A 57,671-nucleotide genomic window follows, 5' to 3' on the forward strand; every position below is an offset into this window, starting at 1 on the left:
CACCGGCTCCTGCACGAGCCCGCCCTCGGAAGGGTCGGCCTGACCAGCCTGATGCGCCGGATCCACGCCCTCACCCGAACCCAACACCGGCTCCCGCACGGACGCCCCCTCGGAGGCGTCGGCCTGGTCGGCCTGGTGGGCGGGGTCGGCCGGGGAGGCGTCGGCCACGGCGACCGCCGGAACCGCCGCCACGGCGGGCGCGGCGGTGGAGGGCGTGTCGTCGCCGGGGGAACCGTCACCGGGGGCATCGACGGAGAGCTTCTGGGCGGGTGACGCGGCCGTCTCGTCGTCGCCGGGCGCGGCCTGCCATGCGGCGGCGGCCGCGGACTCCTCGGCGTCGGCCTGCTCGGCCTGGTGGGCGGGGTCGGCGGTGCCCGCGCCCAGCTGCGGGGCGACGAACTCCTCGGTGTCCTTGTCGCGGGTCAGCCACAGGTAGACCAGCGCGCCCACGAGGATGGCGAGCGACGTCCACTGGTTGAGCCGCATGCCGAGGATCTCGTGGGCGGGGTCGACCCGCATGCCCTCGATCCAGAACCGGCCGATGCTGTAGCCCGCGACGTACACCGCGAACAGCCGGCCGTGACGCAGCGCGTACCTGCTGCCCACCCAGATGAGCACGCCCGCGAGCACGAGGTTCCACAGCGACTCGTACAGGAAGGTGGGGTGGTAGGTGGCCACGCCGGGCACCGTGCCGGGACGCCCCGGGTCGATCTCCAGGCCCCACGGGAGAGTGGTGGGGCCGCCGAACAACTCTTGGTTGAAGTAGTTGCCCCAGCGGCCGATCGCCTGGGCGACCGCGATGCCGGGCGCGACGGTGTCGGCGACCGCCGACAGCGAGATGCCGCGGCGCCGGCAGGCGATCCACACCCCGACGGCGCCGAGGGCGATCGCGCCCCAGATGCCCAGACCGCCGTGCCACACGTAGAGCACGTCGATGGGGCGGTTGGGGGCGTCGGGCCCGAAGTAGAGCTGCCAGTCGGTGATGACGTGGTAGAGACGCCCGCCTACCAGGCCGAACGGAACGGCCCAGACGGCGAGGTCGGTGATCGTGCCCGGCTCGCCGCCTCGGGCGCGCCAGCGGCGCTCCCCGATCCAGACGGCCGCGATGATGCCGAGCACGATGCAGAAGGCGTAGGCCCGCAAGGGGATGGGTCCGAGGTGCCAGACCCCTTCGGACGGGCTGGGTATCAAGGCCAGGGGCATGTCAGGTGACGTTACCGGTTCCCGGCCGGCTTCGCGGCATCAAGCACGGCCTGACGCAGGGCGGGAGGGCTGAAGGCGACGTTGTTGTCGACCTCCTTGCCGTCGAGCCGCAGCGTCGGGGTGCCCTGGGTGATGACGCCGGAGTCGAGCACCTTCTTGCTGTAGTCGGCCTGGGCCTTGGCGTTCTTCTGCGTGGTGACGCAGGACGCGAAGCCGGGGGCCGTGACGCCGGCCTCCTCGCCCCACTTCACGAGGTCGTCGACCTTGAAGCCCGGCGTGGTCTCGGAGGGCTGCCCCGCGAACAGCCTGTCGTGGTAGGCCATCCACTGCTTGCCGTCGGGCACGCACCGGGCCGCGGAGGCGGCGCGCAGGGAGTTCCCGCGCGTCGGCTCGTCGCTGAAGATGGTGATGGGGTGGTAGACCACCTTGGCCTGCCCCTCGGCCGCGAGGTTCTTCAGCGTCGGCGAGCTCACCTGCTCGAAGGCCTTGCAGGCGGGGCACTGGAAGTCCTCGTAGACCTCGATGAGCGGCTTCTGCACGCCGGGCCGGGCCATGACCACCGAGCCGTCGCTCTGGATGGTGATGGGCGCGAGCTGACCGGTGGCCAGCTCGGACCTGCCGCTCTGGACGTACCACCAGCCACCGGCGACCACCGCGACCGCGACCACGCCCGCGACCAGGAGGGTGAGCAGGCGCCTGTGGCGCTGCTGCTTGCGCTCCTTCTCGCGTTCGGCCTTGATCCGCTCGCGCGCGGAGACGTCTCGCGCGGCCTTTCCCATCACGCACACTCCTTCATTTCGGGCTTGGCGCCTCGCGGCTGCGGCGGTCGCCGTCACCGCCGAAAGCATGATCATCTCCGAGGTTCGAACACGCCGCCACCGTCGCGGCTCGCGCCACCGGGCGGTTCCTCGCCGTCGATTTCGCCGCCGGACGGTTCTTCGCCGTCGTCATCGTCGCCGGGCCACTCGCCGTCGACGGCACCCGCACGGCGGGGTTCGGCCACCAGGCCGAGCGCCCTGTCGAGCGACAGGCGCCCCGGGGAGAACCAGGCGATCCAGGCCCCCAGCAGGAACAACCCGCCGTCGCGGAGAATTTCCCACAGGTACTCGGGCTCGCGCCCGGCCGCGAGAGGGCCGCCGCCGCCGAAGCATCCGCAGTCGATGCGCAGACCACGCGCCCACGCCGAGGCGATGCCGACCACGAAGGCCAGCATGAGAAGCGCGGAGACCACGCCCGCCGCGCGCGTGAGCAGCCCGACAACCAGCAACACCCCAACGACGATCTCGACGATCGGCAGGCCGTGACCCACCACGGAGGCGACCGGCGCCGGCAGCAGCTCGTAGGCCTCGACGGCCTGTACGGAGAGCGCCGGCGTGCCGATCTTGAGCCACCCGGCGGCGATCAGCACCCCGGCCACCACCAGCCGGGCGACGGTCGTCACCCAGGGTACCGCCGCGTGCGCGTAAAGCGACCTCATCGGCGCGGCCTCCTCGAAGCCCTCGGCATCATGTCTCCTTCTCGGCGGCCCGGCCCGCCGGCCGACCGGCCTCGGCGCTTCCGCCGGGGCCCGTCACGTTTCCCATCCGCTCCCGCGGCACGGCCGTCAAGCACGCGTGCCACGTGGGAAGGCTACCGATTGACCATCCCATCATGGCCGTGATAAGCGCCTGCTAAACGGTCATGGACATGGCACACCGTACCGCTTGACCTGCGAAAACATGAAATGTCCGCGAACGGAGCGGCACTGGAGCGCGGCCTGGACGCGCCGGCGCCCGGCGCGGCACCCAGGGTGCCCGGCCCGGGCCGCGGCAGGGTCCGGCGCGGACGCCGAAGGTGCCCGGCCTGTGTTCGGCGCGGACGCTCAGGGTGCCCGCCTGAATGTGACGGTGTCCGGCGCGGACGCGGCGGGCAGGGCCGCGCCGGGTCAGGCGCGGACGCCGGTGGCCAGTTCGGCGGCGAGGGTGCGCACCGCGGCGAGGCCGGAGGCCTCGTCGGGGGCGTCGAGGATGCGGCGGATGAACGCCGAGCCCACGATGACGCCGTCGGCGTAGCCGGCCACCTCGGCGGCCTGGACGCCGGTGCCGACTCCGAGGCCCACGCACACGGGCAGCCCGGTGTGCGGGCGGATGCGGCCGACCAGGCCCTCGGCGGCCGAGCTCACGCTCTTGCGGGCGCCGGTGACGCCCATCAGGGAGGCGGCGTAGACGAAGCCGGTGCAGCGGTCGACCACGGCCTTGATGCGGTCTTCGGTGGAGCTCGGCGCCGCCAGGAACACGGTGTCGATGCCGGCGGCGGCGCTGTGCTCGCACCACGGGCCGGCCTCTTCTGGCGTGAGGTCGGGCGTGATGGTGCCCGCGCCGCCGGCGTCGGCGAGCTCGCGGGCGAACCGCTCGGCGCCGTAGCGGTCGATCGGGTTCCAGTAGGTCATGACCAGCACCGCCGCGCCGGACCTGGCCACGCCCTCGACGGTGCGCATGACGTCGGCGATGCGGGTGCCGTTGGTCAGCGCGCGGTGGACGGCGTCCTGGATGGTGGGGCCGTCCATCAGCGGATCGGAGTAGGGCAGGCCGATCTCGATGACGTCGCACCCGGCCTCCACCATCGCGGTGGCGGCGGCGACCGCGCCCTCCTTGGTGGGGAAGCCGGCCGGAAGGTAGCCGATGAGGGCGGCGCGCCGGTCGGCCCGCGCCTTCTCGAACACCGTCTGAAGAGTCGTCATGTCAGGAAGTCCCGCTCCCACGTGCGCAGATGTAGAGCCCTACAGGTTGAAGTACTTCATGGCGGTGCCCATGTCCTTGTCGCCGCGGCCGGAGAGGTTGACCAGGATGGTCGCCTCGGGGCCGAGCTCGCGGCCGAGCTTGAGCGCGCCCGCCAGCGCGTGCGCCGACTCGATGGCCGGGATGATGCCCTCCGTGCGCGCGAGCAGGGAGAAGGACTCCATGGCCTCGGCGTCGGTGACGCCGTGGTAGGTGGCGCGGCCGGAGTCCTTCAGCCAGGCGTGCTCGGGGCCGACGCCTGGGTAGTCGAGGCCGGCCGAGATCGAGTGCGACTCGATGGTCTGGCCCTCGTCGTCCTGCAGGACGTAGGTGCGCGAGCCGTGCAGGACGCCGACCGAGCCCTCGGTGAGGGTGAGGGCGTGCTCGCCGGACTCGACGCCGTGGCCCCCGGCCTCGTAGCCGTGCAGCGCGACGCCGGGGTCGCCGATGAAGGCGTGGAAGACGCCGATGGCGTTGGACCCGCCGCCGACGGCCGCGGCCACGGCGTCGGGCAGGCGGCCGGTGAGCTCCACGACCTGGCGGCGCGCCTCGACGCCGATGATGCGGGCGAAGTCGCGCACCATCTCGGGGAACGGGTGCGGGCCGGCGACCGTGCCGAACAGGTAGTGCGTGGTGTCGACGTTGGTCACCCAGTCGCGGAACGCCTCGTTGATGGCGTCCTTCAGGGTGCGGCTGCCGTTGGCGACCGGCACCACGGTGGCGCCGAGCAGCTTCATGCGGGCGACGTTGAGCGCCTGGCGCTCGCAGTCGACCTCGCCCATGTAGATGACGCACTCGAGGCCCATGAGCGCGCATGCGGTGGCGGTGGCGACGCCGTGCTGGCCGGCGCCGGTCTCGGCGATCACGCGCTTCTTGCCGAGGCGCTTGGTGAGCAGCGCCTGGCCCAGCACGTTGTTGATCTTGTGGGCGCCGGTGTGGGTGAGGTCTTCGCGCTTGAGCAGGATGCGCGCGCCGCCCGCGGACTCGGCGAACCGGGGCACGTCGGTGAGCGTGGTCGGCCGCCCGGCGTAGGTGCGCAGCAGGTGGTCGAACTCGCGCAGGAACGCGGGGTCGATCTTGGCCTCGGCGTAGGTCTTGGCGACCTCGTCGAGGGCGGGGATCAGCGCTTCGGGGACGAACCTGCCGCCGAAGGCGCCGAAGCGGCCGCGGATGTCGGGGTCGTCGCCCCCCACGCCGCCGCCGGCGAGGTCGGCCGCGGTGAGCAAGGTGCCTTCTGCGGTGGTCACTGCTGCCTCTCGGGTCCGTTGTCGAGTCGGGATGCCGGGTGCGCGCCCGCGGTGACCAGGTCGACCACGGCGGCGCGGGGGTCCTTGCCGGTGACCAGGCTCTCGCCCACCAGGACGGCGTCGGCGCCCGCGCGGGCGTAGGCGAGCAGGTCGTGCGGGCCGCGGACCCCGGATTCGGCGATCTTGATGACGCCGTCGGAGATCTTGGGTGCGAGCTTGGCGAAGATCTCGCGGTCGACCTCTAGGGTCTTGAGGCTCCGCGCGTTCACGCCGATGATCTTCGCACCGGCTTCCTGAGCCCGGTCGAGCTCCTCCTCAGTATGCACCTCGACCAGCGGCGCCAGGCCGATCGACTCGGCCCTCTCGATCAGCGAGACCAGGGCGTTCTGGTCGAGCGCGGCCACGATGAGCAGCGCGAGGTCGGCGCCGTGGGCCCGGGCCTCCCAGAGCTGGTAGGAGCTGACGACGAAGTCCTTGCGGAGGATGGGGATGTCGACGGCCGCGCGGACGGCGGCGAGATCGTCGAGGCTGCCGCCGAAACGGCGGCGCTCGGTCAGCACGCTGATGACGTGCGCGCCGCCCTCCTCGTAGTCGCTCGCGAGCGCGGCGGGGTCGGCGATGGCGGCGAGCGCCCCCTTGGACGGGCTGGAGCGCTTGACCTCGGCGATGACCGAGACCTTGTCGCCTCCGAGCGCGGCGTAGGCGTCCCTGACGGCGGGCGCGCGGCGGGCGCGGGTCTTGAGCTCCTCCAGCGGCACGGCGCTCTGCCGATCGGCGAGGTCGGCCCGCACGCCTTCCAGGATCTCGTCGAGCACGCTCACTTGATCTCCTCGCTTGGCTGGCTCACCCGATCAGCGCCCCTCCGGTCGACCGTGCCCGCGCGCGGCGGGCCCCGCCGTCCCGGCTTGTCGTTCGGGGCCGCGTCCTCTCCGGACCTTGCCCTGCCGATGGTATCGGGCTAATCCGCGTCACCTCGCCACAGGGTGCCGCTCGGGATCACGGTGCGAGGAAGGCGCCGGACGGCAGGTTCCTCGCGACCCAGAAGACGACGATCAGCGCGAGCAGCCCGTAGAGCCAGCCCGGATGGGCCAGCGTCCTGCGCGCCGGCCGCCCCTGCCAGGCGCGCAGCGTCCACCGCCCCCACCAGAACAGCAGGAACGGGACCGTTCCCACGGTCAGGACGTTGAGCCCCAGCGCGGACGGGACGTCGCCGTGGGCCAGCGCGTGGATGGCCCGCAGCGTGCCGCATCCCGGGCAGTACAGCCCGGTGACGAACAGGAAAGGGCAGGGCGGATAGTGCCCCGGCTCGCCGGGGTCGACCGCGCCGACGTAGGCGACCACCGCGGCCGCGAGCACGGCGGTGCCGAGCGGCGCGGCCAGGGCCCTGCCCCGTCGCGCGCCGCGTCCCCCGACCGGCTCCGCGCTCGCCATCAATACTGGTCGTACTGGCTGTATCCGCTGGTGAAGGCGAGGGCGATGAGGGCGAAGTACGCCACGATCAGCACCACCTCGACCACCAGGCCCCAGATCAGCGCCCGCTTCCACCAGAGCTTGGCCTCCTGCGACGCGACGGCGGCCCCCTGGTAGTCGCCGACCGCCCATCGGGAGTTGACCTGCGAGGACTTGACGATGGACACGATGCCGAACGGCAGGCAGCAGAAGATCGTGGTCAGGATGGCGGGGACCAGGTGGTTGTCGGGCGCCGCCGGCGGGGCGCCGTACTGGCCCGGCCCGTACCCGTAGCCGCCCTGGGGCGGGTAGCCGCCCTGCCCGTAACCGCCGTCCTGCGGCCCGTAGCCCTGGCCGTAACCGCCGCCCTGGCCGTAACCGCCGCCCTGCCCGTAACCGGCGTCCCCGGGCTGCTGGCCGTAGCCGCCGCCCTGGCCGTACCCGGGCTCCTGGCCGCCCTGCCCGTAACCGCCCGGCCGGCCATGGCCGCCCTGGTCGCCGTACCCCCCCGAGGGCTGGCCGCCGCCCTGGTTCCCGTATCCCTCGCCCGACCGGCGAGGGTCGTCGCCCCCCGGCTCGCCGGGCTGATTCCCATAACTCATCGAGTTCTCCCGTGAGATCAATGTGCGCGGTGCGCTGCGGCAGCATAGCGACGCTGACCTACCGGACGGGCGGATGTTGTGGTTTGTGAGCAAACTCGTCACCGCCCGGTGTCCGCGCCCACGAGCCTGCCACCTCCGGGCCCGCGCCGGGGGCTCACACGCGTGGGCGCGGTGATCGGGCCGCACCGAAGGCGATCCGGGCGGGAGGGGGCCGTGGCCGCCGATCGGCCCCCGTAAGGCTCAGGCGCCGCGGGCCCCGCGCCCTTCGGCGCCGTCGGTGGGGTCGAGGCCCTGGTCGAGAGCGTCCCACAGGGCCCGCTCTGCCCGCCCGGGCCGCTCGGCGGCGGGCTCCTCGGGCTCCTCCCCCGCCTTCTTCGCGGCCCCGCCGGGACGGTCGTAACGGTCGGACATGCCCGGCCAGGCCGGGCCCCGCGCCACGGCCAGCGCGCCGGCGCACAGCAGGACCAGGCCGCCGGCCACGGCCAGCCCGGGCCAGACCCAGTCGACCGCCACGGCGACGTGGTCACCGCCGGACAGCGTGACGCGCTCGCGGGCGGCGCCGGCCACCCGGCCGGCGGCGGCGCCCTGCCATACGGCCACGACGGCCGCCGCCCCGAAGAGCGCCAGCACCGCGCCGACGACCCTGCGCCACACGCCCCGGGAGGCCAGCACGGCGACCACGGAGGCGAGCGCGGCGAGCGCGAGCGGGCTCAGCACCGGCGCGAGGTCGCCCCCCGCCAGCGTCACCGGGGGCGTGCGCACGCCGCTCGGGCCGCCGGCGAACGAGGCCGTCGCCCAGGCGCGCCCGGCGGCGACCAGCAACAGCACCGCCCCGGCCGCGCTCGCGGCCACCCAGATCATCAGAGCCCGCCGCGAACCGGTGGCCGCCGGGCGCGCCGGGGCGCCCGCCGTCGTCACCGGGCCCTCCCTGGCGGGCGCGTCACGGCGCGACCTCAAGGACGTCGGCGTCGAAGCAGGTGCGGTCGCCGGTGTGGCAGGCGGCCCCCACCTGGTCGACCCGCAGCAGGATCGTGTCGGCGTCGCAGTCGAGGGCGACGTGCTTGACCCACTGGACGTGGCCGGAGGTCTCGCCCTTGACCCAGTAGGAGCGGCGGCTGCGCGACCAGTAGGTGGCGCGGCCGGTGGTCAGGGTGCGGTGCAGGGCCTCGTCGTCCATCCAGGCCAGCATCAGCACCTCGCCGGTGTCGTGCTGCTGGACGACCGCGGGCACCAGCCCGTCACGGTCGCGCTTGAGGCGGCCGGCGATCTTGGGATCGAGAGGCATGGGGCAATTCTGCCGCACGGGGGCGCCGGGGCCGGTCACCGCGGGGGTGCGCCGGGTGGTCGCCGCCGGTCGAGCAACATCGCGCAACATCCGGGGATGATGAGATTTCCTCACGCTACGGTCCTGGTGTCGGAGGACACCCCCAACCGGAAGGGTCACCCCCCATGCCCTCGACGCGCATCACCGAAGCGAAGGGAATCCTGGCCGCCCGCCTCCGCGAGATCCGCCACGAGGCCGGCCTGACCGGGCGCACGCTGGCCCGGCAGGCCGGGTGGCACTACTCCAAGGTCTCCAAGATCGAGCACGCGGCGCAGACGCCCAACGAGCACGACATCAGGACGTGGTGCCGCGCCTGCGACGCCGAGGAGTACGTCGTCGACCTGATCGCCGCGGCCCGCAACATCGACTCCATGTACACCGAGTGGCGGCGGCTCACCTCCACCGGCCTGCGCAGCGTGCAGGAGTCGTTCCAGCAGCTCTACGAGCACACGCGGCAGTTCAGGGTCTTCCAGCACTCCGCCGTCCCCGGGCTGCTGCAGACGGCCGACTACGCCCGCGCGCACCTGCGGGCGGTGATCGACTTCCGCGGCATCCCCGACGACCTGGACTGCGCCGTGGCCGCCCGGCTGGCCCAGCAGGAGGTGCTGCGCAGCGGCGGCAGGCGGTTCATGTTCATCGTCGGCGAGCAGGCGCTGCGCACCCGCCTGTGCGACGTCGGCGTGATGGCCGCCCAGCTCGACCGGCTGCTCGACCTCACGGCCAACGTGCCGCACCTGAGCTTCGGCGTGATCCCCTCGTGCGGGCGATCGTCCATCATGCCCACCGAGAACTTCTGGATCTACGACGACGACCAGGTGCGGGTGGACACCGTTCCCGGGCAGTTCCGCATCAAGACCCCGACCGACGTCGCGCTGTACGAGAAGGCGTTCACGCGGCTGGCCGAGGACGCGGTCTACGGGCAGGCCGCCCGCGACCTCGTCTCCGCGGCGGCCCGCGCGCTCCGGGCCTGACCCGCCCCGCGAGGGGGCGCCGCCGGGGTCAGGACGTGTGGGCGGCCGAGGTCCAGGAGGCGTACAGGTCGGCGTAGACGCCCTCCTGGCGGACGAGGCGGTCGTGCGGGCCGCGCTGCACGACGCGGCCGTGCTCGAACACCAGCACCTCGTCGGCGGCCTCGGCGGTGGACAGGCGGTGCGCGATCGTCACCGACGTGCGCCCCCGGGTGACGCTCTCCAGCGCCCGCGCCAGCCGCACCTCGGTGGCGGGGTCGACGGCGGAGGTCGCCTCGTCCAGCAGCAGCAGGTCGGGGTCGGCCAGGTAGGCGCGGGCCAGGGCGACGAGCTGCCGCTCCCCCGCCGACAGCGACTCGCCGCGCTGCCCGACCGGGGTGGCCAGGCCCGCGGGCAGCCCCTGCAGCCAGTCGGCCAGGCCGAGCTCGGTCATGGCCAGGGTGATGTCGTCGTCGGTGGCCGTGGGACGGCCGAACCTGATGTTCTCCGCGAGCGTGGCGTCGAACAGGAAGCCGTCCTGCGGCACCATGACGATGCGCGAGCGCAGGGAGGAGAACCGCAGGCGGCGCAGGTCGGCGCCGTCGACCAGGACCCGCCCGGACGTGGGGTCCATCAGGCGGGTGAGCAGCTTGGCGAAGGTCGTCTTGCCCGAGCCGGTCTCGCCGACGACCGCGACCCGGGTGCGGGGCGCGATCTCCAGGGAGACGTCGTGCAGCACGGGCGGCCCGCCGGGGTAGGAGAAGCCGACCCGGTCGAAGGCGACCGTGATCGGGCCGCGCGGCAGGGTGACGCCGGACTCGCCCGGGTCGGCCACGTCGGTCGGGGTGTCCAGCACGCCGAGCACGCGGCGCCACCCGGCGACGGCGTTCTGGGCGTCGTTGAGCACCTCGGTGGCGAGCTGCAGCGGGCTGATGAACAGCGTGATCAGGAACAGGAACGCGACCAGGCGCCCGGGGGTGAGCTGGCCGTCCACGCCGAGCCACACCCCGACCAGGACGACGCCGGCGATGGCCACCGCGCCCACCAGCTCGGTGATCGGGAAGGTGAACGCGATGATCTTCTGCGCGCGGGTCTGCGCCGAGCGGTGCGCGTCGACGGCCTCGTCGACCCGCCGCGCCGTGCGCTCCTCCGAGCCGTAGGCGCGGATCACCGTGCTGCCGACCACCGACTCGCTGACGGCGGCCAGCATGTCGCCGGTGCGCTCGCGCACGATGGTGTAGGCCTTGGCGACCCACCGCTGGAACCTCGGCACGGCGAACGCCATCGGCACGAAGCACACCCACACGACCAGGGCGAGCTGCCAGGAGTAGACGGCCATCAGCACGCTGGCGATGAGCAGCTGGCCGACCGAGATGATGATCATCAGCCCGCCCCACTGCATGAACGTGCTGATCTGGTCGACGTCGCCGGTGATGCGGGAGACCAGCGCGCCGCGCCGCTCGGTGTTCTGCGTCAGCACCGACAGGTCGTGCACGTGCCGGAAGCCCTTGCCGCGCAGCGTGGCCAGCCCAGACTCGGTCGAGCGGTAGAGGCGGACGTTCATCAGGTAACCGCACACCGCCGACAGCACCACCGCGACCGCGCACAGCAGGACGGCGTTCCTGATGAAAGGCAGGTCGGGTGCCGCGCCGCGCAGTCCGCGGTCGATGACCTGCTGGATCGCGATGGGCACGATCAATCGGCCGAGCGTTGCCAGGACGGCGAGCGTCAGCGTGACCGGCAGGCCGACCACGAACTCCGGCGACAGGGCGAGGCCGCGCCGCAACGTCGCGACGGCCGAGCGTTCTTCCGCCTGCATGGTCATGCCGAGATCTCCTCGTCGGCGAGCGCCGCGCGCCCGGCCTCTTCGCGCTCGTAGGCGGTGACCAGGTCGCGGTACCCCTGGCAGCGGTCCAGCAGCAGCTCGTGGGGGCCGTGGTCGACCACCCTGCCGTGTTCGAGGTAGACGACGTCGTCGGCCAGCGCGATCGTGGCCATGCGGTAGGCGACGACGATGACGGTGGAGTCGGACGAGCCGTCACGCAGGCCGCGCAGGATCCTGCCCTCCACCTGGGCGTCCACGCTGGAGGTGGCGTCGTCCAGGATGAGCAGCCGCGGCCGGCCGACCAGCGCCCTGGCCAGGGCCAGCCGCTGGCGCTGGCCGCCCGACAGGGTGGCGCCGCGCTCGCCGATGCGGGTGTCCAGGCCGTCGGGCAGCGCGCTGACGAACCCGTCGGCCTGGGCCAGGCGCAGGGCCGCCCAGACGCGCTCGTCGGAGACGGCCTCGTGCCGGTCGTTGCCGACGGTGATGTTGGCCCGCACGGTGTCGTCGAACAGGAAGGTCTGCTGCGGGACCAGGGACGCCGCCGCGCTGACGCCGCCCTTGGCGACCTCGCGCAGGTCGGTGCCGTCCAGCAGCACCCGGCCGTCGTCGGGGTCGACCAGGCGGACCAGGATCTGGGTGAGCGTCGACTTGCCCGAGCCGGTCGGCCCGACGACGGCCACGGTGCGGCCGGGCGGGGCGTCGAAGCTGACGTCCGACAGCACCGGCGCCTCGGGCGTGTACCCGTAGCGCACGCCGCGCACCTCGACGCCCACGGGGCCGTCGCCGGACAGCCGGGCCTGGCCGAACTCCATCGACCCGGTGGCGTCGAGGATCTCGCGCACCCGGGTCCAGCCGACGACGCTGCGGGGGAGCTCGGCGAGCACCCAGCCGAGCGCCCGCACGGGGAAGGCGAGCAGCGTGAACAGGTACGCCACCTGGATCAGCGCGCCGGAGGTGACGTCGCCGCCGGCCAGCCGGAGCGAGCCGACGAGCAGCACGGCGAGCACGCCGATCGTCGGCAACCCCTCCAGCAGCGGGTCGAACAGGCCTCGGATGCGGCCCACGCCGATGTTGGCGTCGCGGAGCCGCTCGGCCTTGGCCTGGAAGCGGAGCGCCTCGGCGTCCTCGCGGCCCAGGGTCTTGACGACGAGCGCGCCGTCGAAGCTCTCGTGGGCGATCTCGCTGACCTCGGCGCGCAGCTGCTGCGCCTTCATGACCAGGGGGGACAGCCGGCGCTGGTAGATCAGGTTGAGCGCGGCGATGGCCGGGAAGATCAGGAAGCCGACCAGCGCCAGCACCGGGTCGACGAGCAGGATCGCGACGGCCGCGGTGACCAGCATCACGACGACGCCGACGGCCATGGGCAGCGGGGCGAGCGGGGCCCAGGCCGCCTCGACGTCGGAGGAGGCGTTGGACAACAGCTGGCCGGTGGGGTGGCGGTGGTGCCAGGCCAGCGGCAGGCGGAGGTACTGGCGGGTGACGGCGCGGCGGGAGCGCGCCTGCATGCGGTACTGCATGATGCCGGCGAGCGTCCTGCGGGCCATCACGCCACCGGCCTTCAGCACCGCGACGCCCACGATGAACAGGGCTGCGGTCAGCAGGGTGGCGGTGGTCGCCCGGCCCTCGCGGAAGGCGGGGAGCACGGCGTTCTCGGTGGCCCAGCCGAGCGCCCAGGAGGAGGCGACGGTCATGGTGCCGTAGAGGGCGCTGGCCAGCACCGCGCCCGTGAACACGTGTGGCTCGGTCTTGACCGCGTGGCCGATCACACCGATCCCCTGCAGCATGACGGACGGCTGACGATCACGCTCGCTCGACACGCGGGGGGTCCTTTCGGCCGGGGGAAGTATCTGCCTGTATCCCTATCATTGACGGCAATCGTTTTATTCCCCGCCCGCTGGCGTGCGGACTTGCCGCGGCGCCCCGCGCCCGGCGGCCCTACCGGGCCGTACGCCGCCTTGTAGGGTGATCGGATGACGCACGCACGCGCCGAGCGCGCCGCAATCAGCGATCTGCTCGACCAGGTCGGCCCCGACGCCCCCACGCTCTGCGAGGGGTGGACGACCGCCGACCTCACCGCCCACATCGTGCTGCGCGAGAACCGCCCCCACGCGGCGCTGGGCGTCGTCGTCAAGCCCCTGGCGGGCTACACCAAGTCCACGCAGGACAAGCTCAGGGACGGCCGGCCCTACTCCGAGCTGGTCGACACCATCCGGCAGGGGCCGCCGAAGTGGTCGCCGTACAGCTTCGTGCCCGGCCTCGACGCGCTGGTCAACACGCTCGAACTACTCATCCACCACGAGGACGTCCTGCGCGCCCAGCCCGGCTGGAAGCCGCGCACGCTGCCGGCCGGCGAGCAGGAGCACGTCTGGAAGTCGCTGTCGCAGGCGGGCAGGCTGCTGTTCCGCGAGTCGCCGGTGGGCCTGGTGCTGCGCCACACCGACGGGCGCAAGGTGGGCGTCAAGAAGGCCGAGCCGCGCGTCGTCGTCACCGGCGATCCGGTGGAGCTGCTGCTGGTGGCCTTCGGCCGGCAGAAGCACGCCGTGGTCGACTACGAGGGCGACCCGGCGGCGGTGGAGCGCCTGCGCACCGCCGGCTTCCGCCGCTGACATGTCCGACATCTGATCATCAGCGGGTGGGTACCTGACCGAATCCGGAGATTCGGTCAGGCGTGGTTCCGGGTATGACCAGCTCACGGGACCGCGGGAGGCGCACCGATGAAGCACAAGAAGCTGATGGTGTACCTGTTCGTGGCGGCCGCGCTGTTCTACATGTTCACCCGGCCCGCCGACGCCGCGACCGCCGTCAGGGGCATCTACGACGGCGTGAGCGCCGGCTGTGGCCAGCTCATCCAGTTCGTGTCGCGGCTGTTCTCCTGAGCGACGCCACGACGCCTCGGACGGTCACCTGACGGGGTGCCCCGCCTCGCGCAGAGTGCGCTTGACGTCCCCGATCGCGAGCTGCCGGAAGTGGAAGACGCTCGCCGCCAGCACGGCGTCGGCGCCCGCCTCGACCGCCGGCGGGAAGTCGCCGAGGCCGCCTGCGCCACCGCTGGCGATCACCGGCACGGTGACCGCCTCGCGCACCGCCCGGATCATCTCCAGGTCGTAGCCGTCGCGGGTGCCGTCCCCGTCCATCGAGTTCAGCAGGATCTCCCCGACGCCCATCTCCTGGCCGCGCCTGGCCCACTCCACGGCGTCGATGCCGGTGCCCCGGCGCCCGCCGTGCGTGGTGACCTCGAACCCCGACGGCGTGGGCGGCCCGTCGACCACCCGCCGGGCGTCGACCGACAGCACCACGCACTGGGCGCCGAACCGGCGCGACGCCTCGGTCAGCAGCTCGGGCCGGGCGATCGCCGCGGTGTTCAGCGACACCTTGTCGGCCCCGGCGCGCAGCAGCCGGTCGACGTCGTCGGGCGAGCGCACCCCCCCGCCCACGGTCAGCGGGATGAACACCTGCTCGGCGGTGCGGCGCACGACGTCGAGCATGGTGCCGCGGTCGCCGGAGGAGGCGGTGATGTCGAGGAAGGTGAGCTCGTCGGCGCCTTCGGCGTCATAGCGCCTGGCCAGCTCGACGGGGTCTCCGGCGTCCCTGAGGTTCTCGAAGTTGACGCCCTTGACCACCCGCCCGGCGTCGACGTCCAGGCAGGGGATCACGCGCACGGCGACGGTCATGACCGCGCGCCCTTCCGGCCGCTCACGACCGCACCGCCGCCAGCGCCTCGGGCAGCGTGAACGCCCCCGCGTACAGCGCCTTGCCGACGATGGCGCCCTCGACGCCGTCGGGCACCAGGGTCGACAGCGCGCGCAGGTCGTCCAGCGAGGAGACGCCGCCGCTGGCGATCACCGGGCGGTCGGTGCGCGCGCAGACCTGGCGCAGCAGGTCCAGGTTGGGGCCGCGCAGCGTGCCGTCCTTGGTGACGTCGGTGACGACGTAGCGGGGGCAGCCGTCGGACTCCAGCCGGTCGAGCACCTCCCACAGGTCGCCGCCCTCGCGGGTCCAGCCGCGCGCGGCCAGCGTGGTGCCGCGCACGTCCAGGCCCACGGCGATGCGGTCGCCGTGCTCGGCGATGATCTTCGAGCACCAGGCGGGATCCTCCAGCGCGGCCGTGCCGATGTTGACGCGGCGGCACCCGGTGCCGAGCGCGGCGGCCAGCGAGGCGTCGTCGCGGATGCCTCCGGACAGCTCGACCTGGACGTCCAGGGCGGCCACGACCGAGGCGAGCAGCTCGCGGTTGGAGCCCCGCCCGAAGGCGGCGTCCAGGTCGACCAGGTGGATCCACTCGGCGCCGGCCTCCTGCCAGGCGAGCGCGGCGGCGAGCGGGTCGCCGTACGAGGTCTCCGTACCCGCCTCGCCCTGTACGAGGCGGACGGCCTGGCCGTTCGCGACGTCCACGGCGGGCAACAGCACCAGCGTCATTGTTCTAGGACCTCCGGTCGAAAGCGACGGTGACGAACACCGGGACCAGCAGCAGGGACAGCACCAGCACGCCCGCCCGCGCCGCCCACCCGCTCAGCAGCATCCAGGCGAGCACCTGGACCAGGACGAACAACCCGGCCACGACGGCGTTCTGCGCGCGGCGGCGCCGCGCCATCACCCCGCCCTGGCGGGCGACCCGAACCGGCTTGGGGACCATCGCGGCGAACCGGCCGAGCAGCTCGCGCCGCCTGGCCCGCCGCGCCTCGCGCGCGGCGCGCGCCTCGGCCTGGCGCGCCTGCTCGGCTTCGCGCGCGGCCCGGCGGCGCGCCCGCTCCTTGCTCACGCGCCCGCGCCGGCGTTCACAGCGTGCCCAGCCAGTTCTTCAGCAGCGCCGCCCCGGCGTCCCCGGACTTCTCGGGGTGGAACTGGGTGGCCATGAGCGGCCCGTTCTCCACCGCGGCGACGAACGGCACGCCGTGCTCGGCCCAGGTGACGAGCGGCTGCCGGAAGCCGTCGCCGGGCGTCAGCTCCCACTTGCGCACGCCGTAGGAGTGCACGAAGTAGAACCGCGTGTCGGAGTCGAGCCCGGCGAACAGCGCCGAGCCCTCGGGCGGCTGCACGGTGTTCCAGCCCATGTGCGGCAGGACGGGGGCGTCGAGCCGCTCGACGACGCCCGGCCACTCGCCACAGCCCTCGTCGTGCGCGCCGCCGTCCTCGGCGTGCTCGGCGCCCTCGGCGAACAGGATCTGCATGCCGACGCAGATGCCCAGGACCGGACGCCCGCCCGCCAGGCGGCGGCCGATGATCTGGTCGCCGCGCACGGCGCGGAGCCCGGCCATGCACGCCGCGAACGCCCCGACGCCGGGCACGACGAGCCCGTCGGCCTCGGCGGCGAGGTCGAAGTCGGCGCTCACCGTGACGTCGGCTCCGGCGCGGGCCAGCGCGCGCTCGGCGGACCTGAGGTTGCCCGAGCCGTAGTCGAGCACGACGACGTTCACCACCACAACACCCCCGCCGTGATCGCGAGCGCCGCTCCCACGCCGAGGACGGCGGCACCGATCTTGATGCCCTGCTTCAGGAAGGACACCACGCCGCCGATCATGAACAGACCGACGAAGACCAGCACGGGCGCGGTCCAGTTGGAGCTCACAGCACCCCCTTGGTGCTGGGCACCCCGGTGGCGCGCGGGTCGCGCTCGGTGGCCTCGCGCAGCGCCCGGGCCAGCGCCTTGAACTGCGCCTCGACGATGTGGTGCGCGTTGCGGCCGTACGGCACCCGCACGTGCAGGCAGATCGAGGCCTGCGCGACGAACGACTCCAGGATGTGCCTGGTGAGGGTGGTGTCGTAGTCGGGGCCGATCATCGGCGCCATGCCGTCGGGCTCGGAGTGCACGAGGTAGGAGCGGCCGGACAGGTCGACGGTGACCTCGGCCAGCGACTCGTCCAGCGGGCAGGACGCACTACCGAACCGCCTGATGCCCGATTTGTCGCCCAGTGCCTCGCGGAAGGCCGCGCCCAGCGCGAGGGCGGTGTCCTCGATCGTGTGGTGGGAGTCGATGTGCAGGTCGCCGTCGGTCTTCACGACGAGGTCGAACAGCCCGTGCTTGCCGAGCTGGGCCAGCATGTGGTCGAAGAAGCCCACGCCGGTGGCGACCTCCACCCGGCCGGTGCCGTCGAGGTTCACCTCCACCAGCACCGAGGTCTCCTTGGTCGTGCGCTCGACGCGGCCGGTCCTCGCCGGCACGCCCGCGACAGGGCTGGTCACAGCATTTCCTCCAGGTCGTCACGACCGGCTCTACCGGATGCGGGGGGTGCCGCGTGCTCGTCCAGGACGCCGGCCATGGCGCGCCGGAAGGCGTCCATCTCCTGGGCGGTCCCGATCGACACACGCAGCCACTCGGGCGGCCCGACCTCGCGGATCAGCACGCCTCGGCGCAGCAGGCCCTCCCAGACCGCGCGGCGGTCGGGGAAGCGGCCGAACAGCACGAAGTTGGCGTCGGAGTCGGCGACGGCCAGCCCGCGGGCCCGCAGCCAGGCGACGCAGGCGTCCCGCTCGGCGCGCAGCCGGTCGACCGTGCCGAGCAGCTCGCCGCGGTGCGCCAGCGCGACCCGCGCCGCCGTCTGGGTGAGCGTGGACAGATGGTACGGCAGGCGCACCAGCAGCAGCGCCTCGATCACCGCGGGGTCGGCCGCGAGGTACCCGAGCCGCGTGCCGGCCATGGCGAACGCCTTGGACATGGTGCGGGTGACGATCAGCCGCGGGTTGCCGGGCAGCAGGGTGAGCGCGCTCGGCGTGCCGGTGCGGGCGAACTCGAAGTAGGCCTCGTCGACCACCACCATGCCGGGCGCGGCCGTCACCACCTGCTCGATGACCTCCAGCGGCAGCGCCGTGCCGGTGGGGTTGTTCGGGCTGGTCAGGAAGACGATGTCGGGCCGGTGCTCCTTGACGGCGGCGACCGCGCGGGCGGGGTCGATGCCGAAGTCGCGCTCGCGGGCGCCGGCGATCCAGCGGGTGGAGGTGCCCGTGGTGATGATCGGGTGCATGGAGTAGGACGGCTCGAACCCCATCGCCGACCTGCCGTGGCCGCCGAACGCCTGCAGGATCTGCTGGAGCACCTCGTTGGAGCCGTTGGCGGCCCACACCTGGCCGGGCTCCAGCCCGTGGCCGAGGTAGGCCGCGAGGTCGTCGCGCAGGGCGACGGCGTCGCGGTCGGGGTAGCGGTTCAGCTCGCCCGCGCCGGCGCGCACGGCCTCGGCGAGGTCGGCCACCAGCCCCGCGGACGGCGGGTAGGGGTTCTCGTTGGTGTTCAGCCGGACCGGCACGTCGATCTGCGGCGCCCCGTAGGGCGTGCGGCCCCGCAGGTCGTCGCGGATCGGCAGCTCTTCCAGCCGCGCGCGCTCCGCGCGCCCGGCGCCGGTCATCGGGGATCCTCGGGGAACCTGGCCCTGACGGCGGCGCCGTGTGCGGGGAGGTCCTCGGCCTCGGCGAGGGCGTAGACGTGCGGCGCGGCCTCGGCCAGCGCCTCGCGGGTGTAGTCGACCACGTGGATGCCGCGCAGGAAGGTCTGCACCGACAGGCCGGAGGAGTGGCAGGCGCAGCCGCCCGTGGGCAGCACGTGGTTGGAGCCGGCCATGTAGTCGCCGAGGGAGACCGGGGCGTACGGGCCGATGAAGATCGCGCCGGCGTTGCGGACCCGGGCGGCCACCGCGTGCGCGTCGGCCGTGTGGATCTCCAGGTGCTCGGCGGCGTAGGCGTCGACCACCTGGAGCCCGTCGTCCAGGCTCGACACCAGCACGATGCCCGACTGCTGACCGGCCAGCGCCTCGGCGATGCGCTCGGAGTGGCGGGTGACGGCCACCTGCCCGGGCAGCTCCTTCTCGACCGCCTCGGCCAGCCGCTCGCTGGTGGTCACCAGGACGGCCGCGGCGATGACGTCGTGCTCGGCCTGACTGATCAGGTCGGCGGCGACGTGCGCCGGGTCGGCGGTGTCGTCGGCCAGGACGGCGATCTCGGTCGGGCCGGCCTCGGAGTCGATGCCGATGCGCCCCTTGAGCAGGCGCTTGGCGGCGGCGACCCAGATGTTGCCGGGGCCGGTGACCATGCGCACCGGCGGGCACTCCTCGGTGCCGTAGGCGAACATCGCCACGGCCTGCGCGCCGCCGACGGCGTACACCTCGTCGACCTCCAGCAGGGCGCACGCCGCGAGGATCGTGGGATGCGGCAGCCCGCCGAAGCCGGCCTGCGGGGGCGAGCTGACGGCCAGCGAGGGCACGCCGGCCTCCTGCGCGGGCACGACGTTCATCACGACGCTCGACGGATAGACCGCGCGCCCGCCTGGGACGTACAGACCCACCCGCTCGACCGGCACCCAGCGCTCGGTGACGGTGCCGCCCACCACCACGTGCGTGGTGGTGTCGGTGCGCCGCTGGTCGCGGTGGACCAGGCGGGCCCGGCGGATCGACTCCTCCAGCGCGGCGCGCACGGCGGGGTCGAGCGCGGCGAGCGCCTCGCCGAGCGCCTCCACCGGCACGCGCGTCGAGGTGAGCTCGACGCCGTCGAGGCGGGCGGTGATCTCTCGCACGGCCGCCACGCCCCTATGGCGCACGTCGTCACACAGGAGGCGCGTCTTGGCGAGAGCGGCCTCCACGTCGAGCTCGGCGCGGGGCAGCACCGCGCGCAGATCGTCCGGCAGCGTGCCGCGCAGGTCGATACGGGATATCACCGGACCAGTCTACGGAGGGTGGCGCCGGGGTCCGGTTCGTGTCCGCGATCCGGGACGCTTCCTTTACATTGTAGATTCTTATGTGGCGTTAAGCTTGCCCCCGTGAGCAAGACGAAGAGCAAGGGCGGCCAGGGCACCCCGGCCACCGTGGCCCTCGCGGCCGCGAAGGTCGCGTTCACCCTGCACCCCTACGACCACGACGCCGCCGCCCAGGCTTACGGCGAGGAGGCCGCCGACGCCCTCGGCGTGCCGCACGAGCGCATCTTCAAGACCCTGGTGGCCGAGGTCGACACCGGCCTGGCCGTGGCCGTCGTCCCCGTGGCCGGGAAACTCGACCTGAAGGCCCTCGCCGCGGCCCTCGGCGGCAAGCGCGCCGCCATGGCCGACACCGCCAAGGTCGAGCGCACCACCGGCTACGTCGTCGGCGGCATCAGCCCCCTGGGCCAGCGCAAGGCCCTGCCCACCGTCGTCGACGCCTCGGCCCTCGGCTTCGACACGATCTACTTCTCCGCCGGCCGCCGCGGCCTCCAGATCGAGACCGCCCCGGCCGACCTCGTCCGCCTCACCCGCGCGATCACCGCGCCGATCGGCAAGGCGTCTTAGCCCATCTTCTTGGTAGCCGACTAATACCGACATATCTCATTTATCGGTTTTCACCAGATCCTTGCGTGACGGAAGTATCGGGTTCGGGAAACAGATTCCGGATCTCGGCCATTAACGACGTCGCGATAAGTGCCGCTCAATTAGCATTCCAGGGTGTCGCGCCCCTCCCGCCGCGCCCTGCGCCTCGGCGCCGCCCTCGTCCTGGCGCTCTCCTTCGTGGCGCTGGCGATCTGGATGGCGAGCTCCGACCTCACCGAGAACGACTCCCTGGCCAGCATTCTGAGCCTGTTCGTCGGCCTTATCGCGCTCGGTTTGACGGCGGCCGACTTCCTGCGCGGCGACGCCGGGCGGCTGGCCCCCGCGGCACTGGCCGACGATCTGGCGAGCACCGTCGAGGGGCAGTGGCTCGACGAGGCCCGGGCGCGCGGCCTGCGCGACCTCGGGGTGCTGCCGCTGAGCTGGTCGGCCACCGAGCGCGACGTGAGCGACCGCATGGGGGGGCCGGGCGGCCGGTCCGAGGCCGGGCGGGTCCTGCGCATGCGCCTCGACGGCCGGTTGGAGGGCTCGTTCGAGGAGGCCACGCGGCGGCTCGCCGCGCGGTACCGGCAGGTGCGCAGCGGGCGGCTGGTGATCCTGGGCGAGCCGGGCTCGGGCAAGTCCGTGCTGGCCGTCCTGCTCACCCTGGGCCTGCTCGACGGCAGGGCCCGCGAGACGGGCGCGCCGGTGCCGGTGCTGCTGGCGGCCTCGTCCTGGGACCCCCTGGGGGAGTCCATGGACGAATGGGTCGTCCGCACCCTGGCCACCTCGTACTACAGCGGCCGGACGCAGATCGCCCGGCTGCTGCACGACCGGGGCCTGCTGCTGCCGATCGTCGACGGCCTGGACGAGATCCCCGAGTCGGCGCGCAGGAGCGCGGTCCGCGCGATCGGCAGGGCCATCGGACGCGACCGCCCCGTCGTGGTGACCTGCCGGTCGGCCGAGTACGAGGACGTGATCGCCGGCGGGGTCCCGGCGCTGCGCCGCGCCCCCGTGGTCGAGGTGGCCCCCGTGCCGGCGCAGGACGTCATCGGCTACCTCAAGGAGATCGACTGGCCGGACGGCACCGACTGGGGCCCCGTCCACCGGCGTCTGCTGACCGACGCGTCCAGCCCGGTCGCCACCGCCCTGTCCACCCCGCTCATGGTGTCCATGGCCCGGCGCGTCTACCAGCGGTGCGGCGGCGACCCGGCCGAGCTGCTCGACGAGGCCAGGTTCGACTGCCGCCACGCCGTGGAGGACCACGTCATCGACCGCATGGTCGACGCCGCCTACACCCCCGAGCCGCCGGCGGGGGCGGCCGGAGTCCCCGGTCCCCCACCCGGCGCGGCGGCGGCGCGCAGGCACCTGATCTTCCTGGCCCGTTACCTGCATCACCACCGCGAGCGTGATCTGGCCTGGTGGCTGCTCAGCCGGCGCCTGCTGTCCCCCTGGGTGGCCCCCGGCATCGGGCTGCTGGCCGGAGGGCTCTCCATGGCCCTGCTGATGGTGGTCCTGCGCTGGCAGGTCTCCCAGGCGGTCGAAGGCGCCGATCTGATCGGGATCCTGGGCCTCGGCGCGTGGGTGGGCGGCGTCTTCTCCGCGCTCGCCATGGTCGCCTGGTACATCGGCGGCGGCGGGACCCCGGGCGGGCTGTCGTTCTCGACGGCGGGCTCGCTCGCCCGACTCCGGCGGGGATTCGGCACCGGGGTGGCGCTCACCGCCATCCCGGCCATACCGGCGCTGGCCGGCGGCGCGATCGCCGTCTCCATCCAGAGCGGGCCGTGGAGCGCCGCCGAGACCATGGCCTACTGGGCGTACATGGTGATGACCGCCGGGCTCGCCGTGGTGGTCGGCCTGGCGCTGGCCGTCCACAACTGGCTGCACGGGCCGCCGTCGCGCTCGACGCGGGCGAGCCCGCTCGGCTTCCTCCGGCAGGACCGCAGATCGTCCCTGGTCGGCGCGGTCGCCGCGGGCGCGGTGCTGGCGGTGGCCCTGGGCCCCGGCCTGGTCATCAGCCGCGTGATCGCGCGGATCGCCGTGACGGCACGAGCGGGGTGGTCGGCGGAACCCTCCCTGGGCGAGTTCCTGTTCCTCGCCGACCGGGAGGTCGCCGAGACGCTCGGCATCCTCCAGCAGCTCGAGATCTCGGCCCTGCTCGGCGTCGGCCTGGCCCTGCTGATCCTGCTGACGAGGGCGTGGCCGCGGTTCGCGCTGGCCCGGCTGCTTCTCGCGGCCCAGGGGCGCCTGCCCTGGCGGCTGCTGGGCTTCCTCGCCCACGCGCGGGAGCAGGAGCTGCTGCGCCAGTCAGGCGGGGTGTACCAGTTCCGGCACATCCGCGTGCAGGAATGGCTCGCCACGCAACCGCTCACCAGCCCCGGCGCGCCGGAGAGGACCAGGCGAAGGCGCCGCGTCCTGTGGACGACGGCCGCCGCCGGGGTCGCGGCGCTGATCTCCGTGTCCGTGGTGGGGAACCTGCCCCGCGACGACTCGCGAAGCACCGTCTTCGCCGTCGACTGGGGGTCCTTCGTCCTCAGCGAGGACGGGTCGACCATCGTCCGCGCCGTACGAAGCGGCGGGAGAGGCGAATCCGTCCACGTCCACTCGATCGACACCCGCACCGGCGGGCAGCGCCTCAGGCTCACCACGACCGGCTCGTCCGACTGGATGGTTCTCAGCGCGGACGGGGCGTTCCTGGCCGTGGGCACCACCTCGACCACGGAGCACGGGGTGAGCGTCATGAGCCTCTGGGAGGTCGCCTCCGGCCGTCTTCGTCATCGTCTCGCGGAAAGGGGCTCATCCATCGACGCGGTGCTGTTCAGCCCGCGACGGTCCACCGTGGCCGTCGCCAGCAGCACCAACGGGGACGAGATCGTCGGCACGGTGCGCCTCGTGGACCTCACCACGGGCCAGACCCGCACCGAGGTGAAGGTCCCCGGCGGAGGCGTCGGCCACCTGGAGTTCAGCCCGGACGGCGGGCGCCTCGCCATCCGCGGTTTCGGCGGCCCCGCCCTGCTGTGGGACACGGCCGGCGGCCGAGAGAGCCACAGGCTCACCGGGCCCACCGGAACGGTCGACGCGGTGGTGTTCAGCCCTGATGGCGCGCAAGCCGCCACCACCAGCCAGGACGCGGACGAGAACGGCTCCAGCAGCGTCATCCTGTGGGACACCGCCTCCGGCCGCGAACTCCACCGCGTCACCCGTCACGGCGCCATCGTCCACATGGCCGCCTACAGCCCCGACGGCACCCGCATCGCGATCGCCGCGACCGGTAACGCCGACGACGGGCGCACCGACGTCGACCTCTGTGACGCCGCGACCGGCCGGCGGTGCCGGCGGCTCACCGGTCATCCCAGCCCGGTGCACGCGCTGGCCTTCAACCCCGACGGCTCCACCCTGGCGACCGGCGACTTGGAAGGCGTCATCCGGCTGTGGGACACCGCGACCGGCCGGCAGCTCCACCGGCTCACCGGTCACACCGACCAGGTGTCCATGATCAGGTTTCACCCCGGCGGCTCCGCCCTGATCAGCCAGGGCGAGGACCGGACCGTACGCCTATGGGACCTCGACCGGCTGGGCTGACGGCATCACGCGGCTCCCGGAGAAGATCGCCGGGCGGCTTGGCAGGCCTTGCCGTCGTGTCGCGGCGATCGGGCGAGCAGACTGGCGGTAGCCGCCAGTCGCCTGCCCGAGGAGCGAGAAGTGACCGAGCTGCACTACATGTCCGCCACCGAGCTGGCCGGGTTGCTGCGGGGTGGGCGGGTCAGCGCGGTCGAGGTGGCCGAGGCGCATCTGCGGCGGATCGAGCGGGTCAACGGGGAGGTCAACGCGATCGTCACGCTCACGGCCGAGCGGGCGCTGGACGAGGCGCGGGCCCTGGACGAGGCGTTCGCCCGGGGCCGGGAGCCCGGCGCGTTGCACGGGGTGCCGATCGCGTTCAAGGACCTGACCGACACGGCCGGCATCCGCACCACGTACGGGTCGCCGCTGTTCGCCGACCACGTGCCGGACGCCGACGCGCTGGTGGTGCGGCGGGCCCGTGAGGCCGGGGCGGTGACGGTGGGCAAGACGAACACGCCGGAGTTCGGCACCGGGTCGCACACCGTCAACGCGATCTTCGGGGCCACGCGGAACCCCTACGACCTGGGCAGGAGCTCGGGCGGCAGCAGCGGCGGCGCGGCGGCGGCGCTGGCCTCGGGCATGGTGGCCCTGGCCGACGGGTCCGACATGGGCGGGTCGCTGCGCAACCCGGCCTCGTTCTGCAACGTCGTCGGCCTGCGTCCGACGCCCGGGCGGGTGCCGGACGCCTCCCCCACCCTGGCCTGGTTCACCCTGGGCGTCTCCGGCCCCATGGCCAGGACGGTCGCCGACGCGGCGCTGATGATGAGCGTCATCTCCGGCTTCGCGCCCACCTCGCCGTTCGCCGTCCGCGAGGACGGCTCCGCCTTCGCCGGGCCGCTGGAGCCCGGCGTCGAGGGCATGCGGATCGCCTGGAGCCCCGACCTCGGCGGCCTGCCCGTGGACCCGGACACCGCCGCCGTCACCGCGCGCGCCACCGGCGTGCTGGCCGACCTCGGCGCCAAGGTGGAGCAGGTGGAGCTGGACCTGTCGGAAGCCGAGGACGCGTTCCGCACCTACCGCGCCTGGTACTACGCCACGACGTTCGGCGGGCTGCCGCGCGACGGGCTCGGCGCCAACGTCGCCTGGAACGTCGAGCGGGGGCGCGAGGTCACCGCCGCCGACCTGGCGAGGGCCGAGCGGCTGCGCAGCGGGCTCTTCCAGCGCATGAACGCCTTCTTCGACTCCTTCGACCTGCTGGTGGCCCCGGTGAGCCAGGTGCCGCCCTTCCCGGTCGAGCAGCCCTACGTCACCGACGTCGCCGGGACGCCGATGCCCGACTACCTCGCCTGGATGCGCTCGGCCTACTGGGTCAGCGTCCTGCACGCGCCGGCGGCCTCGGTGCCTGCCGGCTTCACCCCGGGCGGCCTGCCCGTGGGCGTGCAGATGGTGGGCCGCCCGTGGGCCGACCACACCGTGCTGCGCGCCGCCCACGCCTTCGAGCGCGCCACCGGCCACGGCGCCGTCCGCCCCGCCCTGGGCGGCTCCTGACCCGGACGCACGCCGACCGGCCCGGACGGCGGCGGTCTCGGGCGCCCGCGACCCCGCCCGTGCCCGCTACCGGCGCTCGGGCGGTGGCGGAAGGGGCGACGGCGGGCCGGACGGCGGCGGCGGCCCAGACGACGGCCCGAACGACGACGGCCCGAACGACGGCGACCCGGGCGGCGGCAGCGGCGGCGCTCCCCCGTACGGGGTGCGCAGCGGGGACTCGCGGTAGCCCTCGACGGACTCCATGATGCCGAAGACCGCCACCGCCACCAGCGGCCAGCTCAGCAGCACCCCGTACGCCGTGACGGCGAGCACGTTCACCGTCGTGCCGACGCCGGCCGTGCCGGGGGCCGCGGCCTGCACGGTGGAGGCGTTGAGCGAGGTGCCGACGGCGAGCGTTAGCCCGCCGGCGGCCAACCCGCCCACGGCGAGCCCGGCCAGCAGGGCCACCGGGCGGCGGTTGCGCGCGACGAGGTAGCCGACGACGCCGCAGGCCAGGCCGGCCACGGCGGTGACGCAGGCGAACCAGCCGTCGGCCGCGATGAGGGACTGCGTGGTGGGATCGGCCAGCTGCGGGCCGCCCTCGGTGACGAGGTACGCCGTGCGGGGTGCGAGCGCCGACCACAGGAGCCCGGCCGCGGCGCCCAGGACGGCCAGCACGACCACGGTAAGCGCGAAGTCGCGCAGATGTCGCACCCGATCACCTCGCCTCACCGCCCCCGCGCCGGCCCGCGGATCTGGCATATGTTACCGACGCGGGACCGCCCGCCGCGCCCGAGAGCATTCCCGGCACATGGTTAGGCTGTCCCCCGTGAGCGAAGAGGTATGGCTTATCGAGCCGTCCGGGCCTCTCCGGGGGGACGTCGAGGTACGCGGATCCAAGAACGCGGTGTCCAAGCACATGGTCGCCGCCATGCTGGGCAGCGGGCCGAGCACGCTGCACAACGCCCCGGAGGTGGGCGAGGTCGGCATCACGGCCGCGATGCTGGAGGCACTCGGCATCGAGGTCGAGATCACGCCGAGGGAGATCACGCTGGAGCGTGGCCCCGAGATCAGGCCACGGGTGCCCGAGGCCTTCACCGGCCTCAACCGCATCCCGATCCTGATGCTCGGCCCGCTGCTGCACCTGGCCGGCGAGGCGTACGTGCCGCTGGTCGGCGGCGATCCGATCGGCCGGCGGCCGGTGAACTTCCACGTCGAGGCGCTGCGCGCGATGGGCGCCGAGGTCGAGGTGCGCGACACCGGCATCTTCGCCAAGGCCACCCGGCTGCGCGGCACCCGCGTCGAGCTGCCCTATCCCAGCGTCGGCGCGACCGAGACCATCCTGCTGTCGGCCGTGCTGGCCGAGGGCAAGACGGTGATCAAGGGCGCCGCCACCGAGCCCGAGGTCGTCGAGCTGGCGCTGTTCCTGCAGCGCATGGGGGCGCGCATCGAGCTCAGCCCCGACCGCCGCATCGTGATCGAGGGCGTCGAGCGGCTGCGCGGCGCGTCGACCTGGCTCGCGGGCGACCGCATCGAGGCGTTCTCGTACCTGGTCGCCGGGCTGATCACCGGCGGAGAGGTCCGGGTGCACGGCTGCCCGCAAGATCGTCTGGTCACCGCCATCACCACGCTCGCCCGCATGGGCGCGCAGTTCGACATCACCGACGACTGGCTGACCGCCTCGGCGCCCGACGGCCTGCGCGCCGCGGCCGTGCAGACCGACACCCACCCCGGTTTCATGACCGACTGGCAGACCCCGCTCATGGTCCTGTTCACCCAGGCCGAGGGCATGTCGGTGCTGCACGAGACCGTGTTCGAGAACCGGCTGGTCTACGTGCCCGCGCTGCAGAAGATGGGCTGCGAGATCGAGATCTTCAACGTGTGCCTGGGCGGTCCGGCGTGCCGGTACCACGACACCAACGCCAAGCACTCGGCCGTGGTGCGGGGTGTCTCCAAGCTGCGCGGCGCCGACGTCACGCTGCCCGACATCCGCGCCGGGTTCTCCGGGGTGCTCGCCGCCGCGGTCGCCGAGGGCACCTCGACGCTGCGCGGCGTCCACCACATAGAGCGGGGATACCACCGCGTATTCGATCAGTTCACCTCACTTGGGATGAAGATCAACCGCCAAGCGTAAAGAATCAGCGGCCGGACGTTTGCGGACGTTCCGGCGGTCGCACTCTTATTTCCGTGACCTCGGGTTCCGACGGCCGCCGCGCGCCCGGCGGCGAGCCCACGCAGCACCGCCCCAGGGAGCGCCCGGTGCCGGTGAGCATCGCGGCGCTCGGGGTGGCGGGCGTGGCCGGAGGGCTGCTCGCGGCCGCCGTCGCGCTGCCCGTGGTCGGCGGGGCGGGCCTGTTCACGCGCAACGCCTCGCGCGACTTCTTCGACGTGCCCACCACGCTGCGCGAGGCCCCGCTGCCCGAGCGCACGAAGCTGCTGGACAAGGACGGCAAGCAGTTCGCCCAGTTCTACGTGCAGAACCGGCAGTCCGTCCCGCTCGGCCAGATCGCACCGGTGATGCTGAAGGCGATCGTCGCGATCGAGGACTCACGGTTCTACAAGCACGCCGGGCTGGACCTGCGCGGCACCCTGCGCGCGATCATCGCCAACACCAGGGCCGGCAAGATCGAGCAGGGCGGCTCCTCGCTGACACAGCAGCTCGTCAAGAACATCCTGCTGCAGAACGCGCACTCGGAGTCCGAGCGCGACCTGGCCCGCGCGCCGAGCGTCCGCCGCAAGCTGCAGGAGCTGCGGTACGCCATGGGGCTGGAGAAGAAGTACACCAAGGAGCAGATCCTGGTGCGCTACCTCAACATCGCCTACTTCGGCGGCGGCGCGTTCGGCGTGCAGGCCGCCGCGCAGCGCTTCTTCGGCACGACCGCCGCCGACCTGACCCTGGCGCAGGCCGCCACCCTGGCCGCCGCGGTGCGCACGCCGTACCTCACCGACCCCGCGCTCGGCGCCAAGCATCGCGCACGGCTGCTGGAGCGCCGCGACCTGGTGCTCGACCGCATGACGCAGCTCGGCATGACCGCCAAGACGCTGACGGACGCCGCCAAGGCGACGCCGCTCGCCCTCAACCTGCGCCCGGAACCGGGCGGCTGCTCCGAGAGCGCGTACCCGTTCTTCTGCCTGTACGTGCAGAAGGACATCGTCGCCAACCCCGTCTTCGGCCGCAGCCGCGCCGAGCGCGAGCGCCGCCTGTACCGCGACGGGCTGGTGATCAGGACGACCCTCGACCCGCGGATCCAGAAGGCGGCGGAGAAGGCCATCTCCTCGTACGTGAACCCCGAGGACGACCAGGTGGCGGCCGAGGCGATGATCGAGCCGGGGACCGGGCGCATCCGCGCGCTCGCCGCGAGCAAGCTGTACGGCGTCAACCCCGGCGACCGCAACGACGGCCCGCGCACCACCTTCAACCTGCCGGCCGACACCGCGCACGGCGGCGGGCTGGGGTTCCAGGCCGGGTCGACGTTCAAGGTGTTCACGCTGGCCACGGCGCTGGCGCAGGGGTGGCGGTTCGACCAGGGCTTCGACACGCCGGGCAGCTTCTCGCCCTCCTCGGGCTACAAGGACTGCTCGGGCAGGAAGGTGAACGACCCGGGCGCCGTCGTGCACAACGCCGGCGGCGAGGGCAGGGGCGGCCCGTACAGCCTGTCCACCGGCACCTGGCAGTCGGTCAACATCTTCTACATGATGCTGGAGCGCGACGTCGGGCTGTGCGAGGTCGTGCGCACCGCGAGGGCCGTGGGCATCGCCCGCGCGGACGGCCGGCCGCTCAGGGAGGTGCCGACCTTCACGCTCGGGTCCAACGAGATGGACCCGGTGACGGTGGCCGCCGCGTTCGCGGCGTTCGGCGCGCGGGGGCGGTACTGCCGGCCGATGCCGGTCCTGGAGATCGTCGAGCGGCACGGCAGGCGCACGCCGATCGCGCCGTCCTGCTCGCAGTCGATCGAGCAGGAGGTGGCCGACGCCGTCAACCACATCCTGACCGGGGTGTTCACCCGGGGGACGATGAAGGGCCAGGGCATCGGCCGCGACGCGGCCGGCAAGACCGGGACCAACAACGGCTACACCTCCGCCTGGTTCGCCGGCTACACCCCCGAGCTGGCCGCGGCCGTCAGCCTCGGCGACATCAGGGGCGCCTACAAGTACCCGCTGACCGGTGTGGAGATCGGCGGCCGGCAGTACGGCGGCGTCCAGGGGGCCACCCTGCCGGGGCCGATCTGGGTGAGCTCGATGACCCGCGCGCTCCGCGACGTCCCGGCCACGTCGTTCTCCCCGCCCGACACCGGGCGCTTCGGCGGCGGCACCACCCCGGGCCTGGCCCCGGAGGACATGCTCGCCGACCCGCGCGCGGAGGCGGACGGGGACGACCGCGACCGCGGCGAGGGCCGCCGCCGGCTGCGCCGCCAGTGGCACCGTCCCGCCGACGACTGGAACCCGTTCTGGCCGGTCCCCGACTACGGTCGGCCCGCCGCCCGTCCCCGCTACTACCGCGACGAGCACGGAGAGCCGTACCTGGACACCCCGCCCCCAGGCCGCTGGACCCCCCGCCACCACGACGAGTGGCGCCCCCGCCGGCCCGACCACTGGTGACCCGCCCGGCCCAGCCTTCATTCCCCGGGCGGCTGGGTGACCGGAACCACGACCCGTGAGATCGCCAGTTCGATCGTCCGGCGTGACGGCAGCGTCTTCGCCGAGGTGGCCGGGTCGTCGCCTGTTCCCAGGTTCCGCTCCCAGCGCGGATGCGACCCGCCCGCGACGACCAGCCGGATCCGGCTGCCGCGCGCGAACCGGTGCGCGACGGCGTCGAGCTCCATGCGGATCAGGCCCTGAGCCGTCGAAGGGTCGAGCCGGACGAACCCGTCGCCGACGTTGCGTGAGCGGCCCCGGGCGTCCACTTCCGACACGCGGACGAACAGGTCGGCGAAGGGATTGTCGGAGGTGTGGCCCAGCTCCACGACCGGGCCGCCGACGACCTCCAGCTCCGTGACCAGGGGGTCTGAGGTGAATGCCAGCACATCGGAACGCGCGGCGAGCGCGCTGTCGTCCGTGTAGCCGGCGGTCACTCCCGGGGAGACCTGCGTGACGAACGCGCCGCCGTACGTGGGCGTCGGCTGGGCCGGGTCGTAGGTGAACGCGCTCACCTCTCCCGCGCCGGCCGGTCGGGCGGCCAGGAGCCCGCCGGAGCGGGGGTACAGGATGTGCTCGACCGTCGCCGGCGGCCAGGCCGGAAGGTCGCGCCATCCCGCGCCGGGGCCGTCGACGAACACCCTGACCGGCGTGGCGCGGTGCCGGGCACCGGATCCTGCCAGATGCTCGTCGAACCAGGCGAGGGCGTCGGGGAGCAGGACGCGGGCCCTCTCGACGCCCCCCTGAGCATGCGTCCACGGGCCCATGGTGAGCCCGGCGTCGACGCCCCGCCCGGCCAGCCGCGCGTACCCCGCGAGCGTCTGATGAAGGAAACCGTCCTGCCAGCCACCCTGCAGCAACACGGGGACGTTCGCCCGATCCAGCGCTCGGGTCAGGTCGGCGCGCTTCCACCATGGGTCGCCCAGATCCCGCCGGCCGACCCACTCGCGGTACCAGGGCGCCCTGCCGTCCATCAGCCCTTCGGCGGCGCCGGCCAGCGGAAGCGTGTCCCCGGCCATGCGCGTCTCCCGCCAAGCCAGGCGTCACCTGACAAGGAGCTCGGCACGCCCTACGCCGCCCGCGAGTGACGTGACGACCACGCCGTCAGATGACTCCGGCCTTCGCACTTCCGAGGAACGCGTGCCATTCCTCGGGAGTGAAGACGAGAGCGGGCCCCTGAGGATTCTTGCTGTCGCGAACGGCGACGACGCCCGGCAGGTTGGACGCCACCTCGACACACGTTCCACCGTCTCCGCTAGACCGGGATGACTTACGCCACTTCGCGCTACTCAGGTCCATCGCGCCATCACTTCCTTGATGAGGTCTAGCGACAGGTTCTTGGGGAAGGCCGCAGCTCGCAAGGCGTCGTAACGCCCCACCAGCGCGGTCATGGTCTCGCGTTCTCCAATGGTGAGACCACGTGGTGCGCTCTCCACGTACACGCTAGACGGTACTCCGCTTAGCTCGGCGATCGTGAAGGAAGCCTGCAGCCCGACGGCGGACCACGCGGCGTAGGGAACGATCTGAATGGTCACTCGTGGGTGCTCGGAAACCTCAAGGAGTCGGGCCAGTTGCTCACGCATCAGGTCGGCCTCCCCCATGGGTCGATGAAGGACGCCTTCATCGATGAGGCTCAAGACCATGGGGCCGCCTTCACGGATCAGAATGGACTGGCGCTCCCTGCGGTTCCCGACCCGTTGTTCTACGAGTTCAGGCGTGATCCCCGGCTCGTCCTCGAAAATCCGGCGGGCGTAGGACTCAGTCTGGAAGAGCCCTGGAATCAGGAGCGGATCCCAAATCTGGAGCGCGGACGCTTGAGCCTCCAGCGCCATGAAATTCCTGAAATGCTCCGGAGCCATCTCCCATCTCGTCTTCTTCCATAGGTCGTAGAAGACGCCGTCCAGCTTGAATGCCTTGTCGCAGGCTTCGGCGAACCTTCGGTCGGGTCTGCGCTTGAGGGTCTCCAGCATGCCTACCGTGCTGACGGCCACGGTGAGCTTCCCGGCCAGGTGTAGTTGGGTCCATCCCACGTTCAGCCGCTGTCGGCGTAGCTCGTATGCGAAACGAGCTAGCGGGGATTCATCAGGATTGATCTGTATTGGGTTGGGCATGCCCCATTTCTCCTACGGTCTCACGTGGCCTCACGAAAGCGGTGACGGTCTCGCTAAAACCGTGGAGGGAACGCGAGACCATTTCTCTGCCCGAAGTTACCGGAAGGCCGCACGCTTGGGAGGTCGAATTCCTTTCTACAAAAACCGGAGGACGCTCGTGAAATCGCGCGATCGGCGGGAGGAACAGTACATTCACCTGGTCCGGCTGGCCTGGGACCTGCACCGGCGAGGCCTGAGCGCGGCCGTCGACCTGCCCAGCCGGAAAGAGCCGGTTCTCCTGGTCCCCCGGACGACCGGTCAGCTGAAGGTGATGGCCTGGGCACAGAACGGCCGATGGTTCTTCACCTGGGGACGAGGGCGAGCCCAGCGGGTACGGGCGCTGGCGCGCGACGCCGCCGATCGAATCTGGGTGGTCGCACGATGAGGCCGGCCACCCTGCTCGGCGTCGTCGAGCTTCGCGGCGCGACCAGTTCGGTCACGCTCGCGCGGGCCTACACGCGCGGACTGCTTCTGGCCGCCGGATACAGGGAACTCGACGACGTCGAACTTCTGGTCGGTGAACTCGTGGCGAATGCCATCAAGCACTCGGAATCCGGGCGTAAGCCAGACGGCATGGTCCGGCTGCGGGTGTACGCCGACACCGACACCGTCCATGTCGACGTGACGGACGAAGGCTCCCCCGGCCCTCTCCCCCAGATCCCCGCCCAGGCCGACCCCCTCAGCGAAAGCGGGCGCGGCCTGTGGCTGGTGCGCGAGATGTCCACGTCCTGGGGCTGGACGCAGGACGCGGCGACCCGAACCGTCTGGTTCGAGATCAAGTGCCACTGAACGCATCCGGATATTTCATGGTTCGATCGCCTCCAGGAGCTCACCCATGGTCGACGACGGGTTGTCGCGGGGAAATGACGTCTGGTTCTGTGCGTGGCGCTTACCCAGAGACGCGGCCCGCTGGGACGCGAGGTGGCGACGTTGCAGGTATTTGGCGGCATCCACTCGTTTCCCGGAACGACCGTCGAGTGCGCGACTCCTGCGTTCCGCCTCTGCGGTGGTGATGAAGGCCGTCTGCTCTTCGAAGTGAAGGATCAGCCACAGTTCGAAGCACGGGTTGGATATGGCCAGGCGAATCCCGTGCTCCTTCGCCAGCCGAACGGCTTCGGCCAGGTTCGGGTGGTGCTGCGGCCATTCGACGTCGAAGACGCACCAGCACTCGTCGACCTCGTCGTCGAGACCGCGCTCGATCGCCCGCTTCACCAGGATCAGCGGCACTCCCCGATCAGGGGCGACCTCGATGTTGATCGACGTGTTGGCGCGGACGTCCGGGAGTCGCTTCAACCCGTTGATGTAGTCCGGCTCTGAGGCCTCACCCTCGCAGAACACCACGAGGGTCTTGCGTTCTGGACGGCTGGCCGTACGCCGCCTGAGGTCCTTCGCCTTCGTCCTTCGCGGTGTCATCCCACTCAGCCGATCAAACCCAGCGCGCGGAGCAACTCGGTGCGGTCGACATCGGGGAGCGCGCCGAACCGGCCGTGCAGGTATGCCCTCTCCAGGTTCTGCGACCTCCTGACCCGCTCCCCGGCGAACTCGGCGAGCGCGCCGAGGCGGGTCGAGCCGTCCTCCGCCTTCTCGGTCAGCCATACCTCGTCGCGGTTGAGGTTGTTGAGCAGGCTCGTGTCATGAGAGGTGAAGATGAGCTGTGCGCCCTTCGGATTCGTCGCCGGATCGTGGAACAGACGGATCAACTGCGTCGACAGCGTGGGGTGCAGGCTCGCGTCCAGTTCGTCGAACAGCAGGAGCGATCCGGACCTGAGCGCGGCCAGCACCGGGCCGATGAGCTGGAACCAGGTGCGCGTGCCCTCCGACTCCGCCGCGAAGTCGAGCGGTGCCCGCTCGTTCGCCGTCCGGTGCACGAGGCGCACCCTTCGCTGCGCGCGCCCGCGCGAGGCGGGCCCTCCTTCGGAGTACACAGTCTCGTGATCATCGATCAGCACGTCGTCGATGCCGAGGTCGGCGAGTCGGAGCAGGGCCAGCGCCTGCGTTCGATCGGCCCGGGAAGGGCTGTCCAAGCCCTCGAACCCGGGCAACGTCAACTGGTCGCGATCGGGAAGCTCCTCGAACCAACGCAGGGTGGAACGCACCGTGCCCGCGACCTGGTAAGAACGCTTGTTGCGCGACCTCAGCCCAAGGGTCTGGGTCGCCAGCAGATCGCGGGCGAAGCCGGAGACGAGAGGCTCGTCGAACCGCCGGGCGATGGACAGGGCGAGGGTGCGCGACGTCAGGAGTTCGCGCGTACCGGACAGCGCGCCGAGCCCGCGCTGCAACCTCAGGTCGTCGCCTTCGCGTTCGAAGATCCGCCGCCGCTTCTTCTCGGGGTAGTGGAACAGGGCCTCGTAATGGATCGCCTGCCCATCGAGCTCCACGACGTACTCGAACCGGACATCCGACACGACCGACTCGATGGTGAACTGCGACGGCCGGTCCTTGCCGTCGGCGAACGCGAACGGCTCGATGGGGATCTCGTCGTCCCAGAACCGCAGAGACTCGAAGACGGCGGCGCGCATCCACGTCAGGGCCGCGATGACATTCGACTTGCCGGAGGCGTTCGGGCCGAAGACCGCGGCCACGGGCAGGAGGCTCTCCCCGAGGTTCGCCGCCAGCCTCGCCTCGGGCCGATCTTGGTCGACGGCGACCATCGACAGCTCCACGGGATCGAGGATCGAGCGGAAGTTCGCGACCTCGAAGCGAATCAGCACGGCACCTCCCCCCTGCATCAACGCGGTCATCATAGCCCGCGATCCGTCGATTTTCGGCGAGGATGGGGCTCTGCCTGCGCGAAATCCGTCGACACACTCCTGACGGCGGAACTGTGCCTCGGGTGAACCGCCCCTGCGCGTGACGGGCCCCGGGGCCGCGGGTCGGCGAGCGCCTGAGCGATGCGGGTCGCCTCTGACAGGGCGTGCCGGAGGCACCTTTCCCAGCCGGGCGGCCGCTTTCACACGTCGGCGCGGGCCGGCCGGGGTGGTCAGGCGCCGATGCAGGCGGGGCCGAGGAGTTGTTTGAGGTCGCCCATCAGGGCTGGGGAGGGGGCGACTCGGAGGCGGTCGTCCAGGCGCATGACGGTGGTCTTGGCGCCGTTGTGCAGCTGGAGGTGGACCTCGGTGTTGCCGCGGTGGGTGACCAGGACCTCCTTGAGGCGGCCGATCACCGGGGGGGTGCAGCGGGTCACCGGGAGGCTGACGACCAGGGGGCCGCCGGCCGCCATCGACAGGTCGGGCGCGGTCACCTCCATGGCGACGACCTTGGCGACGTCCTCGCGCTTGTCGAGCCTGCCCTTGACGAAGACGATGGCGTCCTCGGCGAGCAGCGTGGAGCACAGCTGGTAGGCCGACGGGAAGATCATCACCTCGATGGAGCCCTCCAGGTCCTCCAGGTTGGTGAGGACCCAGGTGTCGCCCTTCTTGGTGACCTTGCGCTGCAGGCCGCTGAGCAGACCGCCCACCGTGACCACCTGCCCGTCGGCGCGGTCGTCGGACTGCAGGGAGGCCACCGAGCAGTCGGCGCCGGCCGACAGGATGTGCTCCACCCCGAACAGCGGGTGGTCGGACACGTACAGGCCGAGCATCTCGCGCTCGAAGACCAGCAGGGTGGACTTGTCCCACTCCCCCGGCGGGATCTGCACGTCGAAGGTCTGGTCCTCGGCGCCGTCGATGGAGCCGAACAGGGAGTCCTGGCCGATGGCCTCGTTCTTCTTGATGTCGATGATCGCGTCGACGGCCTGCTCGTGCACCATGAGCAGGCCCTTGCGCTCGTGGCCGAGAGAGTCGAAGGCCCCGGCCTTGATCAGCGACTCGATGACGCGCTTGTTGCAGACCAGCGCGGGCACCTTGCGCAGGAAGTCCTTGAAGTCGGCGAAGCGGCTCTTCTCCTTGCGCGCGGCGATGACGCCGTCGACGACGTTGGCGCCGACGTTGCGGATCGCCGACAGGCCGAAGCGGATGTCGGTGCCGCGCGGGGTGAAGTCGAAGTCGGAGTCGTTGACGTCCGGCGGGAGCACCTTGATGCCCATGCGGCGGCACTCGTTCAGGTAGAGCGCCGACTTGTCCTTGTCGTCCTTGACCGAGGTCAGCAGCGCGGCCATGTACTCGGCCGGGTAGTTGGCCTTGAGGTAGGCGGTCCAGTAGGAGACCAGGCCGTAGGCGGCGCTGTGCGCCTTGTTGAAGGCGTAGTCGGAGAACGGGAGCAGGATGTCCCACAGCGTCTTGATCGCCGCGGCGGAGTAACCGTTGTCCTTCATGCCCTGCTCGAAGGACTCGAACTGCTTGTCCAGCTCGGACTTCTTCTTCTTGCCCATCGCGCGGCGCAGGAGGTCGGCCTTGCCGAGCGAGAACCCGGCGACCTTCTGCGCGATGGCCATGACCTGCTCCTGGTACACGATCAGGCCGTGCGTGGTGCCGAGGATCTCCTTGAGCGACTCCTCGAACTCCGGGTGGATCGGGGTGATCTCCTGCTGGCCGTTCTTGCGCAGCGCGTAGTTGGTGTGGGAGTTGGCGCCCATCGGGCCCGGGCGGTAGAGCGCGCCGACGGCCGAGATGTCCTCGAAGTTGTCGGGCTTCATCAGCCGCAGCAGCGAGCGCATGCCGCCGCCGTCGAGCTGGAACACCCCCAGCGTGTCGCCCCGGCCCAGCAGCTCGTACGTCTTGCGGTCGTCGAGCGGCAGCTGGAGGAGGTCGATCATCGTGCCGGTGTTGCCGTGGATCGCCTTCAGGCAGTCGTCGATGATCGTGAGGTTGCGCAGGCCCAGGAAGTCCATCTTCAGCAGGCCGAGCGTCTCGCAGGTCGGGTAGTCGAACTGCGTGATGATCGCGCCGTCGGCGTCGCGGCGCATGATCGGGATGTAGTCGGTCAGCACCTCCGCGGACATGATGACGCCCGCGGCGTGCACGCCGGTCTGCCGGATCAGGCCCTCCAGGCCCCTGCCGAGGTCGATCGCCTGCTTGACGTCGACGTCCTCCTCGTAGAGCTTGCGCAGCTCGCCCGCCTCGTTGTAGCGGGGGTGGTCCTTGTCGAAGATGCCCGACAGCGGGATGTCCTTGCCCATCACGGCCGGGGGGAAGGCCTTGGACACGCGGTCGCCGAGCGCGTACGGGTAGCCGAGGACGCGCGCGGCGTCCTTGATGGCCGCTTTCGCCTTGATGGTGCCGAAGGTGGCGATCATCGCGACCTTGTCGGCGCCGTACTTCTCGGTGACGTAGCGGATGACGTCGGCCCGCCGACGTTCGTCGAAGTCGATGTCGACGTCGGGCATGGACACGCGGTCGGGGTTGAGGAACCGTTCGAAGATCAGCCCGTGCGGCAGGGGGTCGAGGTCGGTGATGCCCAGCGCGTACGCCGCGAGCGAGCCCGCCGCCGAGCCGCGGCCCGGGCCCACGCGGATGCCGTTGTTCTTGGCCCACATGATGAAGTCGGCGACGACGAGGAAGTAGGAAGGGAACCCCATCTGCAGGATGACGTTCATCTCGAACTCGATCTGCCGCTGGTGCTCCTCGTCGACGCCGTCGGGGAAGCGCCGCGCCATGCCCGCGTGGATCTCCTTGCGGAACCAGCTCTCCTCGGTCTCGCCCTCCGGGAGCGGGTAGGTGGGCATGAGGTTCTTGAAGCCGAACATGCCGGACGGGTCGACCTTCTCGGCGACCAGCAGGGTGTTGCGGCAGCCTTCGGCCCACAGCTCGGAGGAGTCGACTGCCCGCATCTCGTCGGCGGTCTTGATGTAGTAGCCGCTGCCGTCGAAGCGGAAGCGGTCGGGGTCGGAGAGCTGCTTGCCGGTCTGGATGCACAGCAGGGCGTCGTGGGAGGTGGAGTCGGACTCGTAGGTGTAGTGCGAGTCGTTGGTCACCAGCGGCGGGATGCCGAGCTCCTTGGAGATGCGGGTGAGCCCGTCGCGGACCCGGCGCTCGATGTCGAGCCCGTGATCCATGATCTCCAGGTAGTAGTTGTCGCGCCCGAACAGCTCCTGGTACTTGGCGGCGGCCGCCACGGCCTCGTCGTACTGGCCGAGGCGCAGGCGGGTCTGCACCTCGCCCGACGGGCAGCCGGTGGTCGCCATCAGGCCCTCGGCGTGCTCGGCGAGGGTCTCGGCGTCCATGCGGGCCCACTTGCGCACGAAGCCCTCGGTGTAGGCGCGCGAGGAGAGCTTCATGAGGTTGCCCAGGCCGACGGCGTTCTTGGCCCAGATCGTCATGTGGGTGTAGTAGCCGCCCGCCGAGACGTCGTCGCGCTTCTGGTGCGGCTCGCCCCACAGCACGGGCTTCTTCTGGTGGCGCGACCCCGGGGCGACGTAGGCCTCGATGCCGATGACCGGCTTGATGCCGGCGGCGGTCGCCTGCCGGTAGAAGTCGTAAGCGCCGTGCATGTTGCCGTGGTCGGTGATCGCGATGGCGGGCATCTGGAGCGTGCCGACCTGTTCGAACATCTGCTTCAACCGCGCCGCACCGTCGAGCATGGAGTACTCGGTGTGAACGTGCAGATGCACAAACGAATCAGCCATGCGGGCCGTCCCTTTCCCCTCGACCGGTGCGGCGGATCAGAGCCTACGCCGAGTCGGCCACCTCGCGTGGCACACGGGGCCCGCCAGACCCAATCGTGATCCGGCATCCCAGCGGCCGCCGCGGCCGGGCCGCCGGGACGATGCCCGGCGGGCCCGAGGCCGACCTCCCCCCATTCTCCCCCGCACGCCCCCCGCCCAGGTGCGGGCCCGGTTCCGCGCCCGCACCGCAGATCTTCGTGAGCGCCCCGCCGAGGGGATCCCGCTCGCAGGAGAGGCGTGCGTGCGATGGAGGGGGCGTCGCGGCGGGCCGCGCGGGGGGCTCAGTCGTGGTCGGGGCGGTGGGCGGCCAGTAACTCCGAGGCGGGGGGACGGGGACGGCCGGCGGGCGGGGCGGCCAGGCGACGGCTTTCCCGGGCGCGGGACCTGCGCTCCTCGGCCAGGTGGAGGCCTGCCTCGATGACCGCGTTCATGACGGTCGCGAGCCGCCCCTCGCCCAGCGCCGGGGCGCGGCGGGCCATCGCGGCTACCAGGCGGCGCTCGCGGTCCATGTCACGCCCGGCGAACCCGCCGACGGGCTTGAGCCGCTGCACGGTGCCCGCCAGGGCCGCGCGCCGCTCCAGCAGCACGGCGAGCGCCGCGTCCACGCGGTCGATCGCCTCGCGGGCGTCCGTCACGGTGTCCGGAGCCTCCGGGCGCACCAGGGCGCCCACCACCGTCACGGCCTCGCGGGCCGCCAGGACGGCGTCCGGCGCGGCCCCGCACGCCAGCCACAGGCCGTCGGCGCCCGCGGCCACCGCCGCGGCGGCCAGCCCGGCGCCCTCCCCGGGCGCGGCCAGGACGGGCATTCCCGAGCGCCGTCCGGCCGCGTGCACGAGGGCGAGGTCGGCCGAGGCGAAGGACGCGCCGCCGGGCTCGCACAGGACGACGTCCTGGTTGCCCTCGTCGTGGCAGTGGCCGGCGAGGCGCAGCCAGTCGTCCAGGGAGTCCGAGGGGCCGCGGCGCACGACGACCGGCATGCCGAGCCGCGCGGCGGCCCGCAGGAGCGGCAGGTCGCCGGGCCCGGCCACGACGCCGTCCGCGTGCAGGGCGACCAGGGGGAGGTCGTCGGCCGAGCCCGGCTCGGCGAGCAGGGGGCCGCCCCAGCCCGCCCTGGCCGACGTCAGCGCCTCCCCCGCCGCGCCGCCGGACAGGCTCACCCACCGCAGGTCCGCGCCCGGTTCTCCGGCCGGGCCGCCGGCGCCGGAGTCCCCCGCGGGCAGGCCGGCCACGACCACGGCGGCGCCCTTCCCCACGGTCACGCTCGCGATGCGTACGGCGCTCACGCCCGGTCGCCCGTTCGATGACATGTCGGCTCCCTCTCTGGGCGCCGGCCTCGCCATCCGCGAGCCGGCGGGTGTGTAGAGAACACGAAAGGCAGAGACGCTCTTCGTCTCCGCCTCGGCCGGCTTTGGATCGTCCGCTAGTTCATGTGAACGCGAGCGGGCCCTTCCGCAACCGGCCGGATAAACACGAAATAGCAAGTCATGGCATCGAGAGTAGCAGGGAGGGCGCCAGCAATCGGACACCAGATCTCAGAATCCGGACAGTCTGGGGTACCAGCGCGTTTGCGTGCCCGCACCTCTATGGGACGATTCATTTTCCTGAAAGGGGGTAGCTCGGGGTGATGTCGGATGCACGGCCGGGCGGACGGCAACAGGGACGGCGCGTCGCCGGCCGCTACCAGCTACTGGAGTCCATCGGCCGTGGCGGCATGGGCATCGTCTGGCGCGCCCATGACGAGCTGCTCGACCGCGTCGTCGCGGTCAAGGAGGTGCGGTACCCCGGCGACCCCCAGGACGACGAGATCGCCGAGCTCAACCGCCGCACGCTGCGCGAGGCGCGCGCGGCCGGCAGGCTGAACCACCCGAACGTCGTGGTCGTGCACGACGTCATCGAGGAGAACGGCCGCCCCTGGATCGTCATGCAGCTCGTCGACGCCCGCTCGCTCGGCCAGGTGCTGCGCGACGACGGCCCGATGCCGGTGCGCATGGTGGCCGACATCGGCCTGCAGGTGCTGGAGGCCCTGCGGTCGGCGCACGCCGCGGGCGTGCTGCACCGCGACGTCAAGCCCGAGAACGTGCTGCTCACCCAGGACGGCCGCGTGGTGCTGACCGACTTCGGCATCGCCCGCATGGAGACCGACACCACGATGACGCGCACCGGCCTGGTGGGCACGCCCGCGTTCATCGCCCCTGAACGGCTGAGGGGTTACCCCGCCCAGCGCGAGTCCGACCTGTGGTCGCTCGGCGCCACGCTCTACGCCGCCGTCGAGGGACGGCCGCCGCACGACAAGGGCATGGCGATGGCGACCATGCACGCCGTGCTCAACGACGAGCCCGAGCCCGCGCTGCGCGCCGGGCGCCTCGCCGCGGTGCTGAGCGGCCTGCTGGAGAAGGATCCGTCCAGGCGGCTGACGTTCGACCAGGCGTCGCGCATGATGCGCGCCATCGCGGAGGACCGCTCCTCCGCCCCCGCCTCCAGCCAGCGGACGATGCCGCCCACGCCCCTGCCCGAGCCCCCGCCCGTCACCGGCCCGGCGCGGCCCGCGGCGGCCGTGCCCCCGGCCGCCGCGCCCCCGGCGCGCGAGGGCATGCGCGACCGCGCCGAGCACGCGCTCCAGCGCATGCGCTCGTTCCGGCAGGCCCCGCCCCGGCGCCCGGCCGACCCCGCCCCCGCGGGCGGGCGGCCGTCCCCCGCCGTACCGCCCCCGAGCGTGCCGTCCACCGGGGTGTCCGCCCCCGGCATGCCCTCCACCGGGGTGTCGCGGCCGGGCGTGCCCGCCACCCCCGCGCCGCGCGACGGCCGCGATCCCGGCAAACCCGGCACACCCGGCACGCACGACGACGGCCATGGCCCCGGCGGCGCTCAGGCATTGAACGCCCCTGCGCCGGCCATGCCGGCCACGCCGCCCGAGACGCCCGCTCAGGAGGAGTCCCGTCCGCCCGCGCGGGCGGACGAGCCCGCCGAGGCCCTCGTCCCCGAGCAGGCCCCTCCCGCGCGGGCGCAAGAGGGCGACGCCCGATCGGCGCCCGAGGACGCGCCCGCCGCCGAGTCCGGCGACTCCGGCCCCGCCGGGGCCGCGCCGGCCGCCGAGGCCCCCTCCCGGGACTCCGATGCGCCGTCGCCCGACGCCGAGGAAGCGGTCGCGCAGGGCTCGCCCGCCGAGGCCCCCTCCGACGCCTCCCCCGCCGCGGACGCCCCCGCCGACCCGGCACCGCCCGTCGCCGACGCGCCGAACGCCGGCTCCTCCGGCCCGGTCGAGCCGGACGCCGTCTCCGCCGACGCGGCACCGTCCGGCACGGCCGCGTCCAGCGCGGGCACGTCCAGCGCGGGCACGTCCAGCGCGGGCACGTCCAGCGCGGGCACGTCCGGAAAGCGGGCACCCACCGACGACACGCCGTCCGACGCCCTTCCCGAGCACGACGCGGTTCCGCGCAGAGCGGCCGCATCCGGTGCGGCGGCGGCCTCCGGCGCGGCCGCGCCGGGCGCGGTCCCCTTCAGCAACGTGGTGTCGGCCGGCACGGAACCGGGCGAAGGCTCGCCCGAAGAGGCGGACGCCGCCGAACCGGACGTCCCCGCCCCGGACGCCGACGCCGCGACGCCGGGGGCCGGGCAGCGGCCCGGCGCCGCCGAGGAGGCGGGGGACGCGCGGGTCGCGTCGGCCCTGCGCGCCGAGCCGGTGGAGACCGGGCGCCCGACCCAGGTCCCGAGGCAGGGCAGGTTCCCCGCGGCCGACACCCGTCCCGAGACGCGCAGGCGTCCCTACGGCGCCGGCCCCGACAGGCAGGCGGCGGCCCGCCCGGCCGCCGGAGCCTTCGCCGCGACGGCCCGCGGGACGGCCGCGCTCTCCGGCGACCCCGGCGCGACGTCGGTCGAGCCCGCGCCGGTCTCCCCGGCCGACGGGCACACCATGCGTCCCGCCGGCGGCCACCCCGCCGATCCCGGCGGTTTCGGCGGGCGGCCGGAGGACGGCGAGGACGGCCGGCGCCCGCCGGTAATGAAGATCCTCGTGGTGGCCCTTCCCGTGCTCCTGGTCGTGGCGGGGGTCGCCATGTGGCTGGGGGCCCAGGACGCCGGCACCCCCGCCGGGGCCGCCGGCCCCACCGGCGCCACCTCCGCCCCCGCGCCGTCGTCCGGCGGCCCCACCGACCCCTCGACCTCCAACCCCTCGTCGGAGTCGTCGCCGCCGGTCTCCCCCAGCGCGTCGGCGAGCCCCTCGCCCAGCGCGTCTCCCAAGCCCGAGTCCTCCAGCCCCGCGGCCGCGCCCGACGGGTGGCGCGTCCACAAGGACAGCACCGGTTTCTCCCTGGCCCTGCCCAAGGGCTGGAAGCGCGCCGAGCAGAACGGGACGCAGATCTACTTCCGCGGCCCCGACCGCAACAGCTTCCTGCTGATCGACCACACGAGCAGCCCCAAGTCCAACGCCAAGAAGGACTGGGAGGACCAGGAGCCCTCCGCACGGGGGCGCTTCCCGGGCTACAAGCTGATCCGCATCAAGTCGGTGGACTACTGGAAGACCGCCGCCGACTGGGAGTTCACCTACAGCGCCGGGGGCGGCCGCGCGCACGTGATCAACCGCGGGTTCGTCACCAGCAAGAAGCACGGGTACGCGATCTACTGGAAGACCCTGGACAAGGACTGGAAGAAGAACCTCGACCTGTTCGAGGGGTTCACCTCCACCTTCAAGCCCGCCAAGTAGCCTCCCGGCGCGCCCGCGCCGCCCGCCCGGCCCCCGGGCGGGCGCTCCGCGCCGCGAGGCCGGATCACGCCGCGCCCGGCCGTGTCCCGCGCCCGTGTGCTGGACGGCCCGCGCGACTCCCCCGGCGAGACGACCGCCGCCGGGGCGTGCCTGTCGGTGATCCCGTCTCGGGCCGAGGTGCGCTATGGGACGATGCTGGACGAAACAGAGGGGCGGGATGAGGTGACCGCGGAGGCGCAGCGCCGGGTGGCCGGCAGGTATCTGCTGCTGGAGCCCATCGGCCGTGGCGGCATGGGCATCGTCTGGCGGGCTCACGACGAGGTGCTCGACCGTCCCGTGGCGGTGAAGGAGGTGCTCTACCGCCCGCTGAGCGAGGCCGACCGCGAGACGTTCAACCGGCGCACGATGCGCGAGGCACGCGCGGCCGGGCGGCTCGACCACCCCTCGGTGGTCGTCGTGCACGACGTCATCGAGGAGGACGGCCGGCCCTGGATCGTCATGCAGCTCGTCCGGTCCCGGTCCCTCGGCGAGACGCTCCGCGACTCGGGGCCGATCGCCCCGCGCCGGGTGGCCCTGATCGGCGCCCGCGTCCTGGACGCACTGCGGGCCGCGCACGCGGCCGGCGTGCTGCACCGTGACGTGAAGCCGGAGAACGTGCTGCTCACCGAGGGCGGACGCGTCGTGCTGACCGACTTCGGCATCGCCACCATGCCCGAGGAGGCGGCGCTCACGGCCACCGGCGATCTTTCGGGCACCCCGGCGTTCATCCCGCCAGAGCGCCTGCGCGGCCTGCCCGCCACGCCGGAGTCCGACCTGTGGTCGCTCGGCGCGACGCTGTACGCCGCCGTCGAGGGCAGGCCGCCGTTCGACCGCGGCGCGCCGGTGCCGACCATGGCCGCCGTGCTGAACGACGACCCGGCGCCGGCCGTGGCCGCCGGGCCGCTGGCCCCCCTGCTGGAGGCACTGCTCCGCAAGGACCCGGGCCGGCGGATCACCGCCGCCGAGGCCGCCGAGGCCCTCGACCTGATCGCCGCCGGGGTGACGCCCGGCTCGCCGCGCCCGCCGGAGGGCCCCTCCGGCCCGTGGACGCCCGTCGCGAGCGCGCCGTCCCGGGCGGGCGCGGAGGCGTACGCGCCGCCCTCCACCGGCGCGCAGGCGCCGTACGCGGAGCCGTACGCGCCGACGCGCGTCCAGGAGCCCTGGGCCCCGGCGCAGACGCGCACGGCGGGGCCCTGGCCGGCCGTGCAGGCGCCTCCCGGCTCGGCGACCGGTGCGCCGGAGCGGCCCGCCCGCCGGCGGCTGGCCGCCGTCGGCGCGACGGCCGTGATCGCCGCGGGGGCCACGGGGTGGTACGGCTACCGCCAGATGTCGTCGCCGGAGGCCGTGCCGACCGTCGCGACGTCCTCCCCGGCCGCGCCGGTCACCACCCCCGTCGTGGTGCCGCCGTCCGTGTCGACGTCCACACCGCCCACGTCCACACCGCCCACGCCCGCACCGCCGACGCCGGCACCGCCGACGCCCACCCCTGAGTCGGCCGTCCCGCCCGGTTGGCGGGTGCACGAGGACTCGCTGGGCTTCTCGGTCGCCCTGCCGGCGGGAAGCAGGGAGTTCCAGCGGGAGCGCACCCGCGTCCGGTTTCGTCTTCCCGGCTCCCCCGGGTACCTGCTGGTCGACACCACGCCGTGGGACGAACCCCATCCGCTGGCCGCGCTGCGCCACGTCGAGAAGGAGGCGACCGCCGAGGGCCTGCTGCCCGGCTACCGGCGCGTCCGGCTGGCGGGGCTGACGTACCGGAACCGTCCCGCGGCCGAGTGGGAGTTCACCTGGCGCATGGCCTCCGGCAGAGCGCATGTCGTCGACCGGGCGTTCCGGACCCGCAGCGGGCGGCACTTCGCCGTTTACTGGCAGACCACGGATAAGCGGTGGAAACAAGAGTCAGACTACTTTGACAGGTTTACAGCGACTTTCCGAGCTTCCTAAGCAAGAAGGAATGTAGGCCGCATTTGAGGGTAGCGGGAAGACTATGCCGGAATCGTCCCAGGTCACAGACCACGTCGTGGCAGGCAGGTACCACCTGCACGAACCGATCGGCCGAGGTGGCATGGGCACCGTCTGGCGGGCGTCCGACAAGATCCTGGGCCGCGAGGTCGCGGTCAAGGAGCTGATCGCGCCCCCGGAGCTGACGGGGCCCGAGCGAGAGATCTTCGCGTTACGGACGTTCCGGGAGGCCCGCGCCGCGGGGCGCGTGTGCCACGCCGGCGTCGCCACCGTCTACGACGTGTTCGAGGAGAACGGCCACCCCTGGATCGTGATGCAGCTGGTCGACTCCGACACCCTGGGTGCCGTGGTCCGCGACCAGGGCGCGCTGCCGCCGGCGCGCGTCGCCGAGATCGGGCTGCAGGTGCTGGCCGCGCTGAGGGCCGCCCACCAGGCGGGGGTCCTGCACCGGGACGTCAAGCCCGACAACGTGCTGCTCGCCAAGGACGGCGGGCGCGCCGTGCTCACCGACTTCGGCATCGCGATGCTGGACGACGACTCCCCCGTGACCCGCACGGGCATGCTGATCGGCACCCCGGCCTTCATCGCGCCCGAGCGCGCCGCCGGCGGCCAGGCGACGCGGGCGTCCGACCTGTGGTCGCTCGGGGTGACCCTGTACGTCGCGGTCGAGGGCCGCTCGCCGTTCCAGCGCGGTAACCCGCTGGCGACGCTCGGCGCCGTCATGCACGACCCGCCCGCGCCGCTGCGGCTGGCCGGGCCGCTGGCGCCCGTCCTCATGGGCCTGCTCCACAAGGACCCCGAGCAGCGGCTGACCGCCGCCCAGGCCGAGACATACCTGCGCATGGTGGCGGCGGGCATCCAGCCCGAGCCCACCTCGCCGTTCGTGCCGCTCCAGGGCACCGCGCCGGCCCCCGCGCCGGCCACGGCCGCCCCTCCGCCGCCGCACTCCCCCGCGTCGCCGCGCTCCGCCGGCGGCTCGGGAGGGCGCGCGATGGCGCTGGCGGGGCTGACCGCCCTGGTGCTGTCGGTGGGCCTGGTGGCCGGCGGCATGGCGTGGGTGACCGCCCGCTCCGACGGGGCGCGCGTGACGCCGGCGACGTCCCCGACCGTGCGGGTGACGGTCTCGGTGACGCCGACCGCGGAGTCGTCCGCCCAGGTCGTGACGCGCAACACCCCGCAGGGCGGCTACGCGCCGGACCCGTCGTCGCCCCTGCAGCGGTCCGAGCGCGCCAAGCCCACCGCCGGCGAGAAGGACCGCGACAAGCCGTCGGGCCCGGCGGACAAGCCCACCAAGCCCAAACCAGAGCCCAAGGAGCCGAAGAAGCCCCGGGAGACCGAGGACGGCTCCGGCAACGTGGTGCCCCCCGGACACGCCGGGGAGGACGCCCCGTCGGGCGACGAGAAGAGCGACGACCAGGGCGGCGGCACCGAGGGGCACGCCGGCCAGGAGGACGGCAAGGCCGTCGTCGAGGAGCGCACCGTCACCCCCGGCGCCTAGGCTCCCGCCGTCCGGGCGGACGGCGGGCCCGGCCCGCCGGGGTCAGGACTCGTCGCGGACCTTGTCCAGGGCCCGGGCGAGCTGCTCGGGGTACTCGCTGGAGAAGGACACCCGCATGCCTGAGGAGGGGTGCTCGAAGCCGAGCGACACCGCGTGCAGCCACTGGCGCGTCACGCCGAGCCGGGCCGCGAGCGTGGGGTCGGCGCCGTACAGGAGGTCACCCACGCAGGGGTGGCGCAGGGCCGACATGTGGACGCGGATCTGGTGGGTGCGCCCGGTCTCCAGCCTGATGTCCAGCAGCGACGCGGCCCGGAACGCCTCGATGGTGTCGTAGTGGGTGATCGACGGCCTGCCGCCCGCCACGACCGCCCACCTGCCGTCCCCGGACGGATGCCGGTCGATCGGGGCGTCGACGGTGCCGCGCAGCGGGTCGGGATGGCCCTGCACCAGCGCGTGGTAGCGCTTGTCGACCGTGCGCTCCTTGAAGGCGCGCTTCAGGTGGGAGTAGGCCGGCTCGCTCTTGGCGACCACCATGACGCCGGTGGTGTTGGCGTCGAGCCGGTGGACGATGCCCTGCCGCTCGGCCGCGCCGCTGGTGGACAGCCGGTGCCCGGCGCCCAGCAGCCCGCCGAGGACGGTCGGGCCCGTCCAGCCGACGGTGGGGTGCGCCGCCACGCCGATCGGCTTGTCGACCACGACGATGTCGTCGTCCTCGTACACCACTCGCATGCCCGGGACGGGCTCGGGGACCGCGACGGGCGCCGACGGCGGGGGCGGGATCACGACCTCCAGCCACGCGCCGGCGTGCACGCGGTCGGACTTGGCGGCGGCGGCGCCGTCGACCTGGACGTCCCCGGCGGAGATCAGCTCGGCCGCGCGCGTGCGGGAGAACCCGAACAGCCGCGCCAGCGCGGCGTCCAGCCGCTCGCCCTCGAGACCGTCGGGGACCGGCAGGCTGCGGAGCTCACCCACGCCGCCCACCCCCGTCGCCCTCGGCGTCGGGGATGTCGGTGGCGGGCGTGTCGGTGGCGGGCGCCTGGTCGCCGGCGCCGGTGTCGCGGGTGCCGTCGAGCTGGTGGCCGCGCCAGGCCAGGATGACCGCGAGCACGCCGCCGCACACGATGGCGGAGTCGGCGACGTTGAAGATGGGGAACCGCGTGACGGGGAACACCTCGATGAAGTCGACGACGTGCCCCTGCAGCGGCGCGGGATAGCGGAAGAGGCGGTCGGTGAGGTTGCCCAGGGCGCCGCCGAGCAGCAGCCCCAGGGTGATCGCCCACGGGACGCTGCGCAGCCGGCGCGCGGTGCGGATGATCGCGAACACCACGACCAGCGCGATGAGCGTGAACACGATCGTCATGCCGGTGCCGATGCTGAACGCGGCGCCGGAGTTGCGGATCACCCGGATGCGGAGCACCTCGCCGATCACGCTGACCGGATCCCGGCCCTCCAGGTACTCCACCACGAGCGTCTTGGTGACGAGGTCGAGCACGTACACGACCACCGCCAGCACGGCGAGCGTGCCGATGCGCTTGGAGCGGACGCCGGCGCTCCCGGCGGCCGGGGAGTCCTCCCCCGGCGCGCCGTCGTCGGACGGGACGTTCAGCGGCGCTCCTCCCGCTGCTTGCACGACACGCACAGCGTCGCCCTCGGGAACGCCTGAAGGCGCTCCTTGCCGATCGGCTTGTGGCACGATTCGCACACTCCGTATGTTCCCGCGTCGATGCGGGCGATCGCCCGCTCGTTCTGCGCGACCAGGTCACGCGCATTCAGGGTAAGGGCGATCTCGCGTTCCCGCTCATACGTCTTGGCGCCGGCGTCGGCCTGGTCGTCCCCGGCGCTGTCGCTGATGTCGCCCGAGGCGATCTGCGACTCCGCACGCGCCACCTCGGCGTTCAGCTCTTCGATCTCCCCGGCGAGCCGCCCGCGAACCTCCGACAGCTCCCCCTCCGACCATGTCGTCTCGACGTCCGTCTGGGGGGCGGTCTTCGCCGCCCGCGTCATACCGGCCATGAAGGCCTCCTCGCCGATCAAGCATATGAGCAGTGCGGGAAGCATAGGTCGGCCATATCGGAAGAACAAACGACGCGCCGACCGTTTACGCCATCCGTAACGCCGTAGCCCTTTCGATCAATTCCTGCTCATTACCTGTGATCTCCAGGACCTTGTCCCGGCTTGTCGCCCCGCTGACCAGGCGCACGTCCGCGCGACGCACACCGAAGGCCGACGCGACCGCGCGCAGGGCCGCCTCGGTGGCCTTGCCGTCCACCGCGCGGGCGTTCACCCGGACCACGATCGCGCGATCGCCATACCCTCCGCCGACCGATTCCCGGGCGGCGCCCGGCCGTACCCTGATGGCCACCCTCATAAATGTGTCGGTCCTCTCCCCGCCGTGGGATATCGTTTTAGTCTGCAAGGCGTTGACGGGGACGAGTACCTCCGCGCCCCCTCGCAGGAGCGACCCGGGGATGGTGCGAGCCCGGGGCGAGAGCCGGAGAGAAGATCACCCCTGAGCCGCCGGAAGAACGGCTGCGGCGGGCGTAACCGCCGCGCGCAGCCCAGTAGAGCCGGCAGCGGTGACAAGAGTGGGCCTCATTTGGGGAAAGTTTCCCAAACGGGGTCAAGGAGGGTGGTACCGCGGGGCCTTCGGCCTCGTCCCTCCACGCCATGGAGAAGCTATGCGTGGAGGTCCGTCCCTACGATGTCATCGCCCTACTTCCGCCCCCTCCCCGCCCGCGTCGACCTGCCCGCCTTCGAGGCCGAGGTGCTCGACCGCTGGCGTGACGGCAAGGTCTTCGAGCGCTCGCTGGAACAGAACGCCGGCGGCCCGTCCTGGGTGTTCTACGAGGGGCCGCCCACCGCCAACGGCATGCCCGGCGTGCACCACGTCGAGGCCCGCGTGTTCAAGGACGTCTTCCCCCGCTACAAGTCGATGCGCGGCTTCCACGTCCCCCGCAAGGCCGGGTGGGACTGCCACGGCCTGCCGGTCGAGGTGGCCGTCGAGAAGGAGCTCGGCCTCTCGGGCAAGCCCGAGATCGAGGCGTACGGCATCGCCGCGTTCAACGAGCGGTGCCGCGAGTCGGTGGCGCGCCACGTGGACGCCTTCGAGGAGATGACCGAGCGCATGGGCTACTGGGTCGACATGTCCCAGGCCTACCGCACGATGGACCCCTCCTACGTCGAGGCGGTCTGGTGGTCCCTGAAGGTCATCTGGGACAAGGACCTCCTGTTCCGCGACTTCCGGATCACGCCGTACTGCCCGCGCTGCGGCACCGGCCTGTCCGACCACGAGCTCGGCCAGCCCGGCGGGTACGAGACCGTCTCCAGCCCCTCGGTGTACGTGCGCATGCCGGTCACCGCCGGCCGGTTCGAGGGCGCCGACCTGCTCATCTGGACCACCACCCCCTGGACCCTGGTGTCCAACACCGCGGTCGCCGTCCACCCCGAGGTGACCTACGTGGTCGCCGCCAAGGAGGGTGAGCGGCCGGTCGTCGTGGCCGAGCCGCTGCTGGAGAGCGCGCTGGGCGAGGGCTGGACGGTCACCGAGCGCGTCCCCGGCGCCGAGCTGGAGCGCACCCCCTACTCGCGGCCGTTCGAGCTGGTCGACATCCCCGGCGCGCACTACGTCGTGCTCGCCGACTACGTCACCGTGGAGGACGGCACCGGCCTGGTGCACCAGGCGCCGGCGTTCGGCGCCGACGACCTGACGACCTGCAAGCGGTACGGCCTGCCGGTGGTCAACCCCATCGGCCCCGACGGGCGCTTCCTGGCCGAGGTGCCGCTGGTCGGCGGCAGGTTCTTCAAGGACGCCGACGACAGCCTGACCGACGACCTGCGGGCACGCGGGCTGCTGTTCCGCGGCGGCCACTTCGACCACAGCTACCCGCACTGCTGGCGCTGCCACACCGCGCTGCTGTACTACGCGCTGCCGTCCTGGTACATCCGCACCACCGCCGTCAAGGACCGCCTGCTCGCCGAGAACGACCGCACCACCTGGTACCCGGCGACGATCAAGGAGGGCCGGTACGGCGAGTGGCTGCGCAACAACGTCGACTGGGCGCTGTCGCGGTCGCGCTACTGGGGCACGCCGCTGCCGCTGTGGGTGTGCTCGGCCGACGACTCCCACGTCACCTGCGTGGGCTCGCTCAAGGAGCTGGGCGAGCTCGCCGGGGACGACCTGTCGGCCCTCGACCCGCACCGCCCGTTCGTGGACGACGTCGCCTTCCCGTGCCCCACGTGCGGCGCCGAGGCGCGGCGCGTGCCCGACGTCATCGACGCCTGGTACGACTCCGGGGCCATGCCGTTCGCCCAGTGGGGCGCCCCGCACGTCAACCGCGACGTCTTCGAGAGCTCCTACCCCGGCCAGTTCATCTGCGAGGCCCTCGACCAGACCCGCGGCTGGTTCTACTCGATGATGGCCGTCGGCACGCTGGTGTTCGACCGGTCGTCGTACGAGAACGTGCTGTGCCTGGGGCTGATCCTCGCCGAGGACGGCCGCAAGATGAGCAAGCACCTGGGCAACGTGCTCCAGCCGATCCCGCTCATGGAGCAGCACGGCGCCGACGCCCTGCGCTGGTTCATGGCGACCTCCGGCTCGCCGTGGTCGCCGCGCCGAGTGGGGCACGCGTCGCTGGAGGAGATCGTCCGGAAGGTCCTGCTGACCTACTGGAACACCACCTCCTTCTTCACGCTGTACGCGGGCGCCGAGTCGTGGTCGCCGTCCCGGCTCGCGGACGCGCCGGCGTACGCCGAGCGCCCGCTGATCGACCGCTGGGCGCTGGGAGAGCTCAACCGCACCGTGGCCGAGGTCACCGAGGCGATGGAGACCTTCGACACCACCCGCGTGGGCCGACGGCTCACCGAGTTCCTCGACGACCTGTCCAACTGGTACGTCCGCAGGTCGCGCCGCCGGTTCTGGTCGGGTGACGCCTCGGCGTTCGCCACCCTGTACGAGTGCCTGGAGACCGTCACCCGGCTGATGGCCCCCCTGGTGCCGTTCCTCACCGACTACCTGTGGGACGTGCTGCGCGCCCCCGACGCGCCGCCCTCGGTGCACCTGGCAACCTGGCCGGAGGTGAACCGCGACCTGCTCGACCCGGGCCTGTCGGAGCAGATGGCCCTGGTCAGGCGCCTGGTGGAGCTCGGCAGGTCGGCGCGCGCGGGAAGCGGCGTGAAGACCCGCCAGCCGCTCGGCCGGGCGCTCGTCGGCGCCCCGGGCTGGGGCGCGCTGGACTCCTCCCTGCGCGACCTGATCGCCGATGAGCTGAACGTGCAGACGCTGGAGGACCTCTCGTCGTTCTCCGCCGACCTGGTGTCGTTCACCGTCAAGCCCAACTTCCGCGTGCTGGGCAAGCGGTTCGGCGGCGGCACCAAGGACGTCGCCGCGGCCGTCACCGCGGCCGACCCCGCCGCCCTGGCCGCCCGCATCCGGGCGGGCGAGGCCGCGACGGTGACCGTCGGCGGCGAGGAGGTGGCGATCGGCGGCGACGACGTCATCGTCACCGAGCAGCCGCGCGCCGGGTGGGCCGTCGAGACCGGCGCCGTCGGCACGGGCACCGGCGAGACCATCGCCCTCGACCTCGCGGTCACCCCCGAGCTGTGGCGCGCTGGCCTGGTGCGCGAGGTGATCCGCCTGGTGCAGGACGCCCGCAAGTCGAGCGGCCTGGAGATCACCGACCGCATCGACCTGTGGTGGACCGCCTCGGGCGACCTCGCCGAGGCCCTCCGCGCCGACGGCGCGAAGCTCTCCGAGGAGGTCCTCGCCACCACCCTCACCGAGGGCACCCCCCCGGCCCCCCTCCCCGCCCACCAGGACCCCGCCCTGGGCCTGACCTTCCACCTGAACCGCGTCACAGCCTGACCGCCCACTGGGGGAAGGCCCCGGAACTCTCGGGGCCTTCCCTCCGTGAAGATCCCTGCTCATCATGCGGTGACCGGGGTGGGGATCATCCTCGCGCCGGTCGAGGACATGGTCAGGGATGACGGGATTGGCAGGCACCCTCGTCTGGCAGGACAAAGACTGCGAGGAGGTTCTCTGATACCGGCCGGTGTGCCCGGTTTACGGAGAGCGCTTGCGGATTGGCGCGATGCCGCCCTTGAGAAATCGGTTCAACTGGTTCAGTGAACGCTCCAGCAGGCTCTCCTCGAACCGCTGCGGGTCGTCCTCGCCGGGCCTGTACTCGCTCATAAGCGTGTGAACCACTTCGAACCAGCGTTCAAGCTCTGCCCTCTGCTCGGCAGGCAGTCGCTTGTGGCGAACCGCGTAGTTGGTCAGCAGCGCGAACTCCTGGAAGATGAGGTCCGGCTTTGGACGCTGCGGGTTCACCCAGTCGTCGGCTAGAACGGGACGCAATCGGATACGCGCATCGCTCCAGTGGAGAAGAATAGACAGGTCAGCGGTGAAATCCTCGGGAATATCGTCCGGCCAGAAGTCGCGCAGCGCAGCGCGTTGTCCCGACCAGGGGGTGCTCCCTGTTTTGGCGAGAAGTTGCCGGTGTCGCCAGGAACGCGTCAACCACGGGCCACGCCGAGTTTCTCAGGCGGGTAAGTCAGTCGTCTCTGGAGCAGACCGAGCAGTGGGTCAGGTCGGCTGCTTCGGCGTCGGCTCGGGACATCGTCTCCAGGGTGGCGGGGTCGGCGCCTCTGACGAGTGGGCAGGCGGAGCTGTGGTAGCGCCGGGTGCCGGGGATGACCTTGACGATGCCGGGGCGGCGGGCGCCTGAGGCCTTGGCGGCGCGTTCGCGCGACGCCTCGGCGGTGGTGTCAGCCTCGTCTCGGGAGGCGGCTTCGCCGGGCTTGGCGGGCTCGGTGCGGGGCGGCGGAGTGGGCGAGGATGTGGCCTTCGGCGACGCGATGGGCGTGAAAGTTTCCGTGGCCGTCCCCGGCTCGTCGTCCTCGGCGGCGTCCGAACCCCTCTTCGCGGGCGTGCCTCTCTCGGGCACCCCGTTCGCGGGGGCGCCCTTCTCGGGCACCCCGTTCGCGGGCGTGCCCCTCCCGGAAGCCTCGTCCGCGGACGAGGCCTGTCCGGAACCCGGAGTCGCGGGCTTGCCCTGTCCGAAACCCTGGTTCGCCGGCTTGCCTCGTCGAGGGCCCTCGTTCGCGGGCTTGCCCTGTTGGGGGCCCTCGTTAGCGGGCTCATCCTGTCGGGGGGCCTCGGTCGCGGGCTTGCCCTGTCGGGGAGCCTCGGTCGCGGACCTGCTCTTCCCCGGGTCGCCGTTCGCGGACGCGCTCTTGCCCGGGTCGCCGTTCGCGGACGTGCTCTTCCCCGGGGTGCCGTGCGCGGACGTGCCCTTTCCCGGGGTGCCGTTCGCCGGGGTGCGCTTCTCGGGGGTGCCGTTGGCGGGCACGTCCTTCTCCGGCGGCTTCGCGCCGGGCTGCCCGCCCTTGGCGGGCGGCGGGGTCGCGGGGCCGTTCTTGGTCGCCTCGGGGCGCTTGAACGCCTGGAAGGGGCTGACGGCCTCGGGCAGGACCACCGGCTTCGGCGGCACGGCGTAGGGGGTCGCGCCCGGTGTCGAGGACGTGCGCGAGGGGGATCCGGGAGCCCCCTTCGCGCCCCGCTCGGTCCCGGCGAACCAGCCTTCGGACGAGGAGGCGGCGGAGCCCGGGCGTGCGGTCTCCTCGCCCGGCGAGTCGCCGGAGTGTGACGTCTGCTCGTCCCGCGAGGAGCCGGGGCGGGAGGTCTCCTGACCCGGCGAGCGGCCGAGACGTGCGGCCTCCTCGCCCGGCGAGCGGCCGGGGCGTGACGTCTCCTCGTCCCGCGAGGAGCCGGGGCGGGAGGTCTCCTGACCCGGCGAGCGGCCAGGGCGGGAGGGCTCTTCGCCTCGCGAGGAGGCGGAGGGTGAGGGCTTCTCGGCCGGCTCGCCCTTGCCTGGGACGGGTCTGGTGAGGTTGCCGGCCTCGCTCGGCGGGGGGCCGGGGCGGGTACCGGCGGCACCCGGAACGGAGCCGAGGCGGGCTACGGCCGTCGTGTCGCGGGCATCGCCGGGCTCACCCGGGACACCCGTCGTGTCGGGGACGGCATCACGTGCGACGGCGGTCGTGGCGCCGGGGCCTGCCGCGTCGTCCTCGGCGTCACCGGGGGCGGGGCCGGTGAGCAGGCAGGTGGTGCACGCGGTGAAGCCCTCGTCGCGGGCCTCTTCGTAGGTGAGCTCCTCGAATCCACGACCCATGAGCTGGCGACACCCGGGCAGGTGGAACCGCTTGCGGCCCGGGATGACCAGCACGATGGAGTCGGGGGACGGACGCCCCCCCGCGCCGACCGGGGGGTGCGACGTCGCGGGGAACGCCCGCGGCGTGGCCGAGTGGCGCGTCGTGACCGGCGCGCCAAGGGGGTGGGGGGTGAGCGGCGACAGCCCGCGGGGCGGGGCGGTGGCGGACGCCGGCGCACCCGGCCGGCCCGCGGGGCCGGCCGCACCGGCCGGAGACATCGGCGGCCCGGGGGCCGCCGCGCCCCCGGAGGGGAACAGCTCGTGGCGTCGCAGCAACGCCCCGATCATCAGGAAGACCGCGGAGAGCACGCTGACCACGATCGACCACATGACCGGGACCGCTGTTCCGGTGACCACGCCCGCGACCAGCAGGCCGAAGGCGAGGACGACCAGAATCGCGCTGAGGTAGATCACTGAAGCTCCCAGTCACGGGCCGGCGGAGACCTGACCCGCTACTCTAACGGCGGTCGTTGTGCGGGCCGTCGACTCCCTGGAATGCTCCGGAGTGCTGGGTGGGCTCGGGGCCGAACGGGTTGTTCGGGCCGGCGGTCATCTGCTGCTGCGGGCCGGGGGCCGCCGCGTGCGACATCGCCGGTGCGCCGCCCATCTGGGCGCCGACCACGGGGAACCCGCCACTGCCCTCCGCCGCGACGTTGAGCTCGGCGAGCTGGTTCTCCAGGTACAGCTTGAGCCTGCTGCGGTACTCGCGCTCGAAGCTGCGCAGCTCCTCGACCTTGCGCTCCAGCTCGTCGCGGGTCTGCACCAGCGAGCCCATCGCCTGCCTGTGACGCTCCTGGGCGTCGCGCTCCAGCGTCTCCGCGCGGGCGCGCGCGTCGCCGATGATCTGCTCGGCCTGGCGGCGCGCCTTGCCGAGGATCTCGTCGGCCTCGCGGCGGGCGCGGGTGACGGTCTCGTCGGCCTCGCGGCGGGCGTCGGCGATCGCCTGGTCGGCGGTCTGCTGCGCCAGGGCGAGCACGCGCGCCGCGGTGTCCATGTTGTCCTCGGCGGGCGGCATGCCCATGCCGACGGGCACCGGCTCGGGCCGGATCGGCTCCGGCGGCTTCATGGGCTCAGGCTGCGGCATCATCATCTCGGGCTTGGGCTCGGCCACCGGAGCGGGGGCCATGGCCATGCCCATGCCGCCGGGGACCTTGCCCCCGCGCAGGCACTCGGTCAGCTTCGCCCGGAGCTCTTCGTTCTCCTGGATGAGGCGGTCGAGCTCGGCCTCCACCTCATCGAGGAAGGCGTCGACCTCTTCCTCGTCGTACCCCGGCCGCAGCCGGGTGGTACTGAACTGCTTGTTCCGCACATCAGCGGGCGTCAGCGGCATTTCGGTCTCCTTGGCGCGCTCGGAGTCTGTCCGGGGATCCGGGGGACGGTACCCGATCAAAAAGGAAGCGCGGACACGATCTGGATCATGACCAAGACCACAATGAACAGCACTGTGAAGCTTAGGTCAAAGGCCACCGTACCCAACCGGAGGGGCGGAATGAAACGGCGGAGGAACTTGAGAGGTGGATCGGTGGCCGTGTACGTCGCCTCCGCGAGCACCAGGACGATCCCCCGGGGACGCCATGAGCGGGCGAACGCCTGCACCGTCTCGAAGATCATCCGGCCGATCAGCAACACCAGGTAGATCGACAGTATGGTGGTCAGGATGGTGCTAACGATCCCCACGGCCGCGTCCCGCCTCCCTACCGCAGTGCCGACCTTGGTGTGGGTGGGCCACGAGTGTCCGTTGACTGTTCATGGTGGAACTCTAGCTCTGGTTGAAGAACCCGCGTTCCGCGATACGAGCCTTGTCCTCGGCGGTCACCTCGACATTGGCTGGGGACAACAGGAACACCTTGTTGGTAACACGTTCGATGCTGCCATGTAGGCCGAAGACCAGACCTGCCGCGAAATCAACCAATCGCTTCGCGTCGCTGTCGACCATTTCGGTCAAGTTCATGATGACGGGGGTGCCCTCGCGGAAGTGCTCCCCGATCGTCCGCGCCTCGTTGTACGTGCGCGGGTGGAGGGTCGTGATACGCGCCAGATCGGTCGTACGGCGCTCCACGACGGCGGCGCCCGCCCTCGGGGCGGGAACGGCGCCCTCCAGCTCCTCTGAGCCCTCTTGTGGCGTTCCAACGCCACGCTCGTCGAGGCGCCGGCGGTCGGTGTAGTCGTCGGCGTAGTCGTCGTCGTCGGCGTAGCCGACGTAATCCGGGTAGCGGTCGTCCTCCACGAGACCGAGGTAGACCGCC

At 72.6% G+C, this 57,671-nt stretch carries 51 protein-coding genes (1 of these 51 running past the window's edge); 14 read left to right on the forward strand and 37 right to left on the reverse strand.

The genetic code is table 11. The annotated features are described in order from the left end of the window. The 10 genes from lgt to hisI all read right to left on the reverse strand — a co-directional run. Positions 1–1,203, reverse strand: a 1,203-nt coding sequence (lgt, locus tag PYR91_RS24290; protein WP_279783137.1) for a prolipoprotein diacylglyceryl transferase, incomplete at its 3' end; no start/stop codon positions are given. Positions 1,204–1,214: 11 nt separating this feature from the next. Continuing rightward, on the reverse strand, positions 1,215–1,982 hold the full coding sequence (locus PYR91_RS24295; protein WP_279783139.1) for a thioredoxin domain-containing protein: 768 nt from the start codon (positions 1,980–1,982) through the stop codon (positions 1,215–1,217). 71 nt (positions 1,983–2,053) lie between these two features. Continuing rightward, a complete protein-coding gene (locus tag PYR91_RS24300) occupies positions 2,054–2,680 on the reverse strand; it encodes a MauE/DoxX family redox-associated membrane protein (protein WP_279783141.1) in 627 nt (208 codons plus the stop codon). Positions 2,681–3,127: 447 nt separating this feature from the next. Further along, positions 3,128–3,922 (reverse strand): tryptophan synthase subunit alpha, encoded by a 795-nt coding sequence (gene trpA / locus PYR91_RS24305; protein ID WP_279783143.1) that lies wholly within the window; start codon positions 3,920–3,922, stop codon positions 3,128–3,130. Between the two features lie 39 nt (positions 3,923–3,961). Next, positions 3,962–5,152, reverse strand: a complete 1,191-nt coding sequence (gene trpB / locus PYR91_RS24310; RefSeq protein WP_279783412.1) for a tryptophan synthase subunit beta — start codon at positions 5,150–5,152, stop codon at positions 3,962–3,964. Between the two features lie 50 nt (positions 5,153–5,202). Next, positions 5,203–6,027, reverse strand: coding sequence for an indole-3-glycerol phosphate synthase TrpC (trpC, locus tag PYR91_RS24315; protein ID WP_279783145.1), 825 nt, complete (start codon positions 6,025–6,027; stop codon positions 5,203–5,205). A 175-nt stretch (positions 6,028–6,202) separates the two neighbouring features. Next, on the reverse strand, positions 6,203–6,637 hold the full coding sequence (locus PYR91_RS24320; protein WP_279783147.1) for a DUF2752 domain-containing protein: 435 nt from the start codon (positions 6,635–6,637) through the stop codon (positions 6,203–6,205). Continuing rightward, positions 6,637–7,257, reverse strand: coding sequence for a CD225/dispanin family protein (locus PYR91_RS24325; protein ID WP_279783149.1), 621 nt, complete (start codon positions 7,255–7,257; stop codon positions 6,637–6,639). The genes PYR91_RS24320 and PYR91_RS24325 overlap by 1 nt, the downstream gene beginning before the upstream one ends. 240 nt (positions 7,258–7,497) lie before the next feature. Next, positions 7,498–8,175, reverse strand: coding sequence for a TIGR02234 family membrane protein (locus PYR91_RS24330; RefSeq protein WP_279783151.1), 678 nt, complete (start codon positions 8,173–8,175; stop codon positions 7,498–7,500). 22 nt (positions 8,176–8,197) lie between these two features. Then, entirely contained in the window at positions 8,198–8,542 is a 345-nt protein-coding gene (hisI, locus tag PYR91_RS24335; protein WP_279783152.1) for a phosphoribosyl-AMP cyclohydrolase, read from the reverse strand. 164 nt (positions 8,543–8,706) lie between these two features. Here hisI and PYR91_RS24340 point away from each other — a divergent pair, with 164 nt between their 5' ends. Then, on the forward strand, positions 8,707–9,552 hold the full coding sequence (locus tag PYR91_RS24340) for a helix-turn-helix transcriptional regulator (RefSeq protein WP_279783154.1): 846 nt from the start codon (positions 8,707–8,709) through the stop codon (positions 9,550–9,552). A 28-nt stretch (positions 9,553–9,580) separates the two neighbouring features. On the opposite strand, the gene PYR91_RS24345 is transcribed toward PYR91_RS24340, so the two are convergent. Beyond that, on the reverse strand, positions 9,581–11,353 hold the full coding sequence (locus PYR91_RS24345) for an ABC transporter ATP-binding protein (RefSeq protein ID WP_279783155.1): 1,773 nt from the start codon (positions 11,351–11,353) through the stop codon (positions 9,581–9,583). Next, the gene (locus PYR91_RS24350; protein ID WP_279783413.1) at positions 11,350–13,137 is read right to left on the reverse strand and encodes an ABC transporter ATP-binding protein; all 1,788 of its coding nucleotides are present in this window, start codon (positions 13,135–13,137) and stop codon (positions 11,350–11,352) included. The genes PYR91_RS24345 and PYR91_RS24350 overlap by 4 nt, the downstream gene beginning before the upstream one ends. 186 nt (positions 13,138–13,323) lie before the next feature. Here PYR91_RS24350 and PYR91_RS24355 point away from each other — a divergent pair, with 186 nt between their 5' ends. Both PYR91_RS24355 and PYR91_RS24360 read left to right on the forward strand, forming a co-directional pair. Beyond that, entirely contained in the window at positions 13,324–13,959 is a 636-nt protein-coding gene (locus tag PYR91_RS24355) for a TIGR03085 family metal-binding protein (RefSeq protein ID WP_279783157.1), read from the forward strand. A 108-nt stretch (positions 13,960–14,067) separates the two neighbouring features. Then, the gene (locus PYR91_RS24360) at positions 14,068–14,229 is read left to right on the forward strand and encodes a hypothetical protein (RefSeq protein ID WP_279783160.1); all 162 of its coding nucleotides are present in this window, start codon (positions 14,068–14,070) and stop codon (positions 14,227–14,229) included. Between the two features lie 24 nt (positions 14,230–14,253). Here PYR91_RS24360 and hisF read toward each other — a convergent pair whose 3' ends face one another. Genes hisF through hisD form a run of 8 tightly spaced genes read right to left on the reverse strand, consistent with a single transcriptional unit; the run spans position 14,254 to position 19,991 of the window. Continuing rightward, positions 14,254–15,024, reverse strand: a complete 771-nt coding sequence (gene hisF / locus PYR91_RS24365; protein WP_279783162.1) for an imidazole glycerol phosphate synthase subunit HisF — start codon at positions 15,022–15,024, stop codon at positions 14,254–14,256. A 22-nt stretch (positions 15,025–15,046) separates the two neighbouring features. After that, positions 15,047–15,769, reverse strand: coding sequence for a bifunctional 1-(5-phosphoribosyl)-5-((5-phosphoribosylamino)methylideneamino)imidazole-4-carboxamide isomerase/phosphoribosylanthranilate isomerase PriA (priA, locus tag PYR91_RS24370; RefSeq protein WP_279783164.1), 723 nt, complete (start codon positions 15,767–15,769; stop codon positions 15,047–15,049). Positions 15,770–15,773: 4 nt separating this feature from the next. Continuing rightward, positions 15,774–16,112 carry a hypothetical protein gene (locus PYR91_RS24375; RefSeq protein WP_279783166.1) on the reverse strand — a complete coding sequence of 113 codons (339 nt, stop codon included), beginning with the start codon at positions 16,110–16,112 and terminating at the stop codon, positions 15,774–15,776. A gap of 16 nt (positions 16,113–16,128) precedes the next feature. After that, entirely contained in the window at positions 16,129–16,773 is a 645-nt protein-coding gene (gene hisH / locus PYR91_RS24380; protein ID WP_279783169.1) for an imidazole glycerol phosphate synthase subunit HisH, read from the reverse strand. Continuing rightward, entirely contained in the window at positions 16,764–16,919 is a 156-nt protein-coding gene (locus PYR91_RS24385; RefSeq protein WP_279783171.1) for a hypothetical protein, read from the reverse strand. The genes hisH and PYR91_RS24385 overlap by 10 nt, the downstream gene beginning before the upstream one ends. After that, positions 16,916–17,533, reverse strand: coding sequence for an imidazoleglycerol-phosphate dehydratase HisB (gene hisB / locus PYR91_RS24390; protein ID WP_279783173.1), 618 nt, complete (start codon positions 17,531–17,533; stop codon positions 16,916–16,918). The genes PYR91_RS24385 and hisB overlap by 4 nt, the downstream gene beginning before the upstream one ends. Beyond that, positions 17,530–18,690 (reverse strand): histidinol-phosphate transaminase, encoded by a 1,161-nt coding sequence (locus PYR91_RS24395; protein ID WP_279783175.1) that lies wholly within the window; start codon positions 18,688–18,690, stop codon positions 17,530–17,532. Before PYR91_RS24395 ends, hisB begins: the two co-directional genes overlap by 4 nt. Further along, on the reverse strand, positions 18,687–19,991 hold the full coding sequence (gene hisD, locus PYR91_RS24400; protein WP_279783177.1) for a histidinol dehydrogenase: 1,305 nt from the start codon (positions 19,989–19,991) through the stop codon (positions 18,687–18,689). Before hisD ends, PYR91_RS24395 begins: the two co-directional genes overlap by 4 nt. Before the next feature lie 102 nt (positions 19,992–20,093). On the opposite strand from hisD, the gene ybaK reads away from it, so the two are divergent. The 3 genes from ybaK to PYR91_RS24415 all read left to right on the forward strand — a co-directional run bounded on the left by ybaK (position 20,094) and on the right by PYR91_RS24415 (position 25,718). Beyond that, on the forward strand, positions 20,094–20,594 hold the full coding sequence (ybaK, locus tag PYR91_RS24405) for a Cys-tRNA(Pro) deacylase (RefSeq protein ID WP_279783179.1): 501 nt from the start codon (positions 20,094–20,096) through the stop codon (positions 20,592–20,594). 153 nt (positions 20,595–20,747) lie between these two features. Next, a complete protein-coding gene (locus tag PYR91_RS24410; protein ID WP_279783180.1) occupies positions 20,748–24,191 on the forward strand; it encodes a hypothetical protein in 3,444 nt (1,147 codons plus the stop codon). Between the two features lie 120 nt (positions 24,192–24,311). Continuing rightward, positions 24,312–25,718: an amidase gene (locus tag PYR91_RS24415; protein ID WP_279783182.1), complete on the forward strand. Its 1,407-nt coding sequence runs from the start codon at positions 24,312–24,314 to the stop codon at positions 25,716–25,718. 66 nt (positions 25,719–25,784) lie between these two features. On the opposite strand, the gene PYR91_RS24420 is transcribed toward PYR91_RS24415, so the two are convergent. Beyond that, positions 25,785–26,411: a hypothetical protein gene (locus PYR91_RS24420; protein ID WP_279783184.1), complete on the reverse strand. Its 627-nt coding sequence runs from the start codon at positions 26,409–26,411 to the stop codon at positions 25,785–25,787. A gap of 115 nt (positions 26,412–26,526) precedes the next feature. On the opposite strand from PYR91_RS24420, the gene murA reads away from it, so the two are divergent. Together murA and PYR91_RS24430 are read left to right on the forward strand one after the other, a co-directional pair. Then, positions 26,527–27,831, forward strand: coding sequence for a UDP-N-acetylglucosamine 1-carboxyvinyltransferase (gene murA / locus PYR91_RS24425; RefSeq protein ID WP_279783186.1), 1,305 nt, complete (start codon positions 26,527–26,529; stop codon positions 27,829–27,831). A gap of 53 nt (positions 27,832–27,884) precedes the next feature. Beyond that, positions 27,885–30,296, forward strand: a complete 2,412-nt coding sequence (locus PYR91_RS24430; RefSeq protein ID WP_279783188.1) for a transglycosylase domain-containing protein — start codon at positions 27,885–27,887, stop codon at positions 30,294–30,296. Between the two features lie 17 nt (positions 30,297–30,313). Here PYR91_RS24430 and PYR91_RS24435 read toward each other — a convergent pair whose 3' ends face one another. The 3 genes from PYR91_RS24435 to PYR91_RS24445 all read right to left on the reverse strand — a co-directional run bounded on the left by PYR91_RS24435 (position 30,314) and on the right by PYR91_RS24445 (position 32,323). Next, positions 30,314–31,351 (reverse strand): CocE/NonD family hydrolase, encoded by a 1,038-nt coding sequence (locus tag PYR91_RS24435; RefSeq protein WP_279783190.1) that lies wholly within the window; start codon positions 31,349–31,351, stop codon positions 30,314–30,316. Positions 31,352–31,436: 85 nt separating this feature from the next. Beyond that, the gene (locus tag PYR91_RS24440) at positions 31,437–31,631 is read right to left on the reverse strand and encodes a DUF397 domain-containing protein (RefSeq protein ID WP_279783192.1); all 195 of its coding nucleotides are present in this window, start codon (positions 31,629–31,631) and stop codon (positions 31,437–31,439) included. Continuing rightward, a complete protein-coding gene (locus PYR91_RS24445; protein WP_279783194.1) occupies positions 31,622–32,323 on the reverse strand; it encodes a DUF5753 domain-containing protein in 702 nt (233 codons plus the stop codon). The genes PYR91_RS24440 and PYR91_RS24445 overlap by 10 nt, the downstream gene beginning before the upstream one ends. 277 nt (positions 32,324–32,600) lie before the next feature. Here PYR91_RS24445 and PYR91_RS24450 point away from each other — a divergent pair, with 277 nt between their 5' ends. Further along, positions 32,601–32,867, forward strand: a complete 267-nt coding sequence (locus tag PYR91_RS24450) for a hypothetical protein (protein WP_279783196.1) — start codon at positions 32,601–32,603, stop codon at positions 32,865–32,867. Beyond that, a complete protein-coding gene (locus PYR91_RS24455; RefSeq protein WP_279783198.1) occupies positions 32,864–33,271 on the forward strand; it encodes an ATP-binding protein in 408 nt (135 codons plus the stop codon). Before PYR91_RS24450 ends, PYR91_RS24455 begins: the two co-directional genes overlap by 4 nt. A 15-nt stretch (positions 33,272–33,286) precedes the next feature. Here the strand turns inward: PYR91_RS24455 and PYR91_RS24460 are convergent, their stop codons facing one another. The 4 genes from PYR91_RS24460 to PYR91_RS24475 form a co-directional block, all read right to left on the reverse strand. Continuing rightward, entirely contained in the window at positions 33,287–33,895 is a 609-nt protein-coding gene (locus PYR91_RS24460) for an RloB family protein (protein WP_279783200.1), read from the reverse strand. Between the two features lie 5 nt (positions 33,896–33,900). After that, positions 33,901–35,193: an ATP-binding protein gene (locus PYR91_RS24465; RefSeq protein WP_279783201.1), complete on the reverse strand. Its 1,293-nt coding sequence runs from the start codon at positions 35,191–35,193 to the stop codon at positions 33,901–33,903. Between the two features lie 269 nt (positions 35,194–35,462). Then, positions 35,463–38,984 carry a DNA polymerase III subunit alpha gene (gene dnaE / locus PYR91_RS24470; protein ID WP_279783203.1) on the reverse strand — a complete coding sequence of 1,174 codons (3,522 nt, stop codon included), beginning with the start codon at positions 38,982–38,984 and terminating at the stop codon, positions 35,463–35,465. A 320-nt stretch (positions 38,985–39,304) separates the two neighbouring features. Continuing rightward, on the reverse strand, positions 39,305–40,330 hold the full coding sequence (locus PYR91_RS24475) for a chorismate mutase (RefSeq protein WP_279783205.1): 1,026 nt from the start codon (positions 40,328–40,330) through the stop codon (positions 39,305–39,307). Between the two features lie 317 nt (positions 40,331–40,647). Here PYR91_RS24475 and PYR91_RS24480 point away from each other — a divergent pair, with 317 nt between their 5' ends. From PYR91_RS24480 to PYR91_RS24490, 3 genes are all read left to right on the forward strand, one after another. Next, a complete protein-coding gene (locus tag PYR91_RS24480) occupies positions 40,648–43,722 on the forward strand; it encodes a serine/threonine-protein kinase (protein WP_279783207.1) in 3,075 nt (1,024 codons plus the stop codon). A gap of 81 nt (positions 43,723–43,803) precedes the next feature. Beyond that, positions 43,804–45,702 (forward strand): serine/threonine-protein kinase, encoded by a 1,899-nt coding sequence (locus tag PYR91_RS24485; RefSeq protein ID WP_279783208.1) that lies wholly within the window; start codon positions 43,804–43,806, stop codon positions 45,700–45,702. Between the two features lie 43 nt (positions 45,703–45,745). Further along, positions 45,746–47,218, forward strand: a complete 1,473-nt coding sequence (locus tag PYR91_RS24490; protein ID WP_279783210.1) for a serine/threonine-protein kinase — start codon at positions 45,746–45,748, stop codon at positions 47,216–47,218. Positions 47,219–47,260: 42 nt separating this feature from the next. On the opposite strand, the gene PYR91_RS24495 is transcribed toward PYR91_RS24490, so the two are convergent. From PYR91_RS24495 to PYR91_RS24510, 4 genes are all read right to left on the reverse strand, one after another. Next, positions 47,261–48,190, reverse strand: coding sequence for an RluA family pseudouridine synthase (locus PYR91_RS24495; protein ID WP_279783211.1), 930 nt, complete (start codon positions 48,188–48,190; stop codon positions 47,261–47,263). Continuing rightward, complete coding sequence (gene lspA, locus PYR91_RS24500; RefSeq protein WP_279783212.1) at positions 48,183–48,857, reverse strand: signal peptidase II; 675 nt, start codon at positions 48,855–48,857, stop codon at positions 48,183–48,185. Before lspA ends, PYR91_RS24495 begins: the two co-directional genes overlap by 8 nt. Then, entirely contained in the window at positions 48,821–49,222 is a 402-nt protein-coding gene (locus PYR91_RS24505; RefSeq protein ID WP_279783414.1) for a TraR/DksA C4-type zinc finger protein, read from the reverse strand. The genes lspA and PYR91_RS24505 overlap by 37 nt, the downstream gene beginning before the upstream one ends. Before the next feature lie 94 nt (positions 49,223–49,316). Further along, positions 49,317–49,586 (reverse strand): DUF167 domain-containing protein, encoded by a 270-nt coding sequence (locus tag PYR91_RS24510; protein WP_279783215.1) that lies wholly within the window; start codon positions 49,584–49,586, stop codon positions 49,317–49,319. Between the two features lie 333 nt (positions 49,587–49,919). Here PYR91_RS24510 and ileS point away from each other — a divergent pair, with 333 nt between their 5' ends. Next, on the forward strand, positions 49,920–53,078 hold the full coding sequence (ileS, locus tag PYR91_RS24515; protein WP_279783217.1) for an isoleucine--tRNA ligase: 3,159 nt from the start codon (positions 49,920–49,922) through the stop codon (positions 53,076–53,078). 198 nt (positions 53,079–53,276) lie between these two features. Here ileS and PYR91_RS24520 read toward each other — a convergent pair whose 3' ends face one another. The 5 genes from PYR91_RS24520 to sepF all read right to left on the reverse strand — a co-directional run. After that, the gene (locus tag PYR91_RS24520; RefSeq protein ID WP_279783219.1) at positions 53,277–53,732 is read right to left on the reverse strand and encodes a hypothetical protein; all 456 of its coding nucleotides are present in this window, start codon (positions 53,730–53,732) and stop codon (positions 53,277–53,279) included. Between the two features lie 34 nt (positions 53,733–53,766). After that, entirely contained in the window at positions 53,767–55,839 is a 2,073-nt protein-coding gene (locus PYR91_RS24525) for a hypothetical protein (protein WP_279783221.1), read from the reverse strand. Positions 55,840–55,882: 43 nt separating this feature from the next. After that, entirely contained in the window at positions 55,883–56,755 is an 873-nt protein-coding gene (locus PYR91_RS24530) for a DivIVA domain-containing protein (RefSeq protein WP_279783223.1), read from the reverse strand. Between the two features lie 56 nt (positions 56,756–56,811). Further along, on the reverse strand, positions 56,812–57,102 hold the full coding sequence (locus PYR91_RS24535) for a YggT family protein (RefSeq protein WP_279783224.1): 291 nt from the start codon (positions 57,100–57,102) through the stop codon (positions 56,812–56,814). Between the two features lie 82 nt (positions 57,103–57,184). Beyond that, positions 57,185–57,671, reverse strand: the 3' portion of a protein-coding gene (sepF, locus tag PYR91_RS24540; RefSeq protein WP_279783226.1) for a cell division protein SepF. Its footprint extends 23 nt past the window's final position; the window shows 487 of its 510 coding nt (coding positions 24–510); its start codon lies off the right edge, out of view — the gene reads right to left on this strand; it ends in the stop codon at positions 57,185–57,187.

It is taken from the genome of Sphaerisporangium sp. TRM90804, assembly GCF_029846175.1.
Lineage (GTDB): Bacteria > Actinomycetota > Actinomycetes > Streptosporangiales > Streptosporangiaceae > Sphaerisporangium.

Bases quoted from the DNA above. Each gene is read 5' to 3' on its own strand.
- PYR91_RS24295 (WP_279783139.1), bottom strand. From the start codon at position 1,982: ATGGGAAAGGCCGCGCGAGACGTCTCCGCGCGCGAGCGGATCAAGGCC.
- PYR91_RS24300 (WP_279783141.1), bottom strand. From the start codon at position 2,680: ATGAGGTCGCTTTACGCGCACGCGGCGGTACCCTGGGTGACGACCGTC.
- trpA (WP_279783143.1), bottom strand. From the start codon at position 3,922: ATGACGACTCTTCAGACGGTGTTCGAGAAGGCGCGGGCCGACCGGCGC.
- PYR91_RS24320 (WP_279783147.1), bottom strand. From the start codon at position 6,637: ATGGCGAGCGCGGAGCCGGTCGGGGGACGCGGCGCGCGACGGGGCAGG.
- PYR91_RS24325 (WP_279783149.1), bottom strand. From the start codon at position 7,257: ATGAGTTATGGGAATCAGCCCGGCGAGCCGGGGGGCGACGACCCTCGC.
- hisI (WP_279783152.1), bottom strand. From the start codon at position 8,542: ATGCCTCTCGATCCCAAGATCGCCGGCCGCCTCAAGCGCGACCGTGAC.
- PYR91_RS24340 (WP_279783154.1), top strand. From the start codon at position 8,707: ATGCCCTCGACGCGCATCACCGAAGCGAAGGGAATCCTGGCCGCCCGC.
- PYR91_RS24345 (WP_279783155.1), bottom strand. From the start codon at position 11,353: ATGACCATGCAGGCGGAAGAACGCTCGGCCGTCGCGACGTTGCGGCGC.
- PYR91_RS24350 (WP_279783413.1), bottom strand. From the start codon at position 13,137: ATGCTGCAGGGGATCGGTGTGATCGGCCACGCGGTCAAGACCGAGCCA.
- PYR91_RS24355 (WP_279783157.1), top strand. From the start codon at position 13,324: ATGACGCACGCACGCGCCGAGCGCGCCGCAATCAGCGATCTGCTCGAC.
- PYR91_RS24360 (WP_279783160.1), top strand. From the start codon at position 14,068: ATGAAGCACAAGAAGCTGATGGTGTACCTGTTCGTGGCGGCCGCGCTG.
- hisF (WP_279783162.1), bottom strand. From the start codon at position 15,024: ATGACCGTCGCCGTGCGCGTGATCCCCTGCCTGGACGTCGACGCCGGG.
- priA (WP_279783164.1), bottom strand. From the start codon at position 15,769: ATGACGCTGGTGCTGTTGCCCGCCGTGGACGTCGCGAACGGCCAGGCC.
- PYR91_RS24395 (WP_279783175.1), bottom strand. From the start codon at position 18,690: ATGACCGGCGCCGGGCGCGCGGAGCGCGCGCGGCTGGAAGAGCTGCCG.
- PYR91_RS24435 (WP_279783190.1), bottom strand. From the start codon at position 31,351: ATGGCCGGGGACACGCTTCCGCTGGCCGGCGCCGCCGAAGGGCTGATG.
- PYR91_RS24440 (WP_279783192.1), bottom strand. From the start codon at position 31,631: ATGGACCTGAGTAGCGCGAAGTGGCGTAAGTCATCCCGGTCTAGCGGA.
- PYR91_RS24455 (WP_279783198.1), top strand. From the start codon at position 32,864: ATGAGGCCGGCCACCCTGCTCGGCGTCGTCGAGCTTCGCGGCGCGACC.
- PYR91_RS24460 (WP_279783200.1), bottom strand. From the start codon at position 33,895: ATGACACCGCGAAGGACGAAGGCGAAGGACCTCAGGCGGCGTACGGCC.
- dnaE (WP_279783203.1), bottom strand. From the start codon at position 38,984: ATGGCTGATTCGTTTGTGCATCTGCACGTTCACACCGAGTACTCCATG.
- PYR91_RS24475 (WP_279783205.1), bottom strand. From the start codon at position 40,330: ATGTCATCGAACGGGCGACCGGGCGTGAGCGCCGTACGCATCGCGAGC.
- PYR91_RS24480 (WP_279783207.1), top strand. From the start codon at position 40,648: ATGTCGGATGCACGGCCGGGCGGACGGCAACAGGGACGGCGCGTCGCC.
- PYR91_RS24490 (WP_279783210.1), top strand. From the start codon at position 45,746: ATGCCGGAATCGTCCCAGGTCACAGACCACGTCGTGGCAGGCAGGTAC.
- PYR91_RS24505 (WP_279783414.1), bottom strand. From the start codon at position 49,222: ATGACGCGGGCGGCGAAGACCGCCCCCCAGACGGACGTCGAGACGACA.
- PYR91_RS24510 (WP_279783215.1), bottom strand. From the start codon at position 49,586: ATGAGGGTGGCCATCAGGGTACGGCCGGGCGCCGCCCGGGAATCGGTC.
- ileS (WP_279783217.1), top strand. From the start codon at position 49,920: ATGTCATCGCCCTACTTCCGCCCCCTCCCCGCCCGCGTCGACCTGCCC.
- PYR91_RS24530 (WP_279783223.1), bottom strand. From the start codon at position 56,755: ATGCCGCTGACGCCCGCTGATGTGCGGAACAAGCAGTTCAGTACCACC.